Raw genomic sequence first — 55,262 nt, forward strand, 5'->3', positions numbered from 1 at the left:
ATTCAACTCGTTAAAAACTGGGCAATCGAACATGACGCTCAGGACTTGAGGTTGTCTGTCTGGCCGTTCAATGCACGTGCGGCTCGCATGTACACAGAGTTCGGGTTTGAGACGCGTGCTTTCGAGATGGGAATGCGTCTGTAAAGGCGATCACCCTAAAGGTGAAAAGAGGTTCAAGGGACCTCTGCGGAGTCATTCGTGACTGACAGCCAATAGCGGTCATTCATTCTTGAACACCAAAAAATCGATAGGACTGAATATGAGCGAGCTACCGAAGTCCGGCACGGGCCATGATGATGTAACACGGAAGAAAATCCATGCTGCCGTAGCGGCGAGAAACTTGGCAAGCGCATCGAACAATACCAAGTGGGATGAGCTGATCAACCATTTCCGCCAGCTTCAGGGTTGGCGTCCGTCATACCGATTCAAGTCCGTCACTGGATACATCTCAGGGTGGGATGTCGAGTGGTTTTACCATCTGCCGTTTCCATTTGCGTCCGTCGAATGGTTCGACATTGGCTTGTTGGAAGCAGCCCCCTCAAAAGGAAGGCTGCTTGCACGTACAACCATTGACCATACAGACGAAATATCGAAGATCGTCGCACACATTGGATTCGAGTTTGACGTGCGCGCTGACGTTCTGAGAATTTGGGGGTACATCCCAAAATCGTATGAAGACTTTCCGCCTGTGTGACAGTCTGCAATGAAAACAGGACAGACTTGTTTCTCTGTCACCAGCCTCAACAGCAATGAAGAATAAATCTGCCCCCCTTTTTCCACATCGTAATGTCACCCTGTGGTTTCCCGGCCCATCAAGTGCTTGGGCTCTGGTGTACTCGCTTCAGGATGCCAGTGCCCCGTACTTTGACTTCATGTACACCAGCAAAGAGCCGCCTCAGGAAGCCCTGTCCGCATTGCTATGGAAGTATCCACAGTGCACCGTTATCGATTGGTCGCTCGGACGTTTGGCCTGCATCAAGGCCCAGGGTGTGGATGTTGAGACGCTAGCGGAAATTATCCGGGAAGTCGCTGAAACTGCTTGGGGTGAGCGCATCACAGTCGTCGATGCTTCGTACGAGGAAATGGGTAGAGCGTGACCCAAGAGCGGACACTTGATCAAGATTTTCGGGCACCATAAAGCCAAGCAATAACGAGTAGTGGATATGAAACATGAACTTTGGCTGGAACCGGATGGCTGCCAGACTTTCTGCCTAGCCGATGCTCACGGAGATGGGGCGCGCAGGCTTCTTCACGAAAAAGCCAAACTTATCTGGGAGGTTGAAGCTGAAAGTCACTTCGTAGCGATGAGCAAATACTATTCGTATATGGACTGGGGCGAATACCAGACAGACTTTCCCGAACAAGATCAAATCCCCTACACGGAACCAGGATGGGGTGTTTAGCCGTAGCACCGTCCTCCTCTATCAGCTCTTGACGTCTATGGTCTCATTCGGATCGATAGCTGCCGGTCTACGCCGACAAAAATCAGCAAAATGAAGTCGCTGGCTGCTCGGTTTAGCGTAAGCGGCTAGCCAATTCACCTAGTGCCGACCACTGATTCAGCATCGACCTAGCTGAATGCTAACCAAAAAGGTTGATGAGCACTCTATGATTCAATGAATCCGAGTCTGATAATACCCTGGATATCAGAGTCCTAGGCAGGGTAAATAATGGATAATTATGCAGCACGCTATGTGATATTTGCTTTGTCCCTCTTCGTGTTGTGTGAGCCAGTACAAGCATCAGTATGGCAAATTTGCAGTATGGAACTACGTATCACTAATGTATTGAAACGTCCGTATCCGCAGCTACAGGCCCAGATCCTGAAGGTAATCCCGGCATCGCCCACTGTGGAATGTCCAAAAGAAGGGTCCACCCTCACTTTTACCCCAGAAACTACAAACTACCAAAGTGAGCTCCCACGTCGACAGTGGCCCAACAAAGGACAGTCCGTGCACGTTAATTACCGGTATTTGGATGGCATATGTAAGGGAGATGGCAATAATTATGGGTGCCGTATTAAGCACTACCCAATAGTCGGCCCTTGAGTGGCAAGAGCCTCCCAATTCAATCTACATTAGTTGGGTCGGCCCCCACTGATGCGGCAGCAACCGGTCGATCTCACTCGCCCGGTGCGTCGGCAGGCGCGTGAGAACATCTTTCAGATATGCATACGGATCATGACCATTGAGCCGCGCAGACTGGATCAAACTCATGATCGCCGCCGCCCGTTTTCCACTGCGTAACGAGCCTGCGAAGAGCCAGCTTTTTCTCGGACGCCGCTGGTACTGCTTGCAAGGCCTGAAGCTCTGCTTCAATCGCTGCGATATCGGTATCGATCAGGTCATCGAGCAAACTGGCCTGCTCAGGATTCATCTGCTCGCTGCGCTTGGCAAACTTCAAACGCTTGAGCTGGGCGATTTCGTGGGTCAGCCTCTCGATCACCGCCTGATTGCGGTTGATCTTCTTGCCCATCGTCTCAATGGTTTTACCCATCGTTTCGACCGTCTTACCCAGCGTGTCAACCTGACGGTAGAGCATCTCAACACGCTGCATCAACTGCGCGTTGCCATGGCAGTCCCAGCACCAATGCCTGAAGTTGCTCGGTATCCAGTTCCATCTCAGAACCATGGCGAATGCCAGGCCAGTGGAACTTGCCTTGGTTCAACCGGCGCGCCGCCAGCCATATTCCGAATCCGTCATGCACCAGCACTTTCATGCGATTGGTGCGGCGGTTGGCGAACAGATAAGCACAGTGCGACTGCGCGCAATCACCTTGTCTAAAGCCGTATCGGTGCCTGCGCGCATGTCCATCGGGCCTCGATCTACGCCCTTCGATCTGCTGGCATTGACATCCCCACTGAACGGTCAGTCTGGAGCGAGAAGATAGATCCAGAGGATTGGTATTGCGAAAGCGAACCGGAATATTGGATCAATATCGCATTTGAAGCGCCTGTGGCCCTGCTTCAAGCATTTCTTTGGTGTGCATTGGCTAGAGATTTTGCTGCAATTGAGCCTAAACCCGAGTGTGCTTTGTACCTCTTCAATTTGAAGAAGCGGGTCATGGTTTTCCCATATGACGACAGGGGTATGGATGTAGTTGGCCCTAACAAAGATCTGCTTTCACAGCTGTATCGTCAGCATCATACATACCTGCTGGATTACGACCGACACGCGATGGACAGCACATTCGCAGGGCCTGCGCGCTAGCCTTGCTTACATTGGAGCTGAAACTGTGCCCACTGGGCCGCCACCTCCTTCAGGTCGATTCCACTCAGTTGCCACCTGCAAAAATCGTAAGCGTCCGTCCAATACACCTTGCGCAACGTAACTGACTTGCACCGGGCTAGAATCCTAACCGCAGCCGCGTCGGGGATGCTGGAAGCGATGTGTTAGGTGCAAATGGAAGTGCGCGTAGTGAGCAGTGGAGCCGAAGTCGGAGCGCCGATGGAAGGACAAGGGCCCCTTGATATCACCCGCGATTTTGCCCGTTGCTCTACAGGCCCCCGGGGGGGACTGAATATTCCTTGCTCGTCGTGATCGCTGTAATCGCCAAACGGTTTTTGCGGGGCGGAAAACGTGGGGACGAAATGAAGTCCAAGCTTTATGCGGCAGCGCCACCTGATTTATCGGTAAGCTACGCTTTTAGCTCGCTGTAAATCCACTCCTAACCATACCCTGATGACCAATATGCTTGACTGGGACAGCCTCCGTTTTTTCTTTGCCTTTGTTCATGAGGGCTCCTTAGCCGCTGCGGCTCGCTCTCTGGGGGTGGAGCACGCGACTGTGGCTCGCCGAATAGCTGCCCTTGAAGCCTCTTTGGACATGAAGCTGGTAGATCGTAGGGGCCGTGTCTACCAACTGACCGAGGACGGTGTGAGGGTAGGTGAATATGCAGCGCAGATGGAGTCTGCGTCACTTGCGCTCAGGCGATTCGCTGACGGGGGAGAAAGCCGTATTGAGGGTGCGGTGATCTTGTCTGCACCTCCTGCATACCTCGGAACGTTGGTAGCTCGGCGACTTGGGGTATTGCGCGAGCGTTATCCCCGGTTGCAGCTGACGCTCGTCGGAGCCAAGTCCACTGCGTCGCTGGCAAGGAAAGAAACCGATATTGCCATTACCTTCAGCAGGCCGGATGAACAGAGTGTCGTCGCCAAAAGTCTCGGCTCCTTGCGTTTTTACCCGCATGCTAGCGAGGGCTACATTAGTCAACGTGAACCTGAAGAGTTCGAGTTCATAGGCTACGACCGTAGCATGGACGATTCGGTACAGCAGCAATGGCTCCTGGATCGGCTGGAAGGAAGACCGCTTTCCGTCACCAGCAACGACCTGCGCATCCAGGCATTAGCTGCCGTAGGCAATGCTGGCATAGTTTTCCTTCCGGATTTTTTAGGCAAAGAATATGGGCTGGCAAGGGTTGATATGGATCACACACCGCTGGAACTACCCATCTGGCTCGCGTTTCATGAAGATTTACGCAGCTCTCTAAAAATCCGGGCAGTTCTTGATTTCCTCATGGAGGGATTAGTGCAGGCACAGGAGCTGTGAATTTTTTCACATCCGGTTTGTGACTTTGATGAATGGGTCATCACGAAACATTTCTCTACTCTGGGCTCCGAATTGAATTCCTGCCCACTGAGAGGCCCTTCACCAATGAGCAGTTCCCATCCCATAAAAAGCTCAATGGCTGTATACCGTACAGCGTGGATCGTGACCGCGATTTTTATACTTTCAAATGCCGCTACGCCACTCTACAGCTTTTGGCAGCAGTCCCTCGGTTTCGCGTCGGGGGTGCTAACCGTAATTTTTGCCTGCTACATCATCGGTCTTCTTCTAACGCTCACCATCGCTGGGCAGCTGTCCGACCACTACGGGCGCAAAGCCTTGCTTCTACCCTGTGTGGGGCTGGCTATCATTGCAGCGATTCTGTTCGACCAAGCGCACAGCATCGGCGTCTTGATGCTCGCACGCTTCCTCACCGGCGTTTCGGTGGGCCTCGTTGTATCTGGGGGTATGGCGAATGTCGTCGAGCATGCTCAGCCTCATCGCAAGCATTTTGCTTCGCTAATGGCATCTGTCGCGATGGTGGCTGGAGCGGGCACCGGGCCGCTATTGGCAGGGGTCGTTGCGCAATATCTTCCGAACCCGATCCACACAGTCTTCCGAGTGGAAATCGCGATTTTGTGCGTGGCGCTCCTAGCGTTACTCAATCAAAAGAACCAGAAGCTTGGGGTCGGTACGTTTAAACCGCGCTTGCCCACCGTCGCTAAGGAAAACCTCGGCATCGTGCTATTGGGGATAGCGTTCTTCGGCCCTGGAATAACTTCGACATCATTCATCCTGTCGCTCGGCCCCAAGCTGATAGCGACTTTTCTAGGCGTGAATAGTCCCCTTGTCACAGGTTGTATGGCCTTTTCAATGTTCCTCGTCGCCGTGAGCGTGCAGTTTGCGGCGAAGCGATACAGCAGCCGTACTGTGTTTTCGCTTAGCGGGATCGGTACTGTCTTCTCAATGATTTTCGTGTGGATCGCGCTGAAAACCGGTTCCGCTCCATGGCTGATCGTTTCCGCTCTGTTGGCAGGCGCCGGTCAAGGCTTGGGCCAGTTAGGTGGACTGACCCTTATTGCTGACCGCGTGCCTGCGCAGCGCAGAGCCGAAGCCAACGCAGTGTTCAACATGGGGGGGTATGTGCCCGCTGGAGTGATCCCGGTGGTAACAGGTTACTTGATCGACTTTTGGGGGCTGAGCATTGGAATAAGCTCACTTGCGCTCATTATCGCGAGTCTTGCTTCTTTGGCGCTCATGCAGCTTTGGAGGCACGTCCCTAAGCAAAATCAAACTCGTACACACAGCGAGGCTTAACGAACTCACTTATGTGGCAGCAGATCAATAATCTGACTGGCGCGCTGGGTAGGAAAGCGCATGAGGACGTCTTTCAGATAGGCGTATGGATCGTGCCCGTTCACGCGCGCATGACTGGATCAGGCTCATGATTGCCGCCTCTCGTTGCATCGACCAAAGGCTGGAGATGCACACCGGTTTACCACTTCACGGTCCGGGTAGAGCTCGGACAACAGGTCAAAGGCTTTCGAATCTGCTGCCTTGTCACCGAACTCGGGGGCAATGACCGCTCCATTGATCACGAAGCAGTTGATATAGCCTGGCGCGAAGTCCGGATTGTTTTTGCTGAACCGACTCTTTCGTGGATTGAGCGGAGGCGACACGGTGTGCACAAGCAGCGGGCGGCTATCGGCATCGGTGGCATTCCTGAGAATCTCCAGATGGACAAGTGTCACTGCGTGGTCATGGGACTCAGGGTCGTTGTCGAGGTTAGAGATCAAGAACTCCCAGCTTGACGAAGCGGACGTAGAAGTCGACATGGGCGTCGGTGATGTCCTTGCCTTTGATTCCCGGCAGAAAGAATGAAAGATAAATCTGTGGCGCCCCTTTCTTCACGCTGCCGCATAACTCGATGCCCGTTTAACCACGCGAAGTCGATAGAGCAGAATCGATTGGCTAGGGAAGATGCTGTCTAAACCAGCGACTTTTGAATTTGATGATCAAATGTATCCAGAAAATCGCGCATGCCGATGTCTCCGAGATCTACAGCTTTAGCGCCGCCGGCCGCAATAAAGGTGACATCGGTGATACCCAGGACGTTCAGGATCAGTTTCAAATATTGGGTCGCAATGTCACGGTCTCTAATCGGGGAGTCGTTGGTGTATACACCTCCCGAGGCGAGCAGCACCGTTGCCTTTTTACCGGTCACCAGCCCTTTACCATCAAAGCCCAAGGTCAGGCCTTTACGTACCACGTGATCCACCCACGCCTTGAGCGCCGCAGGGACGTTGTAGTTGTAGACCGGCGTTGAAATAACCAGGTGATCGGTTTCCAGCAACTCGGCCACAAGCTCATCGGATAGCTGCAACACGGCTTTCATTTCAGGCGAATGTTGGGTTTGCGGGGTGAAGTAAGCCTGCAACCAAGGGGCCGTCACGAACGTCAGCGAAGTCTCCGTTAGATCCCGTATTTTGATGGCGCCGCTAGGGTGTGCAGCTTCCCACGCGGCCACAAATCGGCGAGTGAGCTGCCGGGAGATTGAAGCATCCCCACGTGGGCTGGTTTCAATGGTGAGAAGCCTGGACATGTAAGTAACTCCTGCGCAGTGATGCGGCGGTATGTTTTGCGTTGTCGCTCTAGGCGATGTGCGACACACTCTACCCAATACGATCTATACGCAGGAGTGATGTAAATATGATTGAGTCCATCTGTTTAAGTGATGGGTCATGATCGGAAGTCTCAGCCTGGATCAGTTGCGAATCCTTGTAACCATTGCTGATACAGGCAGTTTCTCGGCAACGGGACGTCACCTGCGGCGTGCTCAATCTGCCATTAGCCAGTCGATTGCCACACTTGAGTCAGTTCAAGGTGTGAGGCTGTTTGATCGGAGCGGCCATCGTCCAACGCTCACTGAGGTCGGTAGAGTGCTGGTGGTTCAAGCGCGCGCCGTGCTGGCAAGCGCTGCCCAGTTTGAAGCAATGGCCTCAAGTACGGCAGCCGGGGTTGAGCCGGAGTTGGCGCTCGCCATAGACCCTTTGGTCCCTAGCGCACCGCTCATCGAAAGCCTGCGCGCTATCCGTGAGGCTTTCCCGCATCTGGCAGTGAGTTTTTCTACGGAAGGCTTAGGCGGCGCAGAGCGCCGATTGCGCAACGGCGATGCGGCACTGGCGCTTTGCACATTGATTCCGACAGTGCCCGACGATGTCACCGCATTGCCGCTGCTCAGCGTCAACTTGAGACCAGTAGTAGCCAGCGGGCATCCCCTGGCTACGTTAGGCCGTCGGGCAACAAGTGCAGACCTCAAGCCTTATGTGCAACTGGTACTTTCCGATCCGGTTTCCCCCGACGGCCCTAGCTATGGGGTGACGGGCAGTCACCAGTGGCGGTTTGTAGATTTGGCACGGCGGATGGATTTTTTGCTCGCCGGGTTCGGTTGGTGCCGAATGCCAGAGCATCTGATTGCGGATCATCTGGCTTCAGGACGCCTCCTGCCGCTTGAGTTAACCGCCGAACTTCAGCGCACACCAGACACACTGACGATCTATGCTGCGCACATGCAAAATCGCTCTTTAGGGAAAGCAGGCCGATGGCTTCTGAATGATCTGACCCATCGTCTGTGCAGGTGATGATACGAAGACGACTAACGTCAGCGGTTTGGTTATCCCGTTGGCCAAAGGGCTGATGCGGTTAATCGAACCGGTAGTGCAGTGCAATGCAAAGGGGACAAACTTAGTTCTCTGTCATACCTGCCTCGACAGCATGTCTAGTCCTGAAATAGGTTTACACCTGTTTCACCCCAACGCCCGGTGCATCGCATCGGGCGTTTTGTATTTCAAAGACAGGTGCGGCCGCCCGCTTCCGGGAAGACGCAGTGCTGCGCAGTAGCCATAGCGACTTTTTTTGCCGAGATCTTTTGAGACCGATCGAGCCCATATAACTGAAAGGCTCTTCTGTCAGTGACACCCTGAGTCATCGACGCATGCAACGTCCACAGCAAAGTAGAAAACGCCCTCAAGCGCGATATCTAGCGCCGCGACATGACCGCGTTATGCACGGGTAAAGCGGCTTGTTCGGGGTGTTGCTGCAAAAAATGCCTGATGGCTTGATCCTGGCGATCCACCACGCATACGTTCACGCTGGGGCGAGGGACGGTGCATTCGCCAAGCGCGAGGAACCCGCAACTCATGACGCCGTATACCGCAACCGGTTGCGCGACGGCCGAGCAATCGTAGACCATCTCGCCAAGGTAATTGAGCTGCCCTTGGGTGACGGTGAAATGCAGCGGTTTGGAGTAAGCCCCCATTACCCCGCGGCGGTGACCCAGGCGGCTCACCTCATAGTCACCGGCGGGCAGCCATGCCGAATAATCATCCTTGGGTCCCCAGCCGTAAGTCTTGTCACTCTTGATGTCACGAAATTCAAGGTAGGTTCCGTAGGGGCCGCCTTCCAGCAGCGTGCCGACCACCAGACCAGCGTTTTGCGCGTTGTAAACGGGGGAATTCAACGCCATTTCAGCGGGCATTGACGAGCAACCGGCCAGCAACCCGATCAGGCCAATTGCAAAGATGTGGTGCGAGTAAAGCATTCCGTTACCTCGGTGGGAGACGAACAAAATCCAAAATAAATTCAAGGCCGACAGCGCGCTGGACGGCGGCGACTACCTTTATTAGCATGATGGCCTTTCGCCTACTTGTACATCAAGGACGATACATCAACATGTTCAGTTTTTCCCGATGGCGCCTGCGTGGCGCTGTAAGCATTGCCGCACTGTTACTTGGCGGGTGCAGTTTCAACGGTTCCTATCCGGACGCCAGTGGACCCGATGCGGCGAAGCTGCGCTTTATCAGCAGCAATGAAAACTCGACGCTCGACTTGTTCGATGCCGAACACTGCGACGGCCAGACGACGGGGCTGCTCAATAACCTGTTCTCCGCCAATACCCGGCGACGGGCGGCGATGAGCGCCGCTGTACCCGAGAATGCCAAGGCCTATCTGGAAGTGCGGCTGCAACCGGGCCATGAACTGTTCGCGCGAGCCAATACCTTAAGCACCGGTAGCGTGTGCACCGTGGCGTTCAACTTTACCCCGCAGAGCGGTGGCGAGTACGAAGCGAACTTCCGCTACGTAGGTCGCAGTTGCCAAATTACCCTTAGCCGTCTGCGCCAGATTGATGGCAAGGTTATGCGCTCGCCGATCGCGCTGACCAACAAAGGCCTGCCCGCCTGCGTCGGCCGCAACCCGATTTTCCCCAAGCCCGCCGAAGCACCGCCACAGTCAGCGGAGCGTACAGCACTGATCGCGCAGATCGTCGACGCCAGTGTCATCGCGAAAATGAAGCCCGAAGCCGACGATTCCTCGTCGGTGCGGGAAGCGTTGCTCGACAAGTCGATGGAGGAACGCAAACAGCGCCTCGGCTTCAGCCTGCCGGATGCCTATTGGACTGAATATCACCAGAACCTGGAGCAGTTCGCCAACGAGATGACAGGCACCAAAGCGCGTTCATTGCTGTTGTACAAGGACTACTACACCAACCGTCTGAGCCTGCTCGACACCCCCGAGATCCATGAACTGCTGCCCGACAGAGAAACGGCCGACCGTAGCAAGGCGATGTCCACCAATAATGCAATGCTGGAATACTACTACCGAACCCAGCGAGAACTGCTGAAGGAAACACTGAGCGCGCATCAGGCACGCATGGCCGATCTGGATCAGCGCTTTGAGGTGTGCAAGCGTTTCGCGGCCTGCTGGCAAAATTAATAGGGGTCGGCCTGAGGGTGCCGGCCGTAACAGGTACACTGCTTATCGCCGAGCGACAGCTATCGGCCCAGAGTGTGTAAAAACGCTTCGCCAAAATTGAAGTGTGCGCGTCTACGTTAAATCTGAAATTTATCGGCACGTCAGCAGATGTGGATTTCGCGTAGAAGCGCGATTTCCAGTCCGATATTGAGTACCTGTCTCGCACAAAAACGTTTTTACACAGCCTCGGCTAATAGCGGACACACACCCGTATTGCGTCAGAAAACAACTAGAGACTATTAGAATGCCGATTCAGTGCCAAAGGTGCGGTCAAGGCTCAGTCCTAGCGATGCGTATCCGCTCTACGCATATTTTGCTGTGGGTCTGCGAGGAGTGTGAAGCAACATGGAAACGCCAAGAGGAAGTCAACATCGGTAAGTTCGAAGACTATGGAACGCTAATGATGAGTATCGGACGCAGCCCTTTGTGGTCGGAACTGAAGCCTCAGTAAAAAGTGCGCAGCCATTCACTTTGCACTTCCTGCGTACCGTCCGTTTCAGGTCTATTCCACTCAGTCACCACCGGCAAAAATCAATCAAAAACCGCCACTCGATCGATACGGATACACGACACAAAAAGCTGTCTTGCTTACCCGCCAACACTCTTGATTAGGGAAGTGGTGTGCGGATAGACCTCAAATAACGAATCAGGCGCCTAGGGCGCCTTATCCGCTTCTAGAGCTAGCATTTGTCGAGGGCAACGGTTGACCCAACCTAAACCAAAGGCTGGTGACTGGTCACACAGTGGATACCCCCACCACCCGCGGCGATCGCATCGATATTGAGCTGCACCACCTCACGATCCGGGTAGAGCTCGGACAACAGGTCAAAGGCTTTGGTATCTGCCGCCTTGTCACCGAACTCGGGGGCAATGACTGCACCATTGATCACGAAGTAGTTGATATAGCCTGGCGCGAAGTCTGGATTGTTTTTGCTGAACCGACTTTTTCGTGGATTGAGCGGAGGCGACACGGTGTGCACGTGCAGCGCGCGGCCATCGGCATCAGTGGCCTTCCTGAGAATGTCCAGATGGGCGAGCGTCACTGCGTGGTCATAGGACTCGGGGTCGTTGTCGAGGTTGGCGATCACCACTCCCGGCTTGACGAAGCGGGCGTAGAAGTCGACATGGGCGTCGGTGATGTCCTGGCCTTTGATGCCCGGCAGCCAGATGATTTTGCGCAAGCCAAGTCTCTTCTTCAGTTCTTCCTCTACGTCGACCTTGCTCCAGCCGGGATTGCGGTTGGTATTGATCCAGCTACTTTCGGTCATGATCCCCGTGCCGTGGCCATCCACTTCGATAGCGCCGCCCTCGCCCACCAGCCGGCTGCGGATGTAGTTGGCGCCGGCAGTCCGGGCGACCGAAGCGGCAATCTGCGCATCCTCGGCATGCTGCTGTTTGTTGCCCCAGCCGTTGAAGTTGAAATCCACCGCGCCGAGCCCACCTTCGCCATCGATGACGAAGTTGGCACCGATATCGCGCATCCAGATATCGTCCAGCTCCGTGACAACAAAGGTAATGTTGCCCGTGCCGCATTTTTCTTCAGCCAGATCCCGCTCGCTCTCACGACAAAACACAGTCACCGGCTCATAGTTGGCGATGGTGCGGGCGATCCGCCCCAAGGCATCTTGCACGTCAGGCGTGAAGTCCTCGTGAATGGCCTCCTGTGCACCAAAGGCGATAAAGGCTCGCCGATGTTTGTCGCCCTCATCCGGCATATGCCAACCGTCCTTGATGGCTGCTTGTATCCGTGGAGCATTCAGGCCGAGTCCCATGGACGCGGCTGCGCCCAGACTGGCAACCACCGATACCTGCTTGATGAACTCACGACGTGTCGACATGCGTATCTCTCTGTTCATTTAACGGAGGCTGTCTTGAATTTGGTCCACGCCCGCATGCGCGCACGCATGTCCGCCTGGGGAATGTCTTTGCCCGGGATCAGTCGTTGGTAAGTGGCGTCATCGAGGTAGATATCCGGGTTGTTACGCATCATTGCATCGACGCTCGGCCGTGCCTTGGCGTTGGAGGTGGGGTAACCGGTGAAGTTAGTGATGGCGGCCATGTTTTCCGGGCGCATGACGAAGTTGATGAACGCATAGGCGTACTCTGGATGTTTGGCGTCGACGGGGATCGCCATGGTGTCCATCCACACCGTGGTGCCCTCGCGCGGGATGTGATACTGGAACGTGGTTTTCTTGCCGGCGGCATCTGCCGCCCGTTGCGCCTGGGTCATATCGCCGCTGTAACCGAGCGACAGGCACAAGTTGCCGTTGACCAGATCAGTCACCGGTTGCGACTGGAACTTGCGGATGTACGGCCGCAGTTTCAGCAACAGTTCACTGGCCGCTGCCAAGTCCTCCGGCTTGGCGCTGCGCGGTTCACGGCCGAGGTAATTGAGCGCGACCGCCAGCACTTCGTCTGGCGAATCGATCAGGGAGATACCGCAGTCCGCGAACCTGGCGGCCAGCTCCGGTTTGAACAACATGTCCAGGCTATTCACCGGCGCATCCGGCATGCGCTTTTTGATCTGTTCGGCGTTGTAGGTCAGGCCGATGGTGCCCCACGTATAGGGGACGGTGGCCTTGCTCGAGTAGAGATAATGCGTACGCAGTTTCTGCAGACCCGGCTCGATGTCATCCAGGGCGGTGAGCTTTGACTTGTCCAGTGGCTGCAAACTGCCGGCGTGCATCAGACGTTCGCCAACAGTGTCGCCCGGAAAGATCAGGTCATAACCACTGCCGCCGGCCATCAGCTTGGCTTCCAGTGTTTCACTGCCATCCATGACGTCGTAGATCACCTTGATCCCGGTTTCAGCGGTGAATCTGGACAGGGTGTCCTCGGCGAAGTAATCGGCCCAGTTGTACAACCTCAGGGTTTTCTCCTCTGCCTGCGCCGACGACAAGGCACTGCTTAGCGCCAATCCCAAGGAGCAGAGCAAAAGCTGTTTGGTCACGTTCATCTCAAACCCCTTGAGTGTTCCAGCGAGCATTAATGTGACGACCATCCAGGCTTAACAGCGCCCCATACATTTCGGGACGGCGGTCGCGGTAGATGCCCCAGGTCAGGCGTTCTTCGCGCATGGCGGACAAGTCCAGGCTGTGTACCAGCACACCCAGGCTGTCGCGGTCGGCCTCGGCGAGGAGCTTGCCCTTGTGGTTGCAGATAAAGGACGAGCCGTAGAAGTTCATCTGCAGCGTCGGATCGGTGGTCGCCACTTCTCGGCCAATGCGGTTGGCTGCCACCACCGGCAGGAGGTTTGCAGCGGCATGGCCGCGCATGGTCATCTGCCAGTGGTCACGTGAATCCAGTGCGGCGCAGCCAGGTTCAGAACCAATGGCGGTGGGAAACAGCAAGACTTCGGCGCCCATCAGCGCCAGGCAGCGTGCGGTCTCGGGGAACCACTGATCCCAACAGATACCCACACCGATGCGCCCGAAAGCAGTGTCCCAGACACGGAAACCGGTATCGCCGGGGCTGAAGTATTCCTTCTCCTGATAACCGATGGCGTTGGGTATGTGCGTCTTGCGATACACCCCCAGCAACTGCCCATCGGCATCGGCCACGCTCAACGAGTTGAAGTAGGCATTGCCCGCCTTCTCGAACCAGCTCAGCGGCAGCACCACACCCAACTCCCTGGCCAGCGCGGCAAAGCGTTTTAGCACGGCGCTGTGCTGATATTCCTCAGCCAGCGCCAGGTGTTTGTGATGTTGCTCGATGCAAAAATAGGGCGAGGCAAACAGCTCCTGCAACAGGATGACCTGGGCGCCCTTCGCCGCCGCTTCACGTACCAACTGCTCAGCCTGATCGAGGTTGTGTTTCAGATCCCAGGTGCAGGACATCTGGGTGGTAGCAACAGTCAAAATGGTCATCGCATTACCCCTTCAGTGGCCAGGCCGGCTGTTGCTGGGTGATGCAATGCACCCCGCCACCGCCATGCGCCAGATGATTGATCCGCACCGGCACCACCTCGCGTCCGGGGAACGCCTGAGCCAACACTTCGGCAGCCGCGTTGTCGGCATCGATGCCATAGGCCGGCATGATGACGGCGTTGTTGGCGATGTAGAAGTTGGTGTAGGAGGCACAAAACACTTCAGCCTCGGTGTCCACGGCGTCGGTGGCTTCATACAGGTCGATCAGCTCAAACGGTCGACCGTGGGCATCGGTTGCCAGCGCCAACGCGCGACGGTTTTCTCGTACCACCTCGGCATAGATCGAACTCTTGTCGTGAGTGGCGTCCACCAGCAACACACCAGGGCGGGCGAAAGCGCACACGCCATCGACATGGCCGTCGGTCATGTCGCCGGTCACGTAGTCGGGATCGCCCGGCAGCCAGACGGTCTTCTTCACGCCGAGCAGACGCTTGAATATCTCCTCCATCTCGGCCTTGCTCATGCCCGGGTTGCGGTTGGGGTTGAGCAATACCGACTCGGTGGTGATCAGCGTGCCCTCGCCGTCCACATGAATCGCGCCGCCTTCGTTACTCAATGGAGTACCGAAGCACGCCAAGCCCAAGTGATTGAGTGCGCGGCGAGCCAGGCTTTCGTCCAGGTCATGGGCCGACTTCCCGCCCCACGCGTTGAAACGCCAGCTCACACCGGCCAGCCCCTGTTGCGGGTGGCAGATGAAGCTCGGGCCGGAGTCCCGGCACCAGCTGTCGTTCACCGCCAGCTCGATCAGTTCGATGTTTGGCCCGCACAACGCTTTGGCACTCGTGACAGCAGAAGGATCAACAACCATCTTCACCGGTTCAAAACGGGCAATGGCGTTGGCCACACGAGCGAAATCCTCTTGCACCCGCGCCAACGTGACACCCCAACCCGACTCCCACAGCGCCTGGTTGTGCGGCCAAACCATCCAGGTTGCGGCGTGCCTGACCCACTCCGCCGGCATCCACCAACCATTGTTTTGAATTTCATTCTGCTGCATGACAAGCACCTTTAAGTTAAGTCATTGTGTTCAATGAAAACTGCCTATGCGGTCTTGGCATGCATGCTACGGCTGCAAAAACGGGCAAACAAACGATGGATTTTGTAGATAAATGATTAGAGGAACTTATCAGCATGCTCAAGCACTGGCCGCCGCTCGGCACCCTTCGCGGCTTTGAAGCCGCCGCCCGGCTGGGCAGTTTCCACAAGGCCGCCGAAGAGCTGCACCTCACCCAATCGGCGATCAGCCAGCAGATTCGCAGCCTCGAAGCGTACCTGGAACAACCCTTGTTCTTTCGCAGTGGACGCAGCGTCAGTCTGACCGATGCCGGTCACGACCTGCTCAGCACCACCCAGGCACTGCTGCAGCAACTGGCCGTCGGTGTTCGTCGCCTTGGGCAGTACCAAAAACCCAACCAACTGGTCCTCAACACCACCCCGGCGTTCGCCCGACACTGGCTACTGCCACGCCTGGAAGATTTCCGCCGCCAGCACCCGGAAGTTGATCTGTGGATCTTCAGTACCGACGAAGTCCCGGACATGACGACCCAGACCATCGACCTCGCGGTGCGAGACGACATCAGCTCCCAGGCCGAATGCAGCTTCAAGGTGCTGCACGCCGACCGCCTTTACCCGGCGTGCCACCCCAGCCTCTTGGCAGTGCCCAGCGCACAGCGCACCACCCTGCATGGCGAGCGGGAAATGGACTGGAGCCACTGGGCGGTAGAGGCCGGCATCGATGTAGGCCAGAAGGATCAGGGCCTGAACTTCTCCGACCCCGGCCTACTGCTGGACGCCGCGTGTGCGGGGCTCGGCATCGCCTTGGTCAGCCAACTATTGAGTCAGCCAGCGCGTGCCAATGGGCTGTTGCAGCCGTTGGTTGAGGAGACGATTCGCGGCCCTAACTGGGCGTTGTTGACCCATCGTGATAGTGAGAATAATCCGATGGCGCGGAGTTTTAGTGAGTGGTTGCTGGGCAAGCTGGCGGCGGGGAGTCAAGTGATGTAACGGTTTTGGGTCAGGGCTTGGATGGGGCCGGCCTCTTGGTTTGGTGCACTTTGATTTGCGGAAAGATGGGAGGCTGCTTTTGGGGTGGATTTCGGTCAGTTGGGACGGGCAGGAGTCGGCCAGAAGCGGGCATTCGATTTCGCTATTCATCAATCTCCCGAGCGTGCGAAATTACCAGCCCTTCAATTTCTCTCAAAGGCATATTCATGACCTCCCCCCTGACAGTCTCGAATCTTTTAGGTCCATGGAGTGGAGATGACAACACAGGGCTATTGCAGCGTTGCAAGGAGGCATGGGATACACCTCTAGAGAGTTTGAATGATCTTATGGTCGCCACTTTTTTGAATCAGAACATCGCGACCGAACATCTGCTTGTCGAGGCAAGGCGTCGCATGAAAGAGCAGGAGCGAGATGAAACCGAGTACTTCGACGGCCAGCTTCTCGAAGCGATAGAGCGCGTGCAATCTGGGGAGTAATTCATCCCGACGGGTTATTGCGTTCGGCACGGCATGTCAGCTATGGGTCAGAAGCGGCCCTTGATGATAGACAGCAATCGGCCAAAATCGGATGTTAGAGGTCGATTGATGTCTCTGCCCCAAACTCCCCAACCCTGCACCAACTGCTCGGGCCTTCACAAGATGCAGTAACATAAGGCCACTATCCAGCAATGTCCGGCCCCTAAAATTTACAGGGGAGCCCGAAGGTATCAGGGAGCGGTTGATGTACGGGAATTACAAGTTTGGCTGGTGTGCTCTGCTGGCAGGAGCGGTGGCGCTCAGTGGTTGCACTTCACTGTTTCAGGGCAAGCAGTATGTCTTTCCCCGTCCGGATGAACCCTCTGCGACGGTTCGCCTTAAATATGAACGTGGCACCACGCTGGACGCCATGACCTTCAACGAAAAAGGCTGCTACGCAGGGTTCACGCCATTGTCCTATACCGGCGACTTTATCGAATCGCCGGTCGCAGTGGGCAAAGAGCTGGTATTGACTTACCGGAAGGTAGTCGGAGGTGGGCAGTGTCAAATACCCTTTTCTTTCACGCCGCAGGACGGCGCTACCTACACCTTGAAGACCGGCTTCTGGAGTGAGACCAAGACAGGCATCCTTCCCATCTTTACCAGCGACCAATATTACTGCGGAATTGGTTTAGTCAAAAAAGTAGGGGATCAGGAGAGCATCGAACCCATTCAACAGCTGCATATCGAGACGGGTTTTGCCTGCCTTACATTCGTCAAATAGGCGCAATAGGTTGTTTGGCTTCTCTCTATCAACCGACGGATTTTTTCATGCATACCCGCATTCATGCCGCTTACCACCAAGCGGCTTTCTCCCGTGGTGCCTGCGCGTGCTTGACTATCCACGACGTGGCCATCGAGCAATGGCTGGCATCTCATCTCAATGACCCCAGTGTCGCCCTGCTCGGTCTTTCGTTAATTTGGTTGCTGGATGAGGACGAAGACGCTCTTGCGAAGCGTCGACTCATTCCCGGCGAGGATGGTAGTTCCACGCTTGTACCGCTGCTGGTGTGCAGCGACGATATGGACTTCGACTGCACCGTGCTGATGGCCGAACAGGTTTAACAAGGGAATCACCCTGCCGTTAAAAAAGCAGGGCGGGTTGGCTTTGGATCTTGACGTAGGACCGGCTAATGGGTGTCCCATTTTCCCTGCTTTTCAGAACGACTTGCCTATGGCAAAGCAGCTTCGGATAAACTAGCGCTAGCTCAGCAGAGACGCTCTCTAGCATTCACGGACGAGACAAAACCCACATGTTAATGAAAGTATCATTCATCGCTTCGTTAGTAACTTTATCGCTGATTCAATCACCACTATCCTTCGCGGACAATGCCAATGGAAAAAATCTCTACTTACAGAGATGCGCCATGTGCCACGGAATAGATATCAAAGGAACAGGACCTTTGGCTAATAAAAGCAATCCTCCTACACCTGACCTTACGACATCCGCTTTCAAAAAACGGCTAAATGATTATCCGGGCGTTATTGTGTCATCGATAATACTTCGTCCAAATGGAGACTTGATTCCAAAAACGTTGCGAGAGAATGGTGTAAAAATTCCGCCACACGCTTGGAGCATTAAGGATCTGCGCGATTTAAATCAATACATGAGTGGTGTGATTTCAAAAAATCGATGATTTTGAGATAGGCATTGGGCACAAAAATCCAAGAACCATTTCAGGGTTGGTTATAAACACAATGAAAATAGGACAGGCTTATTTATCTGCCATCAGCCTCGACGCAATGAAAAGTAAATTCGCCCCATCTTTCTTCGCCCTACAGCTTTAGCCTTGGACAATTCGAGACAGAAAACATGAGTTATATCGACACGATAAAACATGAGCTGGTCGGACACATCAATGGCTTAGCCATATATCACCCTCTTGAGCTTATTGAAGCAGGAGGATGGGGAGACCGTAACTTCTCATGTTCTCCCGACAATTTGGTTATCGGGGGCGGAGCTGGCGAACATCCGGCAATAGTCGTCCACGGACTAGGATCATTAGCGGCATCGTATATTCTTTTTTGCATTGAAAAGAACACAGAGCACTTCCCGAAAACTTATACAACTCCACCAGAAGACACAATTGTTCGTCTCAGTGACATTGCGTATGGCACAGAAGAAAATTTAGAGTTTTGCGGTTGGTCGATGACAAAAATTCGAGATTTTGTGGAGCTGGCAAAATCCCCCTTACACGTCATGCCTCTTTCGGAGAAGCAGAATCCAGAAGAATGGCTGAAGGAATCCATTGGTGAATTTATTTATTTTTCACTTCCTGAACTCAATCCATTTCATGCCGAGATCAACAGCCTTCCCGGCATAGAAAATTGGCATCCTGGTTACTTTATGCGCAACGTAACATGCCCACCACCTAACTACTTTAAAAGCAAAGAAGAGTCACTTCGCGGCGCTCATTTCCAAGAGCAAGGCTTTTTTCGCTGGGACTATAGTTATCCGCCAAAGGAATAAGGGTCATGTACCTCAATGAAAATGGGACAGACTTATTTATCTACCATCAGCCTCGACGCAATGAAAAATAAATCCGTCCCCTTTTCGAGTCAGAGATATCCGGGCCATTCGGGTCAGGCTTCAGCTCGCGGAGAGTAAGCGTTCGGCAATGTAATCTAGGCAGCTATGCTAATAAGAGATGGTGCCCGTCTACACGGACACCCTCTCTAGCTATTCAGGCGTCCAGACTTATTGATATGTCGGGTGCATGGCTCACTGGAAAGTTTACCGAGCGAGCAATGAAGCATTTCTCATGAGCTATCTGGTGCAGAGTCTGAGCTTTTGCGATTTCAGACCCCGGTGCCAGAACCACCTTTGGCCTCAAAACAACCGACGTGAACTGACCAGCGCCGTGACTCTCCTCGACCATTGTTCCTTGAGCATTGTCTTCATAGGCCACCACCACGACCCCGGCCTCAGCACAAAGGCCGAGGTACCAAAGTTTGTGGCACGCCGATAAAGATGCAAGAAGCAATTCCTCTGGGTTCCAGCGTGTTGAGTCTCCCCGAAAACTAGGATCGGATGACCCCTCAATTGGTATTTTGCCGTTGGCTGTAATTACGTGTGCCCGGCTGTAACCCCGATAAGACGACGTTCCTGTCCCCTCATTGCCAGCCCAAGTTACCTGGACTTCGTACTCGTGTGCTTTGTCTGCCATTTGATTCCTCCTAGGAAAAAGTTTCCGGTAAGTCCGTTAAAACCCGACTCATTGAGCGGGTGTCCATCGATGAGGTAGCAGCTCCGCAATTTCACTCGCCCTCTGAGTCGGCAGACGAGTTAGGACGTCCTTAAGCCGTGCAACGTCAGAGATAGAGACACCTCGACAGCCTCCCTATACTTAATTTAACTATTTGAGCGAAGCATCTGCCACAACCTTTTGAGGTGCGTAGCCAGCAGCCTTCACGAAATCTGAAAAGGGGACGGATTTATTTTTCATCACTGTCCTCGATCGCAATAAAAAATAAATCCGAGAATCATCTGGCCGGCCTGGTTGACGGCGGCGCCTATCCGTCGCCGGTGCCGTTCGCCCACGTCATCATTACCGGGTTTTCAGTGCATTGGCCAGGCGCAGCATGGCCGCTTCGATTTCATAAGCGGTCAACGACGAATAACCCAATAGCCAGCCTTGTTTCTTCTCCTCGCTGGCGTACAACCGGCTCAGGCCGGAAAGCTGTACGCCCGCGCTGGCCGCTTGGCGGATGGTTTTTTCCTCAGACCAGCCATCGTGCAGCAGGCAGGGAATTTGTAGTCCGCCGGGAGGGCACAAGGCGGTAACGATACCGTCCAAATGCTTGCCGATTGCGTCAAGCATGACGCAACGACGCCCGGCATACAGCTTGCGCATGGCCCGGACATGGGCGTTGTAATAAATGAAAAGGGGACAGACTTATTTATCTGCCATGTCCCGTCCTGAATAAGGTTTACACCTTCTGATCTATTTTCAGGAGGGAGTAATGGAATCAGCAAAAAGGCGTAGTCAGCGAGACTACACGCTGACTTTTAAATTGTCGGTCGTCGACCAGGTCGAAAAAGGCGAGCTGAGTTATAAAGAGGCTCAGGAGCGCTACGGGATTCAAGGCAAAACGACCGTTCTGACGTGGTTACGCAAGCACGGTCGGCAAGATTGGAGCCCAGGCACATACATTGGCTCGCCGAGGATGGGGTCTATGCCCGACAAAAACCGACCATTAACGCCAGAGCAACGCATCAAAGAGCTTGAAGAGCAGCTAGCTCTGTCCAATCAGAAAGCGCAGTTTTTCGAAGCTGTCGTGGATGTCTTGAAGAATGACTACGGCCTTTCTGTCATAAAAAAGCGTCCCGGCAAGTCCTCGCGCAAAAGCGAGTCCAAAACCTGAGTATCAGCAGGGCTTGCCAGTTCATGGGGATAAGCCGACAGGCTTACTACAAACGCAATCGCGCCGATGCTGCTCGTCTCGTTCTGGACCAGAAAGTTGCCGACTTCGTTCAGCAAAAGCGTCAGCGACAGCCGCGCTTGGGCACCCGAAAGCTGCATTACTTGCTGCATTGCCAGCCTCAACTTGAGCTGCAAGTGGGTCGAGATCGGCTGTTTTCGATTCTGCGCGAAAGGCGTTTATTGGTGGCCCGCAAGCGGGCTTACCACAAGACGACCGACAGCCATCATCGCTTTCGACGCCATCCGAACCTGCTCAAGCCCGGTCCTGATCAGGTTGTTGCAAGCGGCCCGGAACAAGTCTGGGTGGCGGACATCACCTATTTGCCAACCCAGGAAGGTGTGGCCTATCTGAGCCTTGTGACGGATGCTTTTTCGCGAAAGATCGTGGGCTATCACGTCCATGAAAGCCTGCACGCCGAGTCGGTAGCGCATGCGTTGCGCCGGGCGGTGAAATACCGCCGAACGGAGCAGTCGCTGGTGCATCACTCGGACAGAGGCAGCCAGTATTGCTCGGGAATGTACCAGGAACTGCACGCGAGACACGGCATCAGGTGCTCAATGACGGATGGCTATGACTGCTACCAGAATGCCCTGGCAGAGCGGGTCAACGGGATATTAAAGACAGAGCTTATGCTCCAGCGACCGCAGGATTTGACGCAGGCGAAGAAGATGGTGAGTGAGTCGGTATCGATCTATAACGGCGAGCGACCGCACCTGTCTTTGAAATACAAAACGCCCGATGCGGTGCATCGGGCGTTGAAGTGAAACAGGTGTAAACCTATTTCAGGACTAGACACCATGTCAGCCTCGACGCAATGAAAAATAAATCTGCCCCCATTTTCATGTCTTGGCTTTGCAGAGCGGGAAAGATGATTTCGCCGAACGGATACTTAAGCCTTGCACCTTGCACGGTCGGCCTGAGTTCTTCCGTCATAGCCCCAATCGGTTGCCGGGTTCTCCTTCACAACGATATAAGTCACCGGGTCGAGATTCGGCAATGTTCGACGAAGCAGCGACATGGCGCTTGCCATGAAAGCCCCTTTCTCTTCTTCAGAGTTCGTCCCAGCAGTCACGCAGACTTCAAGATGTGCCGCTGTCCGCTGACCACTACCGCCAATAGTCCAGTGATAGCCCCCCGGCACATCTATCAGCACTGACGTGAGTTCCTGGCGCTTTCCAAGCTCGTCGGCGATCAGGTCAGTCAATTCATTGCATAGGCGACGGCCCTCGTCGGGGGAAAGATCGAGTGACAGCGTAAGTCTGGCAAAAGGCATTTTCGTTCTCCTAGCACTGTTGAAGACCGAAGTTTATTTGAGAAAAACAAAAGTATACTTGGGACATTCTAGGTATCAGGTTTGAGTTTTTCTCATGATTGCGGATATCCCTTCTCCTCTGCTTCGCACGTTCGTTGCGGTGGTCGATTGTGGCTCGCTGGCAGCGGCGGCTAGGCGCATCGCGCGCAGCGAGTCGGCGCTAAGCCTTCAAATCGCCCGTCTTGAAAACATCGTTCGCCAGCCGCTCTTCGACAGGGATGGCCGGGCACTGCGGCTTAACCATACTGGGGGGCTTTTGCTGGCGCATGCGCGCTCGATTCTGGGCCGAATAGACGCCGCGCGAGCAGAGCTCGCGCCGGACACGGTAGTGCCGGTTCGAATCGGTGTCGTTCAGGATTTCGTGGCAGGGGTATTGCGCCCGACTCTCACCGACGTCCTCGCCGCCGCTCCTGGAACTGCTTTTTCAATTGTCATTGCGAGCACGGCAGAACTGTTGCAGGCGATAGGCGAGGACCGGATCGACGCCGCACTGTGCGCTGGCGAGCCGTTCGGCGCAAACATCGTTACGCGCCTCCCCATGAAGTGGTTCGGCTACCCGGATCTACTACTCGGTGACGTGGTTCCGCTGGTTGGGATCACTTTGCCCTGCCCGTTTCTTTTGGCCGCGCAGCGAGTGCTGGACGCCGCCGGACGCCCATGGCGCATGGCGCTCACCACCCCGAGCCTTGATGGTCTACGCGCTGCGGTCGAGGCAGGATTGGGCATTACCTGCCGCACTGAATCAGGATTTGGCTTACCGGCGATATCAAGTATATCGCTGCCGCAACTGCCGGAAATCGCCTACTCCATCGTTGAGCGGCGCCAAGGGAATGCGGGCACCAGTCTGGCCGTGAGCCGAATGACTGCCCACCTTGAATCAGTAGCGGCATTGCAACAGTGAATACGATAAACGTAAAAGATAGCTTGTGCTTAGAGGCAGGTGTCTAGTCCTGAAATAGGTTTACACCTGTTTCACTTCAACGCCCGATGCACCGCATCGGGCGTTTTGTATTTCAAAGACAGGTGCGGTCGCTCGCCGTTATAGATCGATACCGACTCACTCACCATCTTCTTCGCCTGCGTCAAATCCTGCGGTCGCTGGAGCATAAGCTCTGTCTTTAATATCCCGTTGACCCGCTCTGCCAGGGCATTCTGGTAGCAGTCATAGCCATCCGTCATTGAGCACCTGATGCCGTGTCTCGCGTGCAGTTCCTGGTACATTCCCGAGCAATACTGGCTGCCTCTGTCCGAGTGATGCACCAGCGACTGCTCCGTTCGGCGGTATTTCACCGCCCGGCGCAACGCATGCGCTACCGACTCGGCGTGCAGGCTTTCATGGACGTGATAGCCCACGATCTTTCGCGAAAAAGCATCCGTCACAAGGCTCAGATAGGCCACACCTTCCTGGGTTGGCAAATAGGTGATGTCCGCCACCCAGACTTGTTCCGGGCCGCTTGCAACAACCTGATCAGGACCGGGCTTGAGCAGGTTCGGATGGCGTCGAAAGCGATGATGGCTGTCGGTCGTCTTGTGGTAAGCCCGCTTGCGGGCCACCAATAAACGCCTTTCGCGCAGAATCGAAAACAGCCGATCTCGACCCACTTGCAGCTCAAGTTGAGGCTGGCAATGCAGCAAGTAATGCAGCTTTCGGGTGCCCAAGCGCGGCTGTCGCTGACGCTTTTGCTGAACGAAGTCGGCAACTTTCTGGTCCAGAACGAGACGAGCAGCATCGGCGCGATTGCGTTTGTAGTAAGCCTGTCGGCTTATCCCCATGAACTGGCAAGCCCTGCTGATACTCAGGTTTTGGACTCGCTTTTGCGCGAGGACTTGCCGGGACGCTTTTTTATGACAGAAAGGCCGTAGTCATTCTTCAAGACATCCACGACAGCTTCGAAAAACTGCGCTTTCTGATTGGACAGAGCTAGCTGCTCTTCAAGCTCTTTGATGCGTTGCTCTGGCGTTAATGGTCGGTTTTTGTCGGGCATAGACCCCATCCTCGGCGAGCCAATGTATGTGCCTGGGCTCCAATCTTGCCGACCGTGCTTGCGTAACCACGTCAGAACGGTCGTTTTGCCTTGAATCCCGTAGCGCTCCTGAGCCTCTTTATAACTCAGCTCGCCTTTTTCGACCTGGTCGACGACCGACAATTTAAAAGTCAGCGTGTAGTCTCGCTGACTACGCCTTTTTGCTGATTCCATTACTCCCTCCTGAAAATAGATCAGAAGGTGTAAACCTTATTCAGGACGGGACAAGGAGAATAAAAAGGGGACAGACTTGTTTATCTGCCATCAGCCTCGACGCAATGAAAAATAATTTTGTTTCCTTTTCCCACGGCAAAAACGCGACACAGCATTTCACTAATTAGGTACAGGCACCATGCATCACGTAATCGGCTTATATACCTCAAGAAAAACAGAGCGATTGTGGCTGCTAGACCCACACGACCGAATTATTTTCAGATCTGATTGCTTTCATTCGTCTGGATATTTCTCCCTTATAGCTCCTGCTTTTGAGAAATATGCTCAAAGAGATGCACAGATAAGCATTACATCAATAAATGTAATGAGCTGCCTAAGAAGTGACGATCTAAATGACGCATTGGCAATTTTGAATAATCTCGAAATTGAGCTAAATCAGCAACCAACAAGCTGGCGGGAATACCTCGGTGAAATTCAGTACCCAAGGCAAGCAAGGCGGCCCATTCAACCGCTGTTATTCAGGTGTCGGGCAATTCGGCTTGTCCACATGCTGCGAGAGTTAGTGCTTAAAGCTCAAGCCCAAGATAAATGCTTGGTATATGGAAATGGTGTTTGCTACCGCTCTCTGTGCGGCATAAAAATGCCGCCCGGCGTCGTGTACTCCTAGCAATGAAAAGTGGACAGATCTATTTTTCATTGTGCCGAGGCTGATGACAGACAAATAAGTCTTTCCCTATTTATTCTTTTGTGATTGCAGTTGCCTCGGACAGCTAATATCGGCTACAACGCTTTGCTAGCGTGTTATCGCCTCATTTTTGGTTCCTGTTTTTCACTAGGCTTCCCTATGTCATTAGCGACCGTAGTGCTACTCAACTCTTGGCCACAGCCAAGTACATCGCCCGAACCCATCGTGTTCGCCACAGAAACACAGTTGTTTTTGCGGTACTGCACGGCTGGCGAGGAAATTACTGTAATCCATTTTCCGCTAGTCAAAAAATTTCAATTTGGCTCACCAAACGATGAGGCTCTGGGAGGCCATCCGCTAATCGGGCTCGGCCTCAAGCATTACCAAGTTCATCGTATAGATAATTCGCCCTGGGTTGCGGAGCTTGAGCAAAGAAACGCCATTCATCCAAGACATGATAAAGAACGATTCCTGAAGGATGCCGTCCACTATGCCTTTACATTCCAAGACTCTACGCTGGAATGCATCGTTAATGAGGGGCAATTTTGGAGTCCGAAAATACAAGTATTTACGTCGAATGAGGAGGCGAAGATCGTCTGGCACGAACTGATCAATGATGCAGCCCCTTGATGTTGTCTAGTCCTGAAATAGGTGTAAACCTTATTCAGGACGGGACAGATCTTATAAAAAGGGGATAGATTTATTTCTCTGTCACCTGTCTCGATCGCAATAAAAAATAAATCCGAGAATCATCTGGCCGGCCTGGTTGCCGGTGGCGCCTATCCGTCGCCGGTGCCGTTCGCCCACGTCATCACTACCGGGTTTTCAGTGCATTGGCCAGGCGCAGCATGGCCGCTTCGATTTCATAAGCGGTCAACGACGAATAACCCAATAGCCAGCCTTGTTTCTTCTCCTCGCCGGCGTACAACCGGCTCAGGCCGGAAAGCTGTACGCCCGCGCTGGCCGCTTGGCGGATGGTTTTTTCCTCAGACCAGCCATCGTGCAGCAGGCAGGGAATTTGTAGTCCGCCGGGAGGGCGCAAGGCGGTAACGATACCGTCCAAATGCTTGCCGATTGCGTCAAGCATGACGCAACGACGCCCGGCATACAGCTTGCGCATGGCCCGGACATGGGCGTTGTAATGGCCGTCCTCCATGAAGCGCGCCAGGGTCAGTTGCAGGATTTGTGGCGTGTGGCCGTCCATCATGCTGCGCGCGTAGGTGAAGGCTTTGATCAACTCGTGGGGCAGTACCATATAGCCCATTCGCAACCCAGGGTAGAGGGTCTTGCTGAAGGTGCCGATGTAGAGCGTACGCTGGTACTTGTCCAGGCCCTGTACACAGGCAGTCGGCTGCCCGTCGTAGTGAAACTCGCTGTCGTAGTCATCTTCGATGACCCACTTGCCCTTCTGCGCTGCCCAGTTGATCAACTCAAGACGACGCTCCAGCGGCAAGGTCGCGCCGGTGGGGTATTGATGAGACGGCGTGACATAGACGCAATTGGCGCCGCTGCGGTCGGCGTACAGCAGGTCGGTGCGTATGCCCAGTTCATCGACATCAATGGGCAGAACCTTGGTCTCGGCGGTTTCAAAGGCCTTCTTGGCGCCATAGTAACCCGGGTTTTCCAGCAGGATCGGTTTGCCGACATCCACTAACAACTGCGCACACAGAAAAAGGGCCTGGCGAGTGCTGCTCAACACCATGATCTGGTCAGGGGAGCATTTGGCCCCGCGCTCGAGGTTCAAGTAGGTGGCAATCGCTTTGCGCAGCGGCTCAGCTCCTTGCGGGTCGCCATGCAACAGCACATTAGCGCGATAGTCCTTCATGACCTGGCGTTGCAGGCGCTCCCAGACATCGGTGGGGAAAGTGCGGGTTTCCGGCAGGCCGGTCGCAAATGCCTTGATCACCTGCTGATCGTTTACACCACCACTGTCGAAGATCATCCGCCCGCGCTGGCTCAAGCCCGCCCCTGGTACCGCCTGGCTGCTTTTGACCTCTTGCGCCTTGATGCGGCGGCGTGCCGCGCCTCGCAATTCGGTGCCCACCGTTTCGCAGACATAACTGCCGGCCCCCCCGCGCCGCACGATAAAACCGTCCCGGTGCAGTTGCACATAGGCGTTCTCCACGGTGTCACGGGCAATCCCGAGTGACTTGGCCAACACCCGAGTCGCAGGCAGCTTCAAACCGGGGTCAAGAGCGCCATTGAGGATCAGCTCACGCAGTGCGCGCTGAATCCGTTGGTGCAGATCCAGCAATTGAAACTCAGCATCGTTGAGGCGCATTTTCAGCGTTTCCAGCTCGAACGCTTTCGCCATGTGGTCTGCCTTACTTGAATAAATTGGCCTGCAAAGGCAGGCCAGTCTATCCGTAGAATTCACTCCTCACCACTGCCTTTGTGCGTGGTGAGCACGCGTGTTTCGAGCGATTTTGCACAGGGATTACTCAGCTATGGCCAGGTCACACAACTTCAGCGCAGGCCCGACGGCGTTGCCGATGGAAGTACTTACCCAGGCGCACGAGGAGTTTTTTGACTTCGCAGGCACGGGCATGTCAGTGATGGAGATCAGCCATCGCTGCGAAGTATTCATGGAGGTTGCCTACCAGACCGAACGCGACCTGCGGGACATCCTGCAGGTACCCAGCGAGTACAAGGTGCTCTTCCTGCAAGGAGGCGCCTCGCTGCAGTTTGCCCAGGTGCCGATGAACCTGTTGGGCAATAAACGCACGGCCGATTATCTGCATACCGGCCTCTGGTCAGGCAAAGCCATTGAAGCCGCCCGGCGCTACTGCGACGTTCGCATCGTCGCCAGCGGCAAAGAGTCTGGCTTTGATCGTATCCCCGACGTCTCGGACTGGAAGCTCAACCCGAACGCCGCCTACCTGCACTACACCGAGAACGAAACCGTACACGGCGTGCAATTCGTCGACGCGCCTGATGGCTTGGCGCCTTTGGTGTGCGATGCCTGTTCAAGTCTGCTTTCCAAGCCGATTGACGTGGCCAAACATGGCCTTGTGTATGCCGCAGCGCAAAAGAACATGGGAGTGGCCGGGCTGACAGTGGTCATCATTGACCCGGCGTTGCTGGATGCCGCGCAGGCGTTCACCCCCGACATCCTCAATTACGCGCGCATCACCGACGCTCAGTCGATGCTCAACACCCCGGCGACCTTTCCTTGGTACCTCACCGGCCTGACGCTCAAATGGATTAAGCGCCGCGGCGGCCTCGAAGCCCTTCACCGGCTTAACCAGACCAAGGCCGAGTTGCTGTATCGCACCATCGACGACAGTGATGGGTTTTACCGCAACAGCGTGCGAGCGCCGTTTCGTTCGATCAATAACGTGCCGTTCGTGCTCGCCAATGCGGCGCTGGAAAAGACTTTTGTGCAACTGGCCGAACAGGCCGGGCTCAACGGGCTAAAGGGCCACGCCTCGGTCGGCGGGATACGAGCCAGCCTCTACAACGCGGTCACGCTAGAGGCAGTCGAGGCATTGACCGACTTCATGAAGGGTTTTGTCCGCGTGCACGGCTGAGGCAGGGATCGCTTCAGTCACAGCAGGCGGCCCGGTAAGTGGTCTGGTCCTCCACGAAAAAGTGCAGGGGCAAAACATGCCATTTCAGCGTTATAAATCCCCCCCTCACCCGAGGCCAAACACCTCGTTTTGCAAGGAGCAAAGCAATCATGTCTTCTTCAGCATCCCCGACGGCCCTGCGTCTAGGCGACCTTATACATCCGATTGTCGCCGGGCTGATTTCAGTCATCGTCAACTATGGCGGCACGTTCATCCTGGTCTTTCAGGCCGCCAAAGTCGCCGGGCTCAGCCCCGAGCTGACGGCATCGTGGGTATGGTCGGTGTCGATTGGCGTGGGTATTACCGGGCTGTTTCTCAGCTGGGTGAGCCGTGAGCCGATCATTACCGCCTGGTCGACACCCGCCGCAGCCTTTCTGGTCGTCGCGCTGTCCACCACGCCCTATGTCGAGGCAGTGGGTGCGTACATCATTTCGGCCGCCGCCTTCGTGCTGCTGGGTTTGTCCGGCTGCTTCGAAAAAGTCATCCGCCTGATTCCGCCGGGCGTGGCTGCGGGCCTGCTGGCCGGTATCCTGCTGCAGTTCGGTATCGGCGCGTTTGGTGGCATGAGTATTGATCCAGTGTTGGTCGGGTTGCTGACTGCCGCTTACGTTGTGTTCAAGCGCTTTACCGCACGCTACGCGGTGGTGGGCATTCTGGTGCTGGGGCTGGCGTTTCTTCTAACGCAGGGCCGTGTGGATCTTTCCGGGCTGGCGCTGCAATTCGCGGCACCGGTATTCACCCGGCCCGAATTCTCGATCAATGCGTTGCTCAGCGTGGCGCTGCCGCTGTTTCTGATCACACTCACCGGCCAGTACATGCCGGGCATGCTGGTGCTGCGCAACGATGGCTTCAGGACCAGCGCCAACCCTATCCTGACTGTCACAGGGCTGGGCTCCTTGCTGATGGCACCTTTCGGTTCTCACGCCTTCAATGTCGCCGCCATCACGGCGGCCATCTGCACCGGCAAGGAAGCCTCGGAGGATCCGTCCAAGCGCTGGATCGCCGGGGTTGCCGCGGGCGTGTTCTACATCCTCGTCGGGATTTTCGGGGTGACCCTCGCCGCAGTGTTCATGGCCCTCCCGGCCACCTTCATTACGACGCTGGCCGGGCTGGCCCTGCTCGGCACTATCGGCGCCAGCCTGGCCAGCGCCATGGCTGACGTCACATCCCGCGAAGCCTCGCTGATCACCTTTCTGGCGTCCGCCGCGAACATCACCTTGCTGGGAATCGGTGGGGCGTTCTGGGGGTTGCTGATCGGTCTGGCGGCCTACGCCTTACTCAATGGCCGCTTGCCGCGTCGCGAGGCGGTGGTCATTCCGGCGGCCGACGATGTTGTGACGACCAAAGGAGCCACCCACTGATGTTCGATCAACTGGAAGAAACCGCCACCCTGCACGAGCGCCATGGCCGTTACCCACAGGCCACCAGCGTCGAGGACTTTCGTCGCAACCTGGCAGCCGTGCAGCAGCGTATCGCCAATGCCTGTCAGCGGGTCGGACGTGATCCGGCGAGTGTGCGCCTGCTGCCGGTCAGCAAAACCTTTGACGAAGCTCATCTGCGTCTGGCCTACGCCGCCGGCTGCCGGCTGCTGGGAGAGAACAAGGTGCAGGAAGCGCAGCGCAAATGGCAGACCATGACCGATCTGGCCGACCTGCAATGGTCGGTCATCGGCCACCTGCAAACCAACAAGGCCAAGCAGGTGGCGCGTTTTGCCAGTGAATTTCAGGCGTTGGACAGCCTGCGAGTGGCCGAGGCTCTGGATCGTCGCCTGCAAATCGAGGGGCGCCAACTGGATGTGTTCGTCCAGGTCAATACCTCCGGCGAAGTCAGCAAATACGGCCTGGCGCCCGAAGCCGTCGCGGACTTCTTGTACGCCCTGCCGGCGTTCTCGGCGTTACGGGTGCGCGGGCTGATGACGCTGGCGCTGTTTTCGGCCGACGTTGCCCGTGTCCGCCCTTGCTTTGTACGGTTGCGCGAACTGCGCGAGCGCCTGCGCCAGCACGCCCCGGCGGGCGTCGGGCTAGAGGAACTGTCCATGGGCATGTCCGGCGATTTCGAAGTCGCCATTGAAGAGGGGGCGACCGTGGTGCGTGTCGGTCAGGCCATCTTCGGCGCACGAGCCATGCCTGACGCCTACTACTGGCCGACCGCGGATGTCCGTCCGGGAAGTGATGATTAGTCGCCGCTGACAACACCTAACATCTTGATTCACCCTTTACAGGAAGCCCTTCGATGTCCTCTGCCCCCTCGTACCTCATGCACAACTATGCCCGCCAGCCGGTCTCCTTCAGTCGAGGCCAAGGGGCATCTCTGTGGGACAAGCACGGGGTCGAATACCTGGATGCAATCGCCGGTGTGGCGGTGACCAGCCTTGGGCATGCCAACCCCGAGATTGCCGCCGCCATTGCCGAGCAAGCGGGCCAGTTACTGCACACCTCCAACATGTTTCACATCGAATGGCAGGAGCAATTGAGTGAGCGCTTGTGCGCCTTATCGGGCATGCAGCGCGCCTTTTTTTGCAACTCGGGGGCTGAAGCCAACGAAGCGGCGCTCAAGTTGGCCCGACTGCACGCCAACGCCAGGCACGTGGCACAGCCACAAGTGCTGGTGATGGAAAACAGCTTTCACGGCCGCACCCTGGCCACTCTCGCGGCTACTGGCAACCCGGCCGTACAGCGCGGATTTGAGCCCTTGATGCCAGGCTTTCTACGGGTGCCTTACGACAACATCGAGGAGATCCGCAAGGTGGCGGCGCAATCACCCGACATCGTCGCGGTATTGGTCGAGCCCGTGCAGGGTGAAGGCGGTGTGCATGCGGCGTCCGCCGGTTATCTACAGGCCCTGCGGCAACTGTGCGACGAACACGATTGGCTGATGATGGTCGATGAAGTGCAAACCGGGATGGGCCGCACCGGCACCTGGTTTGGCTACCAACACGCGGGGATAGTGCCGGATGTCATCACGCTGGCCAAGGCACTGGGCAATGGTTTTCCCGTTGGCGCATGCCTGGCACGAGGCAAGGCCGCCGAACTGTTTTCCCCGGGCCATCATGCCTCCACTTTCGGCGGCAACCCCCTCGCCTGCCGCGTGGGATGCACCGTACTCGACATCATGGAGCGCGATCACCTCCCGCAGCGCGCAGCCACATCTGGCCGTCGGCTGCTGGCCGCGCTGCAGGAGGCGCTGGGCAATCACAGCGAGGTCGTTTCCATTCGCGGCCTGGGCCTGATGGTCGGCATCGAACTGAACCGTCAGTGTGCCGAACTGGTCGGCCGGGCGCTGGACGAACAACGCCTGCTGATAACGGTGACTCGCGGCACCACCCTCCGACTGCTGCCGCCGTTGATCTGTGAGGACTCGCAGATCGACGACATCGCAGCGCGTGTCTCTCGGCTCTTGTCATAAACCGGTTTACTTTCTCAACCAAGGACCCCTCCATCTATGTACGACTCAACGCTGACCCTTAAAGCATTCGACGCCGAGTTGTGTGAGGCGATTCATAACGAAGAACATCGTCAGGAAGACCACGTCGAACTGATCGCTTCCGAAAACTACGCCAGCCCTCTGGTCATGAAAATCCAGAGCACCGTGCTCACCAACAAATACGCCGAAGGCTACCCAGGCAAGCGCTACTACAGCGGCTGCGAGTATGTCGATGTGGCCGAGCGCCTGGCCGTCGAGCGGGTAAAGACCCTGTTCAACTGCGACTACGCCAACGTGCAGCCGCATGCGGGTGCCCAGGCGAACGCCGCGGTATTCCTGGCATTGATCAATCCTGGTGACACAGTGATGGGCATGAACCTGGCCCAAGGTGGCCACCTGACCCACGGCAACCCTTCAAACTTCTCGGGCCGTCATTACAAGATCGTTCCTTATGGCCTTGACCCAAAGACGGGCTTTCTCGACTACGACGAGATGGAACGCATCGCCCTGGAAACTCGACCGAAGATGCTGATCGGTGGTTTTTCTGCCTACTCCCGGTACAAAGACTGGGCGCGCATGCGGGCCATTGCCGACAAGGTCGGGGCTATTTTCTGGGTCGACATGGCCCACGTCGCAGGTCTGGTCGCTGCCGGCGAATACCCGGACCCATTGCCGCACGCCCATGTGGTTACAAGCACCACTCACAAGACCCTGCGGGGCCCACGGGGTGGCTTGATTTTGTCCAAGGGGCAAGACGAAGCGTTCTACAAAAAGCTCGACTCTGCGGTATTCCCGGGTGTCCAGGGCGGGCCACTGATGCACCAGATCGCCGCCAAGGCCGTCGCCTTCAAGGAAGCACTGGCACCCGAGTTCAAAACCTATCAGACGCAAGTGGTGATCAACGCCCGGGCCATGGCGGCCGTGCTGCAACGGCGGGGTTACAAGATCGTCTCCGGTGGCACCGATAACCACATGATGCTAATCGACCTGTCCGACAGGCCTTACACCGGCAAGGAAGCTGATGCGGCCCTGAGCAACGCCTACATCACCGCCAACAAAAACTCTGTGCCCAACGACCCGCGCTCACCGTTCGTGACCTCTGGGTTGCGCATCGGTACCCCAGCCATCACCACCCGAGGTTTCGGCGTGTTCGAATGCGAACAACTGGCGGGCTGGTTGTGCGACGTACTGGACGCCCTGGAAAACGGCCACAGCGAGACGGTCGGGCACCACGTGCGCGAACAGGTGGTGGAGCTCTGCCGCCGTCATCCTGTCTATCGTTGATTCTTTTACCCCGAGCTATCGCCGCCAGGCTGATGTCATCGTTGGGTGAAAAACCGGGCGCGCGGCAAGGCGCCCGGACGACCGGGCGCACCCGCTACCAATCTGTTGAGTTACTAGCGGGATGCTGATGGCCGACATTGCAGTGCTTCGGCTACGTGACTGCGACCGAAAGCGTCTACGTGTTCCCGCCAACTCCTGATTCACCGACTGTCGATTACTCCAACAAATATATAAGGACTTCACAACCACCATGAACTATCCAGACTTCCTGCCGTTTACCAAACCCGCTATCGACGAAGCCACGATCGCAGCCGTCGGCGACGTCTTGCGCTCCGGCTGGATTACCAGTGGGCCCAAGGTCCAGTTATTCGAAGCGCAGCTCTCGGACTATTTCGGCGGACGCCCGGTACGGACGTTCAATTCCGGAACCTGCACCATGGAGATCGCCTTGCGCATCGCGGGAATCGGTGCTGGTGACGAAGTCATCACCACTCCGATCTCGTGGGTTGCAACGGCCAATGTGATCATTGAAGTGGGTGCGACCCCTGTGTTTGTCGACGTTGATCCAGTCACTCGCAATATCGATCTGGCTCAAGTCGAAGCGGCAATCACACCACGGACCAAGGCGATCATTCCGGTCTATCTGTCGGGTCTTCCGCTGGATATGGATCGTTTGTATGCGCTGGCGAAAAAACACAACCTGCGGGTGGTGGAGGATGCTGCCCAAGCGCTGGGCTCGTCCTGGAAAGGCGAGCGCATCGGGGCTTTTGGTGATTTTGTGTCCTTCAGCTTCCAAGCCAACAAGAACATCACCTCATCCGAAGGCGGTTGCTTGGTGCTGAATAATCTCGAAGAGGCACGTCTTGCCGAGAAACACCGGTTGCAGGGTGTCACTCGCAGCGGCTTCGATGGTCTGGATGTGGATGTCCTGGGCGGCAAATACAATATGACCGACATTGCCGCGACCATCGGCCTGGGCCAGTTCGCACATATCGAGGCGATCACTGCCCATCGTCGAGAGTTGGCTAAATACTACTTCGAGTGCCTTGGCAGTGATTTCGAAGCGAAATACGGTGCTCAACTACCGGTCGCCGATTTCGATAACAGCAACTGGCACATGTTTCAGCTAGTGCTGCCAGAGCGTCAGGACGGTAAGCCGGCCCGGGCCACGTTTATGGAGCAGATGCAAGAGCACGGGGTCGGCATCGGCTGTCACTACCCCTCGATCCACTTATTGAGCTTGTACCGCGCGCGCGGCTTCAAGGAAGGCATGTTCCCGATTGCAGAACGGGTTGGCCGTCTGATCGTTTCGCTGCCGATGTTCAATGCCATGACAACAAGGGACGTCGAACGCTCGGTGGAAGCAGTGAAAGCAGTACTGCAACCTTGCTGTTAGGGCTCTGCTGGCCGCAGATAGGGCTCGATAAAGCCGCAGCCAAGGATCTCGTTCAGGCGTTGCGCATCGTTCATTCGGCGAAACAGTCCAATAGTCTTCCACGGCGCGTGACCATCGACATTGGGCGCTCCCAATCCCGCCAACAGGTCGGCGATCAGTATTGATCGGGTCTCGAAAGAGATGCGTGTCAGCCCGGTGCTATTGCCAACGCCGGCATGGGCATGAGCCCCGGAAAAGGCGATCAGGCTCCCCGGAGCGATATCGACGGCAATCCCCTCCTGCGGGTCGATCGCTTCCAGCAGATGCGGAATGGCTTCGTCGGCATCCACGGCATTGCGGCCGTCTCGATGGGATCGCTGCAAAATGGCGCGCATATCGAAATCTGTACTCGAATTACCCAGCGGTCGCTGCCAGAGGCCTGGATACAAGGCGACGGTACGCCCTGCCGCGATGGGATAGATGGGCGCCCACCAATTGGTTTGTGCATAGATATTCGACCCCCAGGTATCGCGGTGAAACGCGATGGTGGCCGTCGTGCGGGCACGCGGCGTCGACTGTTCTGGCTCGCAATGCGGCTGAAAACGCAAATGCAGGCGATCGCACGCCAGGGTATCGGGGGCGATGCCAAGGCTTTGCACGACGTCCTGCCAGCGCTGCTGGACCTCAGCCGAGCCTGCGAAGTCGTTCTGAATTTTCGCAAAACGCTCAATCTGCTCAGGGTGGCTCAAATGGCGATGGATCAGTTGCGGCGACCAGGGATGCAGCGCGTCTTCGAGGAGCGCACGCGTATATTCCACCAGCGCCGTCATGGGCTGCAGGTCAGTGAAGCGAATGATCTCGCCAGCATAGATCCGGTCATGCAATTGGCGAGCGGTGCTCGGTATGGCAAGCGAGCTGTACATGACTGGAAGTCCCCTGAAGGTGCGCCCCTGACTTTAGATCCACGCCGATTGTGGCGAAAGTGGCAGGTGAGGCGAAAAAGCGCGGATCAGGTCCTGGGGACGTGAGCAACAGGCGACCTTCAAGCCATGAATGGGGCGCTTATGGCAGTTCTCAGCGGGCAGTTAACGGCCAGGAACCAACGCACGACTCCAACAATAAATTCCCCCCGTTGCTCGTGAAACTTGTGTTGAGGCCCACAGTCTTAGCCCAGCCTTGGAATCCATCTGCAAGCCAATACAGCAAAACGCTCTGCGGTCATTCCTCTGCCCACTATCGCCATTACCGTCGTCATCCCATCAGAGCTGCCCGCCTCATGCGCCAGACCGTTCGCTCCTCCTGCATTTTCTCGCTCTGCCTTATTCCTTTGCTCCCCCTGTTCGCCAGTCCCGCCCATGCCGGCGGGGAAAGGCAACTGGTGGAGGACATCAACGACTACCGCGCCCAACCGCAGCGCTGCGCGGGGCGCACGGTCCGAGCCTTGACGCCGCTGGCGCTGAAGTCGAACCTGGCCTTGCCGATCGGCGATGGCGGCGTTACGCGGGAGACGTTGAAGGATTCCGGCTATCAGGCGGTGTCTGTGCGGACTATCCGTCTGGTCGACGCAGAAGATGCCGAGGAGGCCTTTGACATGCTCGAGAGCCGCTACTGTGGGGCCCTGCTCGATACCCAGTTCACCGATATTGGCGTGTATCGCGACGAGAGCGAATGGCAGGTGGTGCTGGCGCGGCCCTTGCTCGATAGGCATCTGGACGACCCGCGAGCGGCGGGCAAGACGTTGCTGGCAGAAGTCAACGCGGCACGGGCGAAACCGCGCCTGTGTGGTCGTCAGCGCTTCGCCGCTGCACCGCCGCTGACCTGGAATGCCGCCCTGGGGACAGCGGCGCAGGGGCACAGCCGGGCGATGGCCAACGACAATTACTTCGCGCACCAGGACCCCAACGGTGATATGCCGTGGGACCGAGCGAAGGCCGCCGGCTACGGTGGCCGGCAGATCGGAGAGAACATCGCCGCCGGGCAGCGTTCACCGGACAAGGCTATGGAAGGCTGGCTGGCCAGCCCCGGGCATTGCGCCATCCTGATGAACCCGATGTTTACCCAGGTTGGCGCGGCCTATTCCGCGAATTCGCGTAGCGACAACGGCATCTATTGGACGATGCTGTTCGGCGCGAAATAAGCAAATCAATGAAAAGGGGACAGATTGCGTCGAGGCTGATGGCAGATAAACAAGTCTGCCCCCTTTTCATTTTTTAGATCCGCCACCGCTCAAGCAAGCGCCATCAGCCTGTTTACCCGCCTCACCAACCGCCAGTGGACGATCCACAGCGGCAACGCCAAAGCTCCTCCCAGCGAACCAAGTTCGTTGGGCAGCAACGAAACAATCCCAAGGTCAGCGAACGCTGAAGGTCGCGGCAATAAAAGAATACGGCGTTCAGGAACACCAGCGTCAATATCGACGCCCCGATGCTGCCCAATGCCTCCAGTTCGCTGAAGATTCCCCCGGCCACCAAAGGATTTACCCAGGGCCACGCCAACGCGCAGGCCACGGGAATGGTCAGCAGAATCTTGAAGACGACGAGCAACATCGGCGAACCCTGCAATAAATGACAGTCGCCATTATGCCGCAGCGGATTTTGCCTTGAATGCGGTCACGGGTCGCAGGCGAGCCCCCTACAACGCCCTCCCCTATCAGCCAACGCTTTGCACCTGCTGAGGGAAGATAGTTGCCAAGCTAATCCCCAAGCTGAAATTGCTGAAAATCCACACGCCTGACATAAATCCAGAAGTCATGCCTTGGCTCATACTGCTCCATGCAAACGCTATGGTCCTGGCACAGTTCATCTTCGTCGATCAGGGTGCGATCCCAATCGAAGTCAGGGTTCTTGGAAATGGCGTAGCTAGGATAAGGTTGGTCGAGATCGAAGTGGATCGAGTACACGAACAACGGGGACTCCCACGGCATGTGGGTTTCGCATAGCCGCATCAGTTCGGGCATCTGTGCTTTACAGTGCTGTTCGGCAAACTTCAGTGCCTGGGGCAAGTCATCCCACGCTGCCTTGACCACGCGTTGCACGGCGGCAAGCCTGGCGCGAGGTGGCTCGTCATCGTAGTGTTCGACGTAAATCAAACGGCTGCCGAACTGGAACTCGCATTGCCAGAAACCCGAGGGAGTACGCCAGTGGCCAAGCATGGATTCGGTTAGTAGATTGATGTCCATATCGGTACTACACAGATGTGAAGGTGCTCAGGCTACCCTTACAAGCACCATCCTGGAAATGCCGTAGGCGCTTGGGCTATTTGTCCAACATCCACGGGATCTGACAGGCAGCATTGGGTCGTTTTCTGCCTCTCGCGACGGGCAGAAAACGGCCAAAAGTGGACGGTAGACACGGTGATGGCAAATGAGTAGTGTCACGGATGCTGTTTTCGAATCTAGAGGGCAGCAGGGCTTGCCCTCATCCATGTCACCTAATAGTAGTTATACGCTTGCAAGGAATCGCAATGATCACCGTCTATGGAATTGACTACAATTTAAATGCCAAAAAAGCACAGATGTCCGATGTGCTACATAATTGCATGACTACTGTTCTTGGGTTACCCGAAGACAAGCGTGCTCACCGTTTCGTCCCGCTAGATAAAACTAATTTTTATTACCCCGGCGGTAGATCTGAAAAATACACAGTAATCGAAATAAGCATGATTTCTGGGCGAACGGAAGAAACTAAAAAGAAGCTCATAAAGCAAATATTTACAGCCTTTGAGCGAGACTTGGCTATAAATCCGGTTGACGTTGAAATCACAATATTTGAGCAGCCAAGTCATTGCTGGGGATTCCGAGGGATCACAGGCGATGAGGCAACCTTGAGTTACAGGGTTAACGTATAACAAAAGGTTCAAGCCGTTCGCTTCGCTCTCTGGGACCGCGTACCGCGGCTCCTTAACCTAAACGTTAGGCAGTCATGAATATTGTAAGCGTCCAGCAACACGCCTTCTTGAGGCCATCGCTTAATGATCAATTGCACTGACTTGACCACCCGTTCGCATTTAACTAACTCAGCGTTTGCATCGGACTTAAACGCTCAGTAAACAGCACCGGCAGAGGACGACCCTTTGCCGTCGGTCATGCTTCCCGGAAGCTGTCGTTCAACGCCGAGCTAACAGGCCGCAACCTATGCCACGCAGCGGCAGTCTTCGGTTGCGGTCCGGGTTGAGGGAAGGGTTAGACCTCAGTTGGCCGCGCATGATGATTTGGACTTTGGCTTACGCCTCCGTCGCCGACGGCCAGCCGATCCGTGCCGCACTACGAAGATTGGACTGAACGACTAAGCGATGAAACGGGGCAATGAGAAAAATATAGAGACGACCTAAGCGATTGTGGCAATGAACAACGGTCGACAGAGTCAAGTGACGTTTAGCTCCCGGCGACGACTGACCGGAACATAGAACAGAGAGCCTGAAGTCCAGGTGCTTGTCGTCTTCTCCAAGAACGACTTCAGTTGGACTTGTGCTGTAGACCTTAAAGATGCCGAGTCGGCCCGCTCCGCTCTCCGCATCCAGTGATGCGAGATGCTTAGCTGTCTTGAGGCCGAAGCCGGCTACGAGCGCGTCTCGAACCGTCAAGAGGCTGCTGACCCAAGGCGCTTGGTGAGCGAAGATGAACCTCGCCAACAATTCGGGATTGGTTGACGCTCCGGTGGGAAGCTCGATCGAGTAAGCGTCGGCGAGATTCATCGATGCGTAGGCTTTAGCAATCGCCGACTCCGGAGGAAGCGACACAGATGTTGCGTGATGGTGTTCGGTTGACATGTATGCGGCCTATGGTTCGTTTCTGAGGTCTAAAATTTCAACCACATGATCTGGCATCTCCTGCGGGAGCATTTGCCTAGCACTGTCATTGGCATTTTCTTGGCTATCCGCCCGTATCGGCCTTGTGTCTTCGGACCAGGACTCGCTATCGAGCGACGACTTGAGGCGATATCTGTACTTCACGAAAAAGAACCTCAGTGCTGTCATTTTTTGGCCCTGGATGAGGTTCGAGTACGAATCACAGGAAGCGTAGCATTGAATAGCCCCTGGCTTAGTAGACGCAACCGAACGCCCCACTGATCTCCGACGCTTGTTGGTACTCGCCGGCTGCTTCAGGCCGTTTACGGTACTTCGCGGCAGGCAGAAATCGGCCAGAAGCAGACGCTCATGGACGACCGCTTTCGACTGAAGCGGACACTCCACTGATGCCAGGCAGATAGTTCAAGATGTGCGGCGCCGAGCCGATAAGCGAATGTTTTCGGCCAGAAGCGCGGTTAGGCCTCTGCTTTAATCAGCACGCCACTCTTAACCCGAGCATCCAGTATCGCGGAAAACTCCTCAAAATCGTGCGCGGATTCCGGGGCAACGTACATCAAGTTGCCAAAGTGGTCGGCGTAGTCTTGAAGGTAAAGGCCATGGCTCCCGTAATACTGCTGCGCGATCTCATTCCCAGCGTCGTTCAAGTCCTCCTCCGTAAATTTGCCATCGCAATACCTGAAGAGAAACTCGGTGGCGGAGAGTTCGCCGCTGATCACGTGGGCGACGGCTTCAGGCTCTTCCTCGGCGTGAAAGTCGCCAGCCCAGCCTTTAACAAAACACCATCTCAAGAACAGCGCTATGTGTGTGCCGCCGTGCTCCTGTGGTTGGCCTGCTGGAAAGTCTCCACCATGGTGCCAGCTTGCATCATCGTATTTCATGGGCGTCCTTGAGATGTTTTGCGTTGAAATGGGGGCTTGATTTATCACGTTCTCGCAGGGATAACCAAGCGTATGTTTGGCTTTCTGTTGCTGCTGCCAATGGCCAGTCAAAAGCCGCAGATTATCGAAGTCATGTAGCTAAAAAACTATCCAAATCCCAACTGGCGGCAGCGCAAAAAATAGCGGGGCAGTATTGTGAGAAATACCAATCACGTCGCTGATTTCTAGCGTGCATATTCTTTTTATATGAGGGTTATGCTGCCGGTTGTTCAGTTCCACCACTGACCGCTTCTGGCAATGGATTCAACCGGTGGTGGCAGGCAGAAATCGGCCAGAAGCAGTCACTGGAAACCCATCAGCGAATTCGTAATGAGCTTCCCATTGCCCGCTCTACCTTGTTAGAGCAGGCGGGTACGGGATGAGTGATTGCAAAACTCTACTCTGCCAGCCGTAACTGCAATCGGCTTCGATGGGATAAGCCTGCTTGCAAGGCAAATGCAACTATCACGGTAGATGGCGCGGAAAAGCTGCTCAGTCCGCCGCCGGAAAACATCAACGCAAGACCTAACGCGGTGGCGCCAAACCAGGCCGTCAAGCCCACAGGGTTAAACGCGACTACCCGTTCGAGCGCTGCGACGTCACTACGTCCGTAGACAATCTGCGCCAACGCCACACCCACCCAGGCCACCACGAAAATTCCCTGATAGGCCAACGCCTTGAGGATGTAGGCAAACACGTCCGCGAGCATCAAGCCGTAGACGATCACCCCCACCGCCACTGCCCACATCAGGTACGAACCGCGAAGGCCAAATCGACCAAAGAACGCCTGCATGTTCAGGGTCGCCAAGTAATAGTTGGCGGTGTTGATCCGGGTTTGCGTGGCCCAGACAAACAGCAATCCCCACAGGCCCATCAACTGCAAAATCGCCATCACCACCGAGACTTCGTTCAGCGCGCCTTCGTGGGGAATGCTGCTGACCAGGTAAATACCCGCCGCGCCGTTGAGCAGAAACGTCACCGCGTAGAACGGCATGCCGAAGTTCCAGCGACCGTGGTACTCGGCGTCTTCAGGCTTGCCGAAACGCGCATAGTCGAAGGTGAACAGCATCAACACCCAGACCCCCATGTAGGCGACAAAACAATCCCACCAGCCGAATGCACTAGGCGTTGCCGGGCCGAAATCCAGCCATTGCGGCTGGTAGCCATAACGGCTGATCGATAGCCCCACCGCCACCAGCAAACCACCGAGGTACACCGGCAGCAACACGCCGTTGAGCTTGTCCAGCCAGTGCTGCACGCTGCCCAGGATCATCGGCACGCTGTAGAGCACCACCGCCAATGCCGCCAGCGGATAGACCAGTTCCGGGTACAGGTGATTGAGCGCGACGGCGATCACCGAACCTTCGAACACCGCGTAATAGATCGCGGTCGAGAAGAAAATCAACGTCGCCAGGCACGCCCCGGTGCTGCCGAACAACAGCCGTGAAAACAACGCCACCGACAAACCGCTGCGAATCGCAAAGCGGCTGAGCACGCTGTTGACCAGTCCATAGCTGATCACCGACAGGACCATGCCGATCAGCGCATTGCGCGCACCGAACGACAACGCCAATGAAGCACCCACCACGATGTAAAACATCGCACTGCACACGGCCCACCAGGCCATGGTCAGGGACAGTCGACCCATGCGCGCTTCGGTGGGAACAGGATGATGCGCCGGGTCTTGCCCGGTTTGACTCGATTGCGATAAAGCAGCCATATGCGTGAACTCCAAAACCAGTCAAAGGTTGAAGCGCGGGCAGCCGTCACCGCACCGAAGTGCGGCGTTGGCGTACCGTTTGGCATGGCCCGCGCTAGACGGCGGGCAGAATCAGGAAGGGAACAGCTTGCTCAGGCAGCTGAGTTTTTTCTTATAGGAACGTCGCGCTTCCAGCGCCTCTTCGAGGGTTACCGCGACAAAGCGGGCCTTCTGGTTGGGTTGCATCTGGCCGATCAAATCGAGGTCGGCGCTGATCACCGTGCCAATCATCGCGTAGCCGCCACCGGACACCGCATCACGGTGCAGCACGATGGGTTCGAGCCCGGCGGGCACCTGGATCGAGCCGATCGGGTAGCAACTGTCGACGATGTTCGACGGATCGGAACCGGCGCCGAACGGCTGCTCTCGGGGCTGAAAGCTCAGCGCGCTGCCGCCCTTGAAGCGATAGCCGATGCGGTCGGCTTCCGAACCGACCGTCCACGGCTCGGCGAAAAAGCTCTTCGCAGCCGATTCGGTCAAGCGGTGGTAGTACAAACCGGGCACCACCCGCAGGGTGATTTCGCCACCCAATGATTGCCGTAACGCCATGGGCAAACTGGCCCCGGCGCGGCTCTTGCCACTGGCGATGCCCACCGGCAATTCGTCGCCTGCAATCAGGCGTCGCCCCTGAAAACCGCCGAGCGCGCCCAGCGCATAGGTGGAGCGACTGCCGAGCACCACCGGCACATCAATGCCGCCGGCCACCGCCACATAAGCGCGGGCACCAGCCTTGGGAAAGTCAAAGCGCAGCACTTGCCCGGCCTTCACGGTGAACGCGGTGTCGTGGTGCATTTCCACGCCATCGACCCGTGGCGTCATGTGCGCGCCGCTGACCGCCACCAATGCATCCTGCTGAAACTCCAACTCAGGCCCGAGCAGCGTGCATTCCAGCGCCGCCAAACCTGCTGGGTTGCCGACCAATTGATTGGCCGCGCTCAAAGCGTATTGATCAAGCGCGCCGGACGGCGGAATGCCCAAGTGGTAATACCCTTCGCGGCCCAGGTCTTGTACCGAAGTGGCGAGGCCGGGTTTGAGGACCTTGATCATGCCAATACCTCCTGCAACGACTTGGGATAGCCAACGGGATCGGCAAGGAACGCGTCCAGCGAAAACTCCACCGGCCGAATCCGCAGATCAAAGCAACCGGCTTCCACTTCGGCCACCGCGCGGTCATAGGCTTCACGGTCCATCGGTTTGAACTGCACGATGTCGCCTGGACGGAAAAACACCATGTGTTCTTTCAGGTACGCAAGGTTCTGTTGCGGGTCGTAGATCGGCGCAGGCGTGACGCCAAACATCTGATAGCCGCCGGCGCCGCGCACTGAGTAAATGCAACCAAAGCAACCGCCGTGACCGAGGGTCAATTTCGGTGTGTCGGTGCGCGGACGCAGGTATTTTGGCACCTGCAACTGACGCTCGCGCTCGACCATCTGGAACATGAATGGCAACCCGGCAACGAAGCCGACCATCGAGACAAACCACGGCGCGCCACTGTGAGCCGCGATGAATGCATCGACGTCGGCCAGACCGTTGATTCGTGCGGCGTATTCCAGGTCCGTGGCGCTCGGATCTTGATGGCGGTCGCGAAAACGCATCAGGGTTTCGTGAGTCCAGGGGTCGTTGTAGAGCACGGGAATCTCGATGATCCGCGTGTGCAACGTGCGCTCGGCGACGGCCCCGGCTTCGGCGATTTTTACCGCTTCGAGCAAGGTATGAGGGGCGATGCGATCCGGGTCGAAACGAATCTGGAATGACGCGTTGGCCAGGCAGATATCGAGCACGCCATCCAGCGCCAGCCGTTCCACGGCGCGGGTGACGGCCAGGCCTTTGAAGAACGCGTCCAGGGACATGCTGTCGCTGACTTCGGCAAACAAATGCTCATCGGCGCCAAAGCTGTAGCGGATGGGAGTACTCATGCTTCACCTCCGCTGCGGCGTTCGGCCAGCCAGGTTTCCAGGGTGCCGGTGTGAAAGTCGGCGCTGTGCAGCCACGGTTGTTCCAGCAATTCACCGTGCAACGCCAAGGTGTTGGCCATGCCGGTGAGCGTGGTGTGCGCCACCGCCATTCGCGCTAGGGCCAGGGCTTCGGCGCGATCCGCACCGTGAACAATCAGTTTGGCTAGCAGCGAGTCATAGTACGGCGGCACGCGGTAGCCTTGATACAGATGCGTATCAACGCGAATGCCCTCGCCGTTCGGCCAGATCAGTTCCTCGACCAGGCCTGGACTCGGGAAGAAATCCCGCGCCGGGTCTTCAGCGTTCAGGCGCATTTGCAGGGCGGCGCCGTTGAGTCGGATGTCGCTTTGCTTGAAGCCCAGCGGCTCGCCGCCAGCGATGCGCAACATGGCTTGGACTAGGTCGATGCCCGTGATCAGTTCGCTGACTGGGTGCTCTACCTGAATCCGCGTATTCATCTCGATAAAGAAGAACTCACCGGTAGCATCGTCATACAGGTATTCCAGGGTGCCGGCGCCCTTGTAGCCCAGGGATTCGGTCAGGCGCACGGCGCTGGCGCACAGCGTTTCCCGTTGCTGCTGGCTAAGGACTGGCGACGGCGCTTCTTCGAAGATTTTCTGCCGGCGCCGTTGCAGCGAACACTCGCGTTCAAACAAATGCACGGCGTGCTGACCGTCGCCCAGCACCTGCACTTCAATATGCCGGGCCCGGCTGATAAACCGCTCCAGGTACACCGCGCCATTGCCAAATGCTGCTTGGGCTTCGCGCTGGGAACGGGGGAATTCTTCGCTCAGTTGCTCGGCGTTTTCCGCCAGCCGAATACCGCGCCCGCCGCCCCCGGCCGAAGCTTTGATCAACAACGGGAAGCCAACGGATTCAGCAGCCTTGAGCGCCGACTCGACGTCGAACAGTTCACCCGGCGAACCCGGCACCACCGGCACGCCAGCGGCTTGTGCGGTACGCCGTGCCTCGGCTTTATCGCCCATGCGCCGGATCGTCTCCGCGCTCGGGCCGACGAAAATGGCGCCGGCAGCCACCACCGCTTCGGCGAAATCGGCGTTCTCAGACAGAAAGCCGTAACCGGGATGCACCGCGTTGGCGCCCGTGGCTTTCAAGGCGCCGAGCAAGGCCTCGACGTTCAGGTAACTTTTGTCGGCACGGGCCGGGCCAAGAATGTGCACCTCATCGGCCATGCGCGCGGCCTGGGAATCGACGTCCGCCTCGCTGCACGCAGCAACGGTGGGAATGCCCAGTTCTTTGGCGGCGCGGATAATCCGCACGGCGATCTCGCCACGGTTGGCGACCAGCAGTTTATGAATGGCTTGGGTCATGATCGCACCCTCACTCGTCGTCGAGTGTTGCGACGACTTGACCCGGCTCCACCGGATCACCGTCTTCTACCAAAAAGGCACTGAGGCGACCGGCCGTCCCGGCGGTCAGTTCGGAGAATTGCTTCATGACCTCGATCAGGCCAATTACCGTGTCGGCGCTGACCCCCGCGCCGACCTCTACGAAGTTCGCCGATTCCGGGGTGGCTTTGCGGTAGAAGGTCCCCGGCAACGGGGTGATTACAGTGTGTTCGGCCATGTCTGTTCCTCTTGGAATAGTTGTAGAAAGGCAGGCAAAAAGTGAATCGGTGGGCAAACCCTGGCGTCTCTGTGCCAGGTGCTTTCGTTTCTCAGCGCGGTGGTCGGACCTCTATGCCCGCGCCATCAAGTGCATAACGCGTGGCTTCGACCAACGCCAGGGCACCCGGCGTGTCGCTGTGCAAACAGATGGAATCGAATTCAATCGCCAGGTCTTCGCCCTCGACGGTGCGCACCACGCCTTGTTGGCAAGCACGCAGCACTCGCTCGGCGACGTGGACCGGGTCGTAAGCCCGCACGTTGCGGGTAAAGACGATGGAGCCGGTGAGGTCGTACTCTCGGTCGGCGTAGAACTCGCGGATCACCGGTTGGCCAAGTTCCGTGGCAACCCGCCAGATCACCGAATCGGGCATGCAATACAGAAGCAACTCCGGTTCCAGACGTTGGAGGTTCTCCACCAGCAAACGGGCGGCCTCTTCGTCTCGGGCCAGGTGCATGTAGAGCGCGCCGTGGGGTTTGATGTGTTGCAGGGCCACGCCTTGAACCCGGGCGAGTTCACGCAAGGCGCCCAACTGATAGAGCATGTCGTCGACCAGTTCCTGGGCCGGCGCATTAATGTGCCGACGGCCAAAACCAACCAAGTCGCGAAACCCCGGATGCGCGCCGATGGCCACGCCCAGGCACTTGGCCTGTTCGACGGTGCGACGCATGGTGCTGGGGTCGCCGGCATGAAAACCGGTGGCGATGTTGGCCGAACTGATAAAGCCCATCAGCTCATTGTCGACGCCATCGCCGATGGTCCAGGGACCAAAGCCTTCGCCCATGTCCGAGTTGAAATCTACTGCCTGCATGACGCTTGCTCCCGACGCTTGTGACTTCATGCAGGCCAAGTTAGATTCCTGTTAACCCCTTGGGAAGATCTATTATCAGATGGGGTATCTTCTGTAAAACAGATACCTCGTCACCCGGAGTGCTCATGTCCCTGACCCTGCGCCAAGTCCGTTATTTCGTCGCCACCGCCGAGATCGGGCAAATCTCTCAAGCCGCGATTCATTTGAATATTTCCCAGTCGGCGGTGACCACGGCGATCAAGGAACTGGAAAGCATCCTCGGCACGCTGTTGTTCCAGCGTTCGGCCCAGGGTATGAGCCTGACCGACGCCGGGCGGCACTTTTTGAATAGGGCCTACGTGATTTTGCGCAGCGTCGATGACGCGTTGAACAGCCCGTTGCCGGACATCCGCGCCAGTGGTGTATTGCGTTTAGCGGCGAGTTACACGGTGATCGGTTACTTCCTGCCGCATCACCTGCAACGGCTTGAACACTGGCATCCGGACGTGGCCATCGAAGTCCACGAACAAGAACGGACGGCCATCGAGCAGGGTCTGCTGGAAGGTCGATTCGACATGGCAGTGGTGCTCACCGCGAACCTCACCCACCCGGATATCGTCTCGGAGATTCTCTTCAACTCCGAGCGCCGATTATGGCTGCCCAGCCGCCATCCCCTGTGCGAGCGTTCGGCAGTCAGCCTCGCCGACGTTGCGAAGGAACCTTACATTCTGCTGACCGTCGACGAAGCCGAACAAAGTGCCATGCGCTACTGGGAACACGCGCGACAGCAGCCAAACGTGCGGGTTCGCACCAGTTCAGTCGAAGCGGTGCGCAGCATGGTCGCCAATGGCAGCGGCGTGGCAATCCTCTCGGACTTGGTGCACCGCCCCTGGTCACTGGAAGGAAAACGCATCGAAACCCTGACAGTCACCGACAAGGTGACGCCGATGAGTGTCGGACTGGCGTGGCATCGCGAGCGCGAATTCAGCCCGGCGATGCAGGCGTTTCGTAACTATTTCCACGATGCATTTTTGGCGCCGCAACAGCTGTCTGCGCGACGCTGAAAACAGTGAAAACCATGCCCTCCTCTTGTGGATTTACGATGAGCGCTTTAGGCCATTTCCGGTCTGTTGTGACGGGAAGATTTTGGCCGTTTTCTGCCGTCACGAATGACCGTTTTGGGTCGACCGGTTGAATCCACAGCCCAAAGCGGTCACTCGAAGGCATGCATTTCATTCTTACGCCTTATTCTGCGTCGGACGTCACTGGATCTGAGTTGCAGGAATGACTCAAGTATCCGAAGAGCGATTACTTCAAGAGCATGATTTGATCCATGAGAGATGACCCCTACACACTGTCCATGCGCTTTCAGACACCCGCCCCTGGCATTGCCCCACGCGAACAGGCGCCGATGCTCGCCCAGGAGCAAGCCTGGGCGCGGGAGCACGCGTCCAGGCACCGCTTCAGCTGGATCGAGGTGTTAGTGCCGCCGTTGTGCTTTGGCCCTGTTCTGCCGGGTATCGCGTTTTTACTGGGCCTGTTGCTCTATCGCTCGTTATTCGCCCCCGGCCTGGACATTGACCGGATCGTCGGAGCCTCCTTTGGCTGGCTTGCCCTCGCGACGCTGCTATTCATGGCTGCCTGGGGGTTACGCAACTTCTTGCGCGATGCCCACGACCCGACCAAACGCTACTGGCAGTCCATGCCGGACCAAGGGTTGGCCGAGCTTGAGCACCATAGCCTGGTATCTGGCACCAGCCTGTGGTCCTCCGATTATGATCCGGACTGCAACACCCTCATGCAATGGACAAACGGCAAGCTTGAATGCGTGCAAGACAGCGGTGTGTCGCAATGGGTCCTGGCCAAGACTACTGCGGGCCACTGGCTGGTGCTCAAGGAAGAATATCCGGGCAGCTTCAACTATGGACCGGTTGGGAAAATGCCCACGCCGGACAAGCAAATGCAACCCTGCCAGAAACTGGCGATCGCCTTTGCCCCCGGCACCAACCTCCCTCTCGGCCGGCGTTTCGGCGGCGCGCCGATGCCATTGGTCGACACGCCGTATTGGGTGTCTGCCGATGAACTCAAGCGCCTTGTCGAGGTCGCCCATCACTGGACCTTTTTCCCCCCGGACCGCTACGCCGTGGTCAATAACCAGGATGCCGAGTGGGTGCAACGGCTGGTGGACAGGGCGCAAGCCAGCGTCGGCCCCCGGCCGGACGAGACAGCCAGCAATCGGCCAGAAGCAGTCAGTCGCTCAAAACACTCAAAAACCACTGATTGCTAAAGTAATCAGGATCCGAAAATAGCTCACTCGGTCGAAGGGACGGATGCTTTGCTGCCCAAGCGGATTAGTTCATTGGAGAAACACAGGCCGAGGATGATCAGTGCCGCTCCCGCGTACAGGCTTTCGCGCGGTACTTCATTGAGCGCCACAAAAGCCAGCAGCGCGGCGAACAGTGGCTCGGTCAGCTCCAGCGCTTGCACTTGGGATGGCTTGAGATACTCGATGGCCTTGGTGGTGCAGAAGAAGCCCAGGATTGTCGGCAGTGTGGCCAGCGCCAGCAGCGCGGCGATCGCCAGCGGCGACAGCTCGCCCATCGCGAAACCATCGGCCGCAGCCGGCATCAGCAGGTACAGGCTGCCAAAGAACAACAATTGTCGTGTGAAGTGCAGCCCCCCCGACACCCCCATACGCTTCATGGCAACCGAAAAGGCCCCATAGCCGGAGCCGGCCATGCAGGCGAGCGCAGCACCTTGCAGGGTAAAGCCCTGCTGCAGGTCGCCGCCGAAGATCACCGAGATCCCAGCGATAGCCAGTGCGGCGCCAACAGTAGCGTTCGCGGTGATGGCATCCTTGAGGAAAATGCGCCCCAGAATAATCGAGGAAATTGAGGCACTGGCCATCAGCACCACCACCACACCTGCCGCAGCGTAGTGTCGATAGGCGGACGTTTCGAAATGGAACAGCACAAAGATGCCAAGGAATGCGCAAATAGCCGCCTGAGTCCATTTAGTCGACGCCGCCGGGCGCTTGAGGAAAAACAGTAAGATCGAGAGAAGCACGCAACCCAGTACGGTCTTGATGACAGCGACACTGCTAGCGGTGAAACCATGATTCATGAGTACTTTGCTGAGTACACCGATCGTTGCGTTCAGTGCCGCAGCGGAGAGTGCAAATATGACGCCTTTGCTGAAAGTAGATTGCATTGATGACGATCCCTGTCGCTGAATTGTCGTTCGATAGAATGCCGCCCTGCATCGACGGCGCAAAGTTGGAGGATACGAGATCCCACCAACCCCAGTATTTATTGTGGCATAGCTGGATCGCCCAGCAGGACGCCATTCGCCTTCATCTTGCCGCCAAGCGAGCAGTCAGAGGGCCTGGCCCTTGGCTATGCAATATGAGTTGACGAACGTTGCAGTGTGCTGCAAAGACTGACGTATATCCGGTTTGGCTATTCCATGCCTGTTGGCAAATTGCTCGACCGCTGCGGTATCAAAACGAGTGGTCTGGATAAAGTCCAAGGCTTCGGGTTTTGTATTCAGAAACCACGCGACGGGAGGAATACTCAGTAGCAACTTCAGCAATCGGAGTGAAATGTAATGCTTGGGAGACTTTAATCCCAAAGGTTGTGCCACCTGTACCAGGAGTTCTCGCAAGTTGGGAGTTTGGTCATCAAGCGCCAGCAGTTCCTGGCCCACCATGGCAGGATCAAAAGCGCAAACCGCCACTATTTCAACCAGGTAATCCACGGTGACCAGTGGCAGCCAGTGCTCGGCGGTACCGGGCACTGCAGTCAGCTTTCCCTGCACAAGGTTGCGTATCAGCTCCACCAGCGGCTGACCATCAAGGATATGCCCCGTGCGGCTGTGGCCACAGACCGTCGCAGGGTGGACAACGGTAATCTCCCCGCCCTTGGCGGACATGACCTCCAGGGTCGCAAAATGCGCCTCCAGCTTGCTCCCCTCGTAACCACCGACATGTCGGTAGACGGCCGGCCAATTCGTCGACTCCGGATAACGAGGATCAATTCCGATGCGTTGCAGATGTTCATGATTTTTCAGCATGTAGCCGCCGATCATCACTAAACGGCTTTTTTGCTCAGCCGCCAACAGCGCCACACGCTTTGCCCCTTCCACATTCACCGCACGAGAATGCTCCACTGAAAGCCCCCATGCGAAGTGGGCGCCCAGGTGGAATATGACTCTGGCGTGCCTTAGCACTTCTCGGTCAGCAAGACTCAGCCCGAGGTTGTCCCGTTCCAGATCGCCAGCTACGGCAAATACCCGGGTTGCGCACCCTCCCAAATTATCGACTTGCTCGCGCAGTGCAGCTAGTCGCTCTGGGCGACGCATCAACACGCGAATGGTGTGACCTTTTGCACTCAGGTACGCCACCAAATGTTGACCGACGAAGCCGGTACCCCCCGTGACAAAGCACTCCACGCTCATTTCCCTGTTCCTTGTTCAAGGTGAGAAATCAAGCGTAAACTATCGACCCAACTCTATAGTCAAGCGGTGTTTTCATGAAAATCGGCGAACTCGAGGCCCGCAGCGGCGCCAGCCGCCATACGCTGCGTTACTACGAGCAAATCGGCCTGATCTCATCGCTGCGGCAAACTAACAACTATCGCGTTTACACAGCGCAAACTCTGCAGGATCTGGACTTTATCCAGCGCGCGCAAAGCATGGGGTTTTCCCTGGGGGAAATAGGCGAGATTCTGGATGCGCAGCGCAACAAGCTGATCGATTGTGCTGAAGGCGCTAAGCTAATTGAAAAGAAGATGGCAGAAATCAAACAGAAAATCGCCAACTTCCAAAGTATTTATCGGTATCTGGATCAAGAGCGTGCAAACCTCGAAGCCAGTGCTGCCAGGCAACTTGAGCTTCAGCAGCTAAACAACGCTTCCAACTGAACGGTCAGCATCCGGGAAACGGAAGCCGCAGCCTGCTTCCAGTTTCAAGTCCATCGCTTACGCATTTTCTCAAACCTTGTGGCCAGGCCCTAGACAGTAAGCGTCCGCCCAAAAGACCTTGCGTGGTTAAACAGGCGCCATCTATTAGGCATTAGGTGCTTTAAGGTCGAACAACAGCTCATCGGTTGCGCGATCAAAATGGTCGGTAAGGAAATCCAGCAATACACGCACGCGGGGAATTCGGTAACGATTGCCGTGTAATACCGCGTAGACGCCGGCCTCTCGGACACAAAAGTCAGGTAACAGGACTTTCAGTCGTCCAGCACGGACATCGGCTGCCGCATCCCAAATGGTCTTGCGTGCGATGCCATGTCCAGCCAACGCCCATGCGCGCGCGAGGGCGCCGTCGTTGGTTTCCCATGCCTGGCTCATGGGAACGGTGTGGTTCCATTCCTGACCATCCACCACAAAGTGAAAGGTGTTCAATGGACCTGCAGACGTCACCAGCACGATGAACTTGTGGCCAGGCAAGTCAGCAGGGGTTTGGGGTTCACCGTATCGCGCCAGATAATCAGGCGAAGCGCACAGTACTCGCCAGTTGGGAGCCAACTGCCTGGCGATCATCGAGCTGTCATGCGGCTGTCCAAACCGGATTGCCAGATCGACATCGTCCTGCATCAGATTTGACACCGAGTCCGACAACGTCAGCGCGACGCACAGTTCCGGGTGCAATGTACTGAATGTCTCAAGCCAGTCATTTAAAAGATTGCGGCCAAAATCGGCAGATGCGGATATCCGTACCTTGCCACGCACCTCTGTCTGACAGGCTTGAAGCCCCGCTTCCGCCTCATCGATAGCCCGCAATGCGACCCAGCATTGCTGCAAATAAAACCGACCTTCTTCCGTGAGGCGCAACTGACGCGTTGTGCGATCAAACAACTTGGTGCGCAGCGCCGCCTCAAGCTTGATAAGTCGCGCGCTGGCCGCGGCCGGCGACAGCGCCAGTTTGCGCCCTGCGGCAGACAAGCTGCCGAGTGCCGCCGCTTCGACAAACAAACGCATGTCGCCCAATCGGTCAGTAGCCATATTCAATTCAAATTTGATGATTCATCAAATGGTAGACCAATTATCAAATCCGAAGCAATTCATCACACTCACCTCTCCCATTCCTCTGAGCACAGGTCATGACTTCGCAATTTGAAAATGGCTCTTTAACGACATCGGGCGATACCGAATACCTCACTACCGGGCGTCTCCCATTGGCGGCCCTGTTGGCGCTGACAATGGGGAGCTTTATCGCCACCGCCAACGAAACGGTGCCAGCAGGACTTTTGCCGCAAATCGCCGAGGCATTTGGTGTGTCGCAAGCGTGGGCTGGTCAGATGGTGACCCTATGTGCACTGGGCTCAGGGTTAGCGGCTATTCCATTGACTCTCGCGTTGCAGGGCTGGCGTCGGCGCTTGGTGCTATTACTGGCTGTCGGGGTGTTTTGCGCCTGTAATGCGGTGACCGCCCTGTCGCCCTGGTTTTCATTGACGCTGGCTGCCCGCTTCATGGTGGGTATCGCAACCGGTCTGGCCTGGAGCCTGCTGGCCGGCTACGCCAGACGATTAGTCGCCCCACAGCAGCACGGTCGCGCTATGGCGCTGGCCATGCTCGGCATCCCTTTGGCACTTGCCCTAGGCGTACCGCTAAGTGCCTGGCTCGGTAAGCTGCTGGGATGGCGTTGTGTGTTCGGGACTCTCTCAGGACTCAGCCTTTTGCTGATGGCCTGGATATATCTGAAAGTGCCTGATTATCCCGGACAACGCTCCGATCGCCGCTTGCCGCTACGCAGGGTCCTGCAAACCCCAGGCGTGCGGCCCGTGCTGGCGGTGGTCATGCTCTGGATCCTGGCCCACTACACCCTCTATACCTATATTGCTGCGTTCCTGGCTTCTGTTGGATTGGTCGATCAGATAGATCGGGGCCTCCTTTCATTCGGTATTGCGGCCTTGTTCGGTCTATGGATGATCGGCACGCTGATTGATGGCAGGCTTCGGAGTCTGGTACTGCTCAGCCTGACAGCATTCATCCTGGTTTCGTTTGCCCTGGGCCTGGGTGACCTGCCCGTCAGTGCGATCTATATCGGCATCGTCCTGTGGGGGATGAGCTTCGGTGGTGCGCCAACCTTATTGCAAACCTCCTTGGCTGATGTTGCCAGTGACGGCGCTGATATTGCGCAATCAATGTTGGTGACCGTCTTCAATCTGGCGTTTGCAGGCAGTGGTGTGATCGGCGGCATTCTCTTGGAAACATGGGGGGCAGGTGCTATTCCCTGGGTAGCGCTGGCATTGTTGCTACCAGCGCTGTTGATTGTTTCGATAGCCAAGGGACATGCTTTCGGGCGTTAACTACTGCCGAGGCGTTCCGATTGAAAAGTGGACACCCATTTTCGTCCTGGGCTATTTGTCCAACATCCACGGGATCTGACAGGCAGCATTGGGTCGTTTGCGGCCAATCGCAACAGGCAGCCATCGGCCATTCAGGGTCGTAACCTAAGTACTAAACCTAGCGTTCTCATTGCCCTCCAGACATCGGGCGATGTCAGGTACATATCAGCTCTGAATCAAGCCAAACGTCTTCAAAATTATTGCCGTCAATGTAAAAACGATAGCCTGGCGGCAAATCGAGGTATCCGACAACTTCCGGTAGATAGTCCGTGATGTGTCCTACATGCAGGGGTGAAAAAAAATCATCAGCCTCGGACCACTCCATACCGCACCACAGGTACCAACCGTTTGTACCGTTTTCCGGCTTAACCCTTAGCCCGTTTATGGGCTGAAGCCCCAGAGTCCCCAGCGCTATCCCGACTTTTGATCCGGATTGTGGTCGATCTGGAGTAACTCCCTGCCATTCACAAACGCTTTGCTCCTTCCTTACTCGCATGGCGATACTCTCCGCAGATTTGGGTGCCATACAGTTCGCACTCTCATGGTTGGGGTGTAGGGCCTGGGCCGATTGCTGCCTGTCACGACTGGCCAGAATCGGACAGAAGCGGCCCCTGCAACGTCGTTTGTAGCGGATTGAGCCCTGGATTGCGCAAATATGCAGTCAGCAATTGACTTCACCTTGCAAGACCGCCATACCTGTTTTTTCCAACGTGGCGAAGGTTAATCTGACAATGGTGCAAGTGGATACAAATCTGATTACTGACTGGCAAACATTCCACAGTGTTTTCGCAGAAAAGTTCGGATTTCCTAGCTTCTACGGCCGCAATATGGACGCCTGGGTTGATTGTCTTTCATACCTCGATGATCCCAGCGCAGAAATGTCGTCTATCCACGTTCAAAGCGGACAAACGCTTTCATTGGTCATCGACAATGCCCAGAGCTTCAAGCACCGCTGTCCTGAACAATTTGAAGCGCTTGTGGAATGT

The 55,262-nt window shown here is 56.4% G+C and carries 54 protein-coding genes and 7 pseudogenes (2 of these 61 running past the window's edge); 31 read left to right on the plus strand and 30 right to left on the minus strand.

Features of this window, described 5'->3' with window-relative positions:
• The 4 genes from AABM55_RS18215 to AABM55_RS18230 all read left to right on the plus strand — a co-directional run.
• A protein-coding gene (locus tag AABM55_RS18215) for a GNAT family N-acetyltransferase (RefSeq protein WP_054598012.1) crosses the window boundary here: on the plus strand, positions 1 to 144 show its 3' portion. 339 nt of this gene lie to the left of the window's left edge; 144 of the gene's 483 nt are visible here — the last part of the coding sequence; the start codon falls outside the window, past its left edge; its stop codon occupies positions 142 to 144.
• Positions 145 to 259: 115 nt separating this feature from the next.
• Positions 260 to 694: a DUF6678 family protein gene (locus AABM55_RS18220; protein ID WP_347927215.1), complete on the plus strand. Its 435-nt coding sequence runs from the start codon at positions 260 to 262 to the stop codon at positions 692 to 694.
• Positions 695 to 749: 55 nt separating this feature from the next.
• Positions 750 to 1,097 carry a hypothetical protein gene (locus tag AABM55_RS18225; protein ID WP_347927216.1) on the plus strand — a complete coding sequence of 116 codons (348 nt, stop codon included), beginning with the start codon at positions 750 to 752 and terminating at the stop codon, positions 1,095 to 1,097.
• Positions 1,098 to 1,163: 66 nt separating this feature from the next.
• Positions 1,164 to 1,403, plus strand: coding sequence for a hypothetical protein (locus AABM55_RS18230; RefSeq protein ID WP_347927217.1), 240 nt, complete (start codon positions 1,164 to 1,166; stop codon positions 1,401 to 1,403).
• 669 nt (positions 1,404 to 2,072) lie between these two features.
• Here the strand turns inward: AABM55_RS18230 and AABM55_RS18235 are convergent.
• The 3 genes and pseudogenes from AABM55_RS18235 to tnpB all read right to left on the minus strand — a co-directional run.
• A pseudogene (locus AABM55_RS18235) lies at positions 2,073 to 2,267 on the minus strand (transposase domain-containing protein); the annotation flags it as partial.
• Positions 2,266 to 2,541 (minus strand): annotated as a pseudogene (locus AABM55_RS18240) (transposase); the annotation flags it as partial. The pseudogenes AABM55_RS18240 and AABM55_RS18235, both read right to left, overlap by 2 nt.
• A 1-nt stretch (position 2,542) precedes the next feature.
• Entirely contained in the window at positions 2,543 to 2,926 is a 384-nt protein-coding gene (tnpB, locus tag AABM55_RS18245; RefSeq protein WP_347930057.1) for an IS66 family insertion sequence element accessory protein TnpB, read from the minus strand.
• A gap of 164 nt (positions 2,927 to 3,090) precedes the next feature.
• Between tnpB and AABM55_RS18250 the strand changes: the two genes are divergently transcribed.
• The 3 genes from AABM55_RS18250 to AABM55_RS18260 all read left to right on the plus strand — a co-directional run bounded on the left by AABM55_RS18250 (position 3,091) and on the right by AABM55_RS18260 (position 5,862).
• The gene (locus tag AABM55_RS18250; protein ID WP_237143014.1) at positions 3,091 to 3,210 is read left to right on the plus strand and encodes a DUF3885 domain-containing protein; all 120 of its coding nucleotides are present in this window, start codon (positions 3,091 to 3,093) and stop codon (positions 3,208 to 3,210) included.
• A gap of 471 nt (positions 3,211 to 3,681) precedes the next feature.
• On the plus strand, positions 3,682 to 4,548 hold the full coding sequence (locus AABM55_RS18255; RefSeq protein WP_347927218.1) for a LysR family transcriptional regulator: 867 nt from the start codon (positions 3,682 to 3,684) through the stop codon (positions 4,546 to 4,548).
• A 105-nt stretch (positions 4,549 to 4,653) separates the two neighbouring features.
• The gene (locus AABM55_RS18260; RefSeq protein WP_347927219.1) at positions 4,654 to 5,862 is read left to right on the plus strand and encodes an MFS transporter; all 1,209 of its coding nucleotides are present in this window, start codon (positions 4,654 to 4,656) and stop codon (positions 5,860 to 5,862) included.
• A 5-nt stretch (positions 5,863 to 5,867) separates the two neighbouring features.
• On the opposite strand, the pseudogene AABM55_RS18265 reads toward AABM55_RS18260, so the two are convergent.
• From AABM55_RS18265 to AABM55_RS18275, 3 genes and pseudogenes are all read right to left on the minus strand, one after another.
• Positions 5,868 to 6,024, minus strand: a pseudogene (locus tag AABM55_RS18265) (transposase domain-containing protein); the annotation flags it as partial.
• A gap of 17 nt (positions 6,025 to 6,041) precedes the next feature.
• A pseudogene (locus AABM55_RS18270) lies at positions 6,042 to 6,420 on the minus strand (agmatine deiminase family protein); the annotation flags it as partial.
• A 112-nt stretch (positions 6,421 to 6,532) separates the two neighbouring features.
• Positions 6,533 to 7,147 carry an NAD(P)H-dependent oxidoreductase gene (locus tag AABM55_RS18275; protein WP_347927220.1) on the minus strand — a complete coding sequence of 205 codons (615 nt, stop codon included), beginning with the start codon at positions 7,145 to 7,147 and terminating at the stop codon, positions 6,533 to 6,535.
• A gap of 139 nt (positions 7,148 to 7,286) precedes the next feature.
• On the opposite strand from AABM55_RS18275, the gene AABM55_RS18280 reads away from it, so the two are divergent.
• Positions 7,287 to 8,186: a LysR family transcriptional regulator gene (locus AABM55_RS18280; RefSeq protein ID WP_347927221.1), complete on the plus strand. Its 900-nt coding sequence runs from the start codon at positions 7,287 to 7,289 to the stop codon at positions 8,184 to 8,186.
• A 398-nt stretch (positions 8,187 to 8,584) separates the two neighbouring features.
• On the opposite strand, the gene AABM55_RS18285 is transcribed toward AABM55_RS18280, so the two are convergent.
• Complete coding sequence (locus AABM55_RS18285) at positions 8,585 to 9,145, minus strand: hypothetical protein (protein WP_054598023.1); 561 nt, start codon at positions 9,143 to 9,145, stop codon at positions 8,585 to 8,587.
• Positions 9,146 to 9,276: 131 nt separating this feature from the next.
• Between AABM55_RS18285 and AABM55_RS18290 the strand changes: the two genes are divergently transcribed.
• Entirely contained in the window at positions 9,277 to 10,317 is a 1,041-nt protein-coding gene (locus AABM55_RS18290) for a hypothetical protein (protein WP_347927222.1), read from the plus strand.
• Between the two features lie 752 nt (positions 10,318 to 11,069).
• On the opposite strand, the gene AABM55_RS18295 is transcribed toward AABM55_RS18290, so the two are convergent.
• From AABM55_RS18295 to AABM55_RS18310, 4 genes are read right to left on the minus strand one after another with little or no spacing between them, the layout of a single operon-like run.
• Positions 11,070 to 12,194, minus strand: coding sequence for an agmatine deiminase family protein (locus AABM55_RS18295; protein WP_347927223.1), 1,125 nt, complete (start codon positions 12,192 to 12,194; stop codon positions 11,070 to 11,072).
• A gap of 14 nt (positions 12,195 to 12,208) precedes the next feature.
• Positions 12,209 to 13,312, minus strand: coding sequence for an extracellular solute-binding protein (locus AABM55_RS18300; RefSeq protein ID WP_347927224.1), 1,104 nt, complete (start codon positions 13,310 to 13,312; stop codon positions 12,209 to 12,211).
• 1 nt (position 13,313) lies between these two features.
• The gene (gene aguB / locus AABM55_RS18305; protein WP_347927225.1) at positions 13,314 to 14,222 is read right to left on the minus strand and encodes an N-carbamoylputrescine amidase; all 909 of its coding nucleotides are present in this window, start codon (positions 14,220 to 14,222) and stop codon (positions 13,314 to 13,316) included.
• A 4-nt stretch (positions 14,223 to 14,226) separates the two neighbouring features.
• Positions 14,227 to 15,279: an agmatine deiminase family protein gene (locus AABM55_RS18310; RefSeq protein ID WP_347927226.1), complete on the minus strand. Its 1,053-nt coding sequence runs from the start codon at positions 15,277 to 15,279 to the stop codon at positions 14,227 to 14,229.
• 134 nt (positions 15,280 to 15,413) lie between these two features.
• On the opposite strand from AABM55_RS18310, the gene AABM55_RS18315 reads away from it, so the two are divergent.
• From AABM55_RS18315 to AABM55_RS18340, 6 genes are all read left to right on the plus strand, one after another.
• A complete protein-coding gene (locus AABM55_RS18315) occupies positions 15,414 to 16,286 on the plus strand; it encodes a LysR substrate-binding domain-containing protein (RefSeq protein ID WP_347927227.1) in 873 nt (290 codons plus the stop codon).
• 206 nt (positions 16,287 to 16,492) lie between these two features.
• Positions 16,493 to 16,762 (plus strand): hypothetical protein, encoded by a 270-nt coding sequence (locus AABM55_RS18320; RefSeq protein WP_347927228.1) that lies wholly within the window; start codon positions 16,493 to 16,495, stop codon positions 16,760 to 16,762.
• Between the two features lie 244 nt (positions 16,763 to 17,006).
• Positions 17,007 to 17,525, plus strand: coding sequence for a hypothetical protein (locus AABM55_RS18325; protein WP_347927229.1), 519 nt, complete (start codon positions 17,007 to 17,009; stop codon positions 17,523 to 17,525).
• Between the two features lie 47 nt (positions 17,526 to 17,572).
• Complete coding sequence (locus tag AABM55_RS18330; RefSeq protein WP_347927230.1) at positions 17,573 to 17,866, plus strand: hypothetical protein; 294 nt, start codon at positions 17,573 to 17,575, stop codon at positions 17,864 to 17,866.
• A 188-nt stretch (positions 17,867 to 18,054) separates the two neighbouring features.
• Positions 18,055 to 18,438, plus strand: a complete 384-nt coding sequence (locus AABM55_RS18335; protein WP_347927231.1) for a cytochrome c — start codon at positions 18,055 to 18,057, stop codon at positions 18,436 to 18,438.
• A 176-nt stretch (positions 18,439 to 18,614) separates the two neighbouring features.
• Positions 18,615 to 19,271: a hypothetical protein gene (locus AABM55_RS18340; protein WP_103315971.1), complete on the plus strand. Its 657-nt coding sequence runs from the start codon at positions 18,615 to 18,617 to the stop codon at positions 19,269 to 19,271.
• Between the two features lie 214 nt (positions 19,272 to 19,485).
• Here AABM55_RS18340 and AABM55_RS18345 read toward each other — a convergent pair whose 3' ends face one another.
• Both AABM55_RS18345 and AABM55_RS18350 read right to left on the minus strand, forming a co-directional pair.
• Positions 19,486 to 19,968 carry an OsmC family protein gene (locus AABM55_RS18345; protein WP_103315972.1) on the minus strand — a complete coding sequence of 161 codons (483 nt, stop codon included), beginning with the start codon at positions 19,966 to 19,968 and terminating at the stop codon, positions 19,486 to 19,488.
• Positions 19,969 to 20,349: 381 nt separating this feature from the next.
• Positions 20,350 to 20,679: pseudogene (locus AABM55_RS18350) on the minus strand (PLP-dependent aminotransferase family protein); the annotation flags it as partial.
• Positions 20,680 to 20,764: 85 nt separating this feature from the next.
• Here AABM55_RS18350 and AABM55_RS18355 point away from each other — a divergent pair.
• Positions 20,765 to 22,018 (plus strand): annotated as a pseudogene (locus AABM55_RS18355) (IS3 family transposase).
• 97 nt (positions 22,019 to 22,115) lie between these two features.
• Here the strand turns inward: AABM55_RS18355 and AABM55_RS18360 are convergent.
• A complete protein-coding gene (locus AABM55_RS18360) occupies positions 22,116 to 22,499 on the minus strand; it encodes a hypothetical protein (RefSeq protein WP_103315973.1) in 384 nt (127 codons plus the stop codon).
• Between the two features lie 94 nt (positions 22,500 to 22,593).
• On the opposite strand from AABM55_RS18360, the gene AABM55_RS18365 reads away from it, so the two are divergent.
• Positions 22,594 to 23,439, plus strand: coding sequence for a LysR family transcriptional regulator (locus AABM55_RS18365; protein WP_103315974.1), 846 nt, complete (start codon positions 22,594 to 22,596; stop codon positions 23,437 to 23,439).
• A gap of 43 nt (positions 23,440 to 23,482) precedes the next feature.
• On the opposite strand, the pseudogene AABM55_RS18370 reads toward AABM55_RS18365, so the two are convergent.
• A pseudogene (locus AABM55_RS18370) lies at positions 23,483 to 24,736 on the minus strand (IS3 family transposase).
• Positions 24,737 to 25,646: 910 nt separating this feature from the next.
• Between AABM55_RS18370 and AABM55_RS18375 the strand changes: the two are divergent.
• Positions 25,647 to 26,051: a hypothetical protein gene (locus tag AABM55_RS18375; RefSeq protein WP_256585162.1), complete on the plus strand. Its 405-nt coding sequence runs from the start codon at positions 25,647 to 25,649 to the stop codon at positions 26,049 to 26,051.
• Positions 26,052 to 26,235: 184 nt separating this feature from the next.
• Here the strand turns inward: AABM55_RS18375 and AABM55_RS18380 are convergent, their stop codons facing one another.
• A complete protein-coding gene (locus tag AABM55_RS18380; protein WP_103315977.1) occupies positions 26,236 to 27,735 on the minus strand; it encodes a PLP-dependent aminotransferase family protein in 1,500 nt (499 codons plus the stop codon).
• 133 nt (positions 27,736 to 27,868) lie between these two features.
• On the opposite strand from AABM55_RS18380, the gene serC reads away from it, so the two are divergent.
• From serC to AABM55_RS18410, 6 genes are all read left to right on the plus strand, one after another.
• Complete coding sequence (gene serC / locus AABM55_RS18385) at positions 27,869 to 28,951, plus strand: 3-phosphoserine/phosphohydroxythreonine transaminase (RefSeq protein ID WP_347927232.1); 1,083 nt, start codon at positions 27,869 to 27,871, stop codon at positions 28,949 to 28,951.
• A gap of 149 nt (positions 28,952 to 29,100) precedes the next feature.
• Positions 29,101 to 30,351: a benzoate/H(+) symporter BenE family transporter gene (locus tag AABM55_RS18390; RefSeq protein WP_347927233.1), complete on the plus strand. Its 1,251-nt coding sequence runs from the start codon at positions 29,101 to 29,103 to the stop codon at positions 30,349 to 30,351.
• Positions 30,351 to 31,169: a YggS family pyridoxal phosphate-dependent enzyme gene (locus AABM55_RS18395; protein ID WP_347927234.1), complete on the plus strand. Its 819-nt coding sequence runs from the start codon at positions 30,351 to 30,353 to the stop codon at positions 31,167 to 31,169. The genes AABM55_RS18390 and AABM55_RS18395 overlap by 1 nt, the downstream gene beginning before the upstream one ends.
• A 53-nt stretch (positions 31,170 to 31,222) precedes the next feature.
• Positions 31,223 to 32,395: an aspartate aminotransferase family protein gene (locus AABM55_RS18400; RefSeq protein WP_347927235.1), complete on the plus strand. Its 1,173-nt coding sequence runs from the start codon at positions 31,223 to 31,225 to the stop codon at positions 32,393 to 32,395.
• A 36-nt stretch (positions 32,396 to 32,431) separates the two neighbouring features.
• Positions 32,432 to 33,697 carry a serine hydroxymethyltransferase gene (gene glyA, locus AABM55_RS18405; protein ID WP_347927236.1) on the plus strand — a complete coding sequence of 422 codons (1,266 nt, stop codon included), beginning with the start codon at positions 32,432 to 32,434 and terminating at the stop codon, positions 33,695 to 33,697.
• Positions 33,698 to 33,947: 250 nt separating this feature from the next.
• Positions 33,948 to 35,093 (plus strand): DegT/DnrJ/EryC1/StrS aminotransferase family protein, encoded by a 1,146-nt coding sequence (locus tag AABM55_RS18410; protein WP_347927237.1) that lies wholly within the window; start codon positions 33,948 to 33,950, stop codon positions 35,091 to 35,093.
• On the opposite strand, the gene AABM55_RS18415 is transcribed toward AABM55_RS18410, so the two are convergent.
• Positions 35,090 to 35,995, minus strand: coding sequence for a hypothetical protein (locus AABM55_RS18415; RefSeq protein WP_347927238.1), 906 nt, complete (start codon positions 35,993 to 35,995; stop codon positions 35,090 to 35,092). The two genes, AABM55_RS18410 and AABM55_RS18415, sit on opposite strands and share 4 nt — an antisense overlap.
• 353 nt (positions 35,996 to 36,348) lie before the next feature.
• On the opposite strand from AABM55_RS18415, the gene AABM55_RS18420 reads away from it, so the two are divergent.
• The gene (locus AABM55_RS18420; protein WP_347927239.1) at positions 36,349 to 37,209 is read left to right on the plus strand and encodes a CAP domain-containing protein; all 861 of its coding nucleotides are present in this window, start codon (positions 36,349 to 36,351) and stop codon (positions 37,207 to 37,209) included.
• A 121-nt stretch (positions 37,210 to 37,330) separates the two neighbouring features.
• On the opposite strand, the gene AABM55_RS18425 is transcribed toward AABM55_RS18420, so the two are convergent.
• Entirely contained in the window at positions 37,331 to 37,618 is a 288-nt protein-coding gene (locus AABM55_RS18425) for a hypothetical protein (RefSeq protein ID WP_347927240.1), read from the minus strand.
• Positions 37,619 to 37,764: 146 nt separating this feature from the next.
• Complete coding sequence (locus tag AABM55_RS18430; RefSeq protein ID WP_347927241.1) at positions 37,765 to 38,250, minus strand: hypothetical protein; 486 nt, start codon at positions 38,248 to 38,250, stop codon at positions 37,765 to 37,767.
• Positions 38,251 to 38,534: 284 nt separating this feature from the next.
• Between AABM55_RS18430 and AABM55_RS18435 the strand changes: the two genes are divergently transcribed.
• Positions 38,535 to 38,918: a tautomerase family protein gene (locus AABM55_RS18435; RefSeq protein WP_054598035.1), complete on the plus strand. Its 384-nt coding sequence runs from the start codon at positions 38,535 to 38,537 to the stop codon at positions 38,916 to 38,918.
• Positions 38,919 to 39,293: 375 nt separating this feature from the next.
• Here the strand turns inward: AABM55_RS18435 and AABM55_RS18440 are convergent, their stop codons facing one another.
• The 8 genes from AABM55_RS18440 to AABM55_RS18475 form a co-directional block, all read right to left on the minus strand.
• The gene (locus AABM55_RS18440) at positions 39,294 to 39,839 is read right to left on the minus strand and encodes a DUF2867 domain-containing protein (protein WP_347927242.1); all 546 of its coding nucleotides are present in this window, start codon (positions 39,837 to 39,839) and stop codon (positions 39,294 to 39,296) included.
• A 494-nt stretch (positions 39,840 to 40,333) separates the two neighbouring features.
• On the minus strand, positions 40,334 to 40,756 hold the full coding sequence (locus AABM55_RS18445) for a hypothetical protein (protein ID WP_216741478.1): 423 nt from the start codon (positions 40,754 to 40,756) through the stop codon (positions 40,334 to 40,336).
• A 436-nt stretch (positions 40,757 to 41,192) separates the two neighbouring features.
• On the minus strand, positions 41,193 to 42,515 hold the full coding sequence (locus tag AABM55_RS18450) for an allantoin permease (protein WP_347927243.1): 1,323 nt from the start codon (positions 42,513 to 42,515) through the stop codon (positions 41,193 to 41,195).
• Between the two features lie 111 nt (positions 42,516 to 42,626).
• The gene (locus AABM55_RS18455) at positions 42,627 to 43,601 is read right to left on the minus strand and encodes a biotin-dependent carboxyltransferase family protein (protein ID WP_103315990.1); all 975 of its coding nucleotides are present in this window, start codon (positions 43,599 to 43,601) and stop codon (positions 42,627 to 42,629) included.
• The gene (locus tag AABM55_RS18460; protein ID WP_054598040.1) at positions 43,598 to 44,470 is read right to left on the minus strand and encodes an allophanate hydrolase subunit 1; all 873 of its coding nucleotides are present in this window, start codon (positions 44,468 to 44,470) and stop codon (positions 43,598 to 43,600) included. Before AABM55_RS18460 ends, AABM55_RS18455 begins: the two co-directional genes overlap by 4 nt.
• Positions 44,467 to 45,840, minus strand: coding sequence for an acetyl-CoA carboxylase biotin carboxylase subunit (locus tag AABM55_RS18465; protein WP_347927244.1), 1,374 nt, complete (start codon positions 45,838 to 45,840; stop codon positions 44,467 to 44,469). The genes AABM55_RS18460 and AABM55_RS18465 overlap by 4 nt, the downstream gene beginning before the upstream one ends.
• A 10-nt stretch (positions 45,841 to 45,850) precedes the next feature.
• Positions 45,851 to 46,096: an acetyl-CoA carboxylase gene (locus AABM55_RS18470; RefSeq protein ID WP_054598042.1), complete on the minus strand. Its 246-nt coding sequence runs from the start codon at positions 46,094 to 46,096 to the stop codon at positions 45,851 to 45,853.
• A 91-nt stretch (positions 46,097 to 46,187) separates the two neighbouring features.
• Positions 46,188 to 46,946: a 5-oxoprolinase subunit PxpA gene (locus tag AABM55_RS18475; RefSeq protein ID WP_054598043.1), complete on the minus strand. Its 759-nt coding sequence runs from the start codon at positions 46,944 to 46,946 to the stop codon at positions 46,188 to 46,190.
• 125 nt (positions 46,947 to 47,071) lie between these two features.
• Here AABM55_RS18475 and AABM55_RS18480 point away from each other — a divergent pair, with 125 nt between their 5' ends.
• Positions 47,072 to 47,989 (plus strand): LysR family transcriptional regulator, encoded by a 918-nt coding sequence (locus AABM55_RS18480; protein WP_054598044.1) that lies wholly within the window; start codon positions 47,072 to 47,074, stop codon positions 47,987 to 47,989.
• 269 nt (positions 47,990 to 48,258) lie between these two features.
• Positions 48,259 to 49,212: a hypothetical protein gene (locus AABM55_RS18485; protein WP_347927245.1), complete on the plus strand. Its 954-nt coding sequence runs from the start codon at positions 48,259 to 48,261 to the stop codon at positions 49,210 to 49,212.
• A 23-nt stretch (positions 49,213 to 49,235) separates the two neighbouring features.
• Here the strand turns inward: AABM55_RS18485 and AABM55_RS18490 are convergent, their stop codons facing one another.
• The gene (locus AABM55_RS18490; protein ID WP_347927246.1) at positions 49,236 to 50,135 is read right to left on the minus strand and encodes an EamA family transporter; all 900 of its coding nucleotides are present in this window, start codon (positions 50,133 to 50,135) and stop codon (positions 49,236 to 49,238) included.
• A 165-nt stretch (positions 50,136 to 50,300) separates the two neighbouring features.
• The gene (locus AABM55_RS18495) at positions 50,301 to 51,380 is read right to left on the minus strand and encodes an SDR family oxidoreductase (RefSeq protein WP_347927247.1); all 1,080 of its coding nucleotides are present in this window, start codon (positions 51,378 to 51,380) and stop codon (positions 50,301 to 50,303) included.
• Between the two features lie 74 nt (positions 51,381 to 51,454).
• Here AABM55_RS18495 and AABM55_RS18500 point away from each other — a divergent pair, with 74 nt between their 5' ends.
• A complete protein-coding gene (locus AABM55_RS18500; RefSeq protein ID WP_347927248.1) occupies positions 51,455 to 51,844 on the plus strand; it encodes a MerR family transcriptional regulator in 390 nt (129 codons plus the stop codon).
• A 144-nt stretch (positions 51,845 to 51,988) separates the two neighbouring features.
• Here the strand turns inward: AABM55_RS18500 and AABM55_RS18505 are convergent, their stop codons facing one another.
• Positions 51,989 to 52,930 (minus strand): LysR substrate-binding domain-containing protein, encoded by a 942-nt coding sequence (locus tag AABM55_RS18505; RefSeq protein WP_347927249.1) that lies wholly within the window; start codon positions 52,928 to 52,930, stop codon positions 51,989 to 51,991.
• A gap of 98 nt (positions 52,931 to 53,028) precedes the next feature.
• Between AABM55_RS18505 and AABM55_RS18510 the strand changes: the two genes are divergently transcribed.
• Both AABM55_RS18510 and AABM55_RS18515 read left to right on the plus strand, forming a co-directional pair.
• Positions 53,029 to 54,237: an MFS transporter gene (locus AABM55_RS18510; protein ID WP_347927250.1), complete on the plus strand. Its 1,209-nt coding sequence runs from the start codon at positions 53,029 to 53,031 to the stop codon at positions 54,235 to 54,237.
• Positions 54,238 to 55,007: 770 nt separating this feature from the next.
• Positions 55,008 to 55,262: the 5' portion of a barstar family protein gene (locus tag AABM55_RS18515; RefSeq protein WP_054598050.1), read on the plus strand. 72 nt of this gene lie beyond the right edge of the window; the window shows 255 of its 327 coding nt (coding positions 1–255); its start codon is at positions 55,008 to 55,010; the stop codon falls past the right edge of the window.

The sequence above is a fragment of the Pseudomonas helvetica genome, from assembly GCF_039908645.1.
Taxonomy (GTDB): domain Bacteria; phylum Pseudomonadota; class Gammaproteobacteria; order Pseudomonadales; family Pseudomonadaceae; genus Aquipseudomonas; species Aquipseudomonas helvetica.

Bases quoted from the DNA above. Each gene is read 5' to 3' on its own strand.
- AABM55_RS18220 (WP_347927215.1), top strand. From the start codon at position 260: ATGAGCGAGCTACCGAAGTCCGGCACGGGCCATGATGATGTAACACGG.
- AABM55_RS18225 (WP_347927216.1), top strand. From the start codon at position 750: ATGAAGAATAAATCTGCCCCCCTTTTTCCACATCGTAATGTCACCCTG.
- AABM55_RS18230 (WP_347927217.1), top strand. From the start codon at position 1,164: ATGAAACATGAACTTTGGCTGGAACCGGATGGCTGCCAGACTTTCTGC.
- AABM55_RS18250 (WP_237143014.1), top strand. From the start codon at position 3,091: ATGGATGTAGTTGGCCCTAACAAAGATCTGCTTTCACAGCTGTATCGT.
- AABM55_RS18255 (WP_347927218.1), top strand. From the start codon at position 3,682: ATGACCAATATGCTTGACTGGGACAGCCTCCGTTTTTTCTTTGCCTTT.
- AABM55_RS18260 (WP_347927219.1), top strand. From the start codon at position 4,654: ATGAGCAGTTCCCATCCCATAAAAAGCTCAATGGCTGTATACCGTACA.
- AABM55_RS18275 (WP_347927220.1), bottom strand. From the start codon at position 7,147: ATGTCCAGGCTTCTCACCATTGAAACCAGCCCACGTGGGGATGCTTCA.
- AABM55_RS18280 (WP_347927221.1), top strand. From the start codon at position 7,287: ATGATCGGAAGTCTCAGCCTGGATCAGTTGCGAATCCTTGTAACCATT.
- AABM55_RS18285 (WP_054598023.1), bottom strand. From the start codon at position 9,145: ATGCTTTACTCGCACCACATCTTTGCAATTGGCCTGATCGGGTTGCTG.
- AABM55_RS18290 (WP_347927222.1), top strand. From the start codon at position 9,277: ATGTTCAGTTTTTCCCGATGGCGCCTGCGTGGCGCTGTAAGCATTGCC.
- AABM55_RS18295 (WP_347927223.1), bottom strand. From the start codon at position 12,194: ATGTCGACACGTCGTGAGTTCATCAAGCAGGTATCGGTGGTTGCCAGT.
- AABM55_RS18300 (WP_347927224.1), bottom strand. From the start codon at position 13,312: ATGAACGTGACCAAACAGCTTTTGCTCTGCTCCTTGGGATTGGCGCTA.
- aguB (WP_347927225.1), bottom strand. From the start codon at position 14,222: ATGACCATTTTGACTGTTGCTACCACCCAGATGTCCTGCACCTGGGAT.
- AABM55_RS18310 (WP_347927226.1), bottom strand. From the start codon at position 15,279: ATGCAGCAGAATGAAATTCAAAACAATGGTTGGTGGATGCCGGCGGAG.
- AABM55_RS18315 (WP_347927227.1), top strand. From the start codon at position 15,414: ATGCTCAAGCACTGGCCGCCGCTCGGCACCCTTCGCGGCTTTGAAGCC.
- AABM55_RS18320 (WP_347927228.1), top strand. From the start codon at position 16,493: ATGACCTCCCCCCTGACAGTCTCGAATCTTTTAGGTCCATGGAGTGGA.
- AABM55_RS18325 (WP_347927229.1), top strand. From the start codon at position 17,007: ATGTACGGGAATTACAAGTTTGGCTGGTGTGCTCTGCTGGCAGGAGCG.
- AABM55_RS18330 (WP_347927230.1), top strand. From the start codon at position 17,573: ATGCATACCCGCATTCATGCCGCTTACCACCAAGCGGCTTTCTCCCGT.
- AABM55_RS18335 (WP_347927231.1), top strand. From the start codon at position 18,055: ATGTTAATGAAAGTATCATTCATCGCTTCGTTAGTAACTTTATCGCTG.
- AABM55_RS18340 (WP_103315971.1), top strand. From the start codon at position 18,615: ATGAGTTATATCGACACGATAAAACATGAGCTGGTCGGACACATCAAT.
- AABM55_RS18345 (WP_103315972.1), bottom strand. From the start codon at position 19,968: ATGGCAGACAAAGCACACGAGTACGAAGTCCAGGTAACTTGGGCTGGC.
- AABM55_RS18360 (WP_103315973.1), bottom strand. From the start codon at position 22,499: ATGCCTTTTGCCAGACTTACGCTGTCACTCGATCTTTCCCCCGACGAG.
- AABM55_RS18365 (WP_103315974.1), top strand. From the start codon at position 22,594: ATGATTGCGGATATCCCTTCTCCTCTGCTTCGCACGTTCGTTGCGGTG.
- AABM55_RS18380 (WP_103315977.1), bottom strand. From the start codon at position 27,735: ATGGCGAAAGCGTTCGAGCTGGAAACGCTGAAAATGCGCCTCAACGAT.
- serC (WP_347927232.1), top strand. From the start codon at position 27,869: ATGGCCAGGTCACACAACTTCAGCGCAGGCCCGACGGCGTTGCCGATG.
- AABM55_RS18390 (WP_347927233.1), top strand. From the start codon at position 29,101: ATGTCTTCTTCAGCATCCCCGACGGCCCTGCGTCTAGGCGACCTTATA.
- AABM55_RS18395 (WP_347927234.1), top strand. From the start codon at position 30,351: ATGTTCGATCAACTGGAAGAAACCGCCACCCTGCACGAGCGCCATGGC.
- AABM55_RS18400 (WP_347927235.1), top strand. From the start codon at position 31,223: ATGTCCTCTGCCCCCTCGTACCTCATGCACAACTATGCCCGCCAGCCG.
- glyA (WP_347927236.1), top strand. From the start codon at position 32,432: ATGTACGACTCAACGCTGACCCTTAAAGCATTCGACGCCGAGTTGTGT.
- AABM55_RS18410 (WP_347927237.1), top strand. From the start codon at position 33,948: ATGAACTATCCAGACTTCCTGCCGTTTACCAAACCCGCTATCGACGAA.
- AABM55_RS18415 (WP_347927238.1), bottom strand. From the start codon at position 35,995: ATGTACAGCTCGCTTGCCATACCGAGCACCGCTCGCCAATTGCATGAC.
- AABM55_RS18420 (WP_347927239.1), top strand. From the start codon at position 36,349: ATGCGCCAGACCGTTCGCTCCTCCTGCATTTTCTCGCTCTGCCTTATT.
- AABM55_RS18425 (WP_347927240.1), bottom strand. From the start codon at position 37,618: ATGTTGCTCGTCGTCTTCAAGATTCTGCTGACCATTCCCGTGGCCTGC.
- AABM55_RS18430 (WP_347927241.1), bottom strand. From the start codon at position 38,250: ATGGACATCAATCTACTAACCGAATCCATGCTTGGCCACTGGCGTACT.
- AABM55_RS18435 (WP_054598035.1), top strand. From the start codon at position 38,535: ATGATCACCGTCTATGGAATTGACTACAATTTAAATGCCAAAAAAGCA.
- AABM55_RS18440 (WP_347927242.1), bottom strand. From the start codon at position 39,839: ATGTCAACCGAACACCATCACGCAACATCTGTGTCGCTTCCTCCGGAG.
- AABM55_RS18445 (WP_216741478.1), bottom strand. From the start codon at position 40,756: ATGAAATACGATGATGCAAGCTGGCACCATGGTGGAGACTTTCCAGCA.
- AABM55_RS18450 (WP_347927243.1), bottom strand. From the start codon at position 42,515: ATGGCTGCTTTATCGCAATCGAGTCAAACCGGGCAAGACCCGGCGCAT.
- AABM55_RS18455 (WP_103315990.1), bottom strand. From the start codon at position 43,601: ATGATCAAGGTCCTCAAACCCGGCCTCGCCACTTCGGTACAAGACCTG.
- AABM55_RS18460 (WP_054598040.1), bottom strand. From the start codon at position 44,470: ATGAGTACTCCCATCCGCTACAGCTTTGGCGCCGATGAGCATTTGTTT.
- AABM55_RS18465 (WP_347927244.1), bottom strand. From the start codon at position 45,840: ATGACCCAAGCCATTCATAAACTGCTGGTCGCCAACCGTGGCGAGATC.
- AABM55_RS18470 (WP_054598042.1), bottom strand. From the start codon at position 46,096: ATGGCCGAACACACTGTAATCACCCCGTTGCCGGGGACCTTCTACCGC.
- AABM55_RS18475 (WP_054598043.1), bottom strand. From the start codon at position 46,946: ATGCAGGCAGTAGATTTCAACTCGGACATGGGCGAAGGCTTTGGTCCC.
- AABM55_RS18480 (WP_054598044.1), top strand. From the start codon at position 47,072: ATGTCCCTGACCCTGCGCCAAGTCCGTTATTTCGTCGCCACCGCCGAG.
- AABM55_RS18485 (WP_347927245.1), top strand. From the start codon at position 48,259: ATGAGAGATGACCCCTACACACTGTCCATGCGCTTTCAGACACCCGCC.
- AABM55_RS18490 (WP_347927246.1), bottom strand. From the start codon at position 50,135: ATGCAATCTACTTTCAGCAAAGGCGTCATATTTGCACTCTCCGCTGCG.
- AABM55_RS18495 (WP_347927247.1), bottom strand. From the start codon at position 51,380: ATGAGCGTGGAGTGCTTTGTCACGGGGGGTACCGGCTTCGTCGGTCAA.
- AABM55_RS18500 (WP_347927248.1), top strand. From the start codon at position 51,455: ATGAAAATCGGCGAACTCGAGGCCCGCAGCGGCGCCAGCCGCCATACG.
- AABM55_RS18505 (WP_347927249.1), bottom strand. From the start codon at position 52,930: ATGGCTACTGACCGATTGGGCGACATGCGTTTGTTTGTCGAAGCGGCG.
- AABM55_RS18510 (WP_347927250.1), top strand. From the start codon at position 53,029: ATGACTTCGCAATTTGAAAATGGCTCTTTAACGACATCGGGCGATACC.